53 protein-coding genes (2 of these 53 only partly in view) are annotated in these 57,215 nt (G+C 60.6%); 25 read left to right on the top strand and 28 right to left on the bottom strand.

The features are described 5' to 3' along the window. The 6 genes in view from IE079_RS15470 to IE079_RS15445 are tightly spaced (at most 10 nt apart) and all read left to right on the top strand, a layout consistent with a single transcriptional unit that may run on beyond the window. Positions 1–1,895: the 3' portion of a monovalent cation/H+ antiporter subunit A gene (locus tag IE079_RS15470; RefSeq protein ID WP_189577687.1), read on the top strand. It extends 913 nt beyond the left edge of the window; only the last 1,895 of its 2,808 coding nucleotides appear in the window; its start codon lies off the left edge, out of view; its stop codon occupies positions 1,893–1,895. 3 nt (positions 1,896–1,898) lie between these two features. Further along, positions 1,899–2,279 (top strand): Na+/H+ antiporter subunit C, encoded by a 381-nt coding sequence (locus tag IE079_RS15465; RefSeq protein ID WP_189577686.1) that lies wholly within the window; start codon positions 1,899–1,901, stop codon positions 2,277–2,279. Next, positions 2,276–3,796: a monovalent cation/H+ antiporter subunit D gene (locus IE079_RS15460; RefSeq protein WP_189577685.1), complete on the top strand. Its 1,521-nt coding sequence runs from the start codon at positions 2,276–2,278 to the stop codon at positions 3,794–3,796. Before IE079_RS15465 ends, IE079_RS15460 begins: the two co-directional genes overlap by 4 nt. Further along, entirely contained in the window at positions 3,793–4,284 is a 492-nt protein-coding gene (locus tag IE079_RS15455; RefSeq protein ID WP_189577684.1) for a Na+/H+ antiporter subunit E, read from the top strand. Before IE079_RS15460 ends, IE079_RS15455 begins: the two co-directional genes overlap by 4 nt. Further along, positions 4,281–4,550: a K+/H+ antiporter subunit F gene (locus tag IE079_RS15450; protein ID WP_189577683.1), complete on the top strand. Its 270-nt coding sequence runs from the start codon at positions 4,281–4,283 to the stop codon at positions 4,548–4,550. Before IE079_RS15455 ends, IE079_RS15450 begins: the two co-directional genes overlap by 4 nt. Positions 4,551–4,560: 10 nt before the next feature. Next, the gene (locus IE079_RS15445) at positions 4,561–4,902 is read left to right on the top strand and encodes a Na+/H+ antiporter subunit G (protein WP_227712540.1); all 342 of its coding nucleotides are present in this window, start codon (positions 4,561–4,563) and stop codon (positions 4,900–4,902) included. On the opposite strand, the gene IE079_RS15440 is transcribed toward IE079_RS15445, so the two are convergent. The 6 genes from IE079_RS15440 to IE079_RS15415 form a co-directional block, all read right to left on the bottom strand. Continuing rightward, complete coding sequence (locus IE079_RS15440; RefSeq protein WP_189577682.1) at positions 4,903–6,159, bottom strand: D-amino acid dehydrogenase; 1,257 nt, start codon at positions 6,157–6,159, stop codon at positions 4,903–4,905. A gap of 118 nt (positions 6,160–6,277) precedes the next feature. Further along, a complete protein-coding gene (locus tag IE079_RS15435; RefSeq protein ID WP_189577681.1) occupies positions 6,278–6,634 on the bottom strand; it encodes a translation initiation factor Sui1 in 357 nt (118 codons plus the stop codon). Positions 6,635–6,657: 23 nt separating this feature from the next. Next, on the bottom strand, positions 6,658–7,194 hold the full coding sequence (locus IE079_RS15430; RefSeq protein WP_227712539.1) for a DUF4136 domain-containing protein: 537 nt from the start codon (positions 7,192–7,194) through the stop codon (positions 6,658–6,660). Positions 7,195–7,263: 69 nt separating this feature from the next. Beyond that, positions 7,264–7,878: an IMPACT family protein gene (locus tag IE079_RS15425; protein ID WP_189577680.1), complete on the bottom strand. Its 615-nt coding sequence runs from the start codon at positions 7,876–7,878 to the stop codon at positions 7,264–7,266. After that, complete coding sequence (locus IE079_RS15420; RefSeq protein WP_227712538.1) at positions 7,875–9,248, bottom strand: sensor histidine kinase; 1,374 nt, start codon at positions 9,246–9,248, stop codon at positions 7,875–7,877. Before IE079_RS15420 ends, IE079_RS15425 begins: the two co-directional genes overlap by 4 nt. Positions 9,249–9,263: 15 nt before the next feature. Further along, on the bottom strand, positions 9,264–9,971 hold the full coding sequence (locus IE079_RS15415) for a response regulator transcription factor (RefSeq protein WP_189577679.1): 708 nt from the start codon (positions 9,969–9,971) through the stop codon (positions 9,264–9,266). A 236-nt stretch (positions 9,972–10,207) separates the two neighbouring features. Between IE079_RS15415 and IE079_RS15410 the strand changes: the two genes are divergently transcribed. Continuing rightward, the gene (locus IE079_RS15410) at positions 10,208–11,368 is read left to right on the top strand and encodes a GNAT family N-acetyltransferase (protein WP_189577678.1); all 1,161 of its coding nucleotides are present in this window, start codon (positions 10,208–10,210) and stop codon (positions 11,366–11,368) included. Here IE079_RS15410 and IE079_RS15405 read toward each other — a convergent pair. Both IE079_RS15405 and IE079_RS15400 read right to left on the bottom strand, forming a co-directional pair. After that, entirely contained in the window at positions 11,359–12,747 is a 1,389-nt protein-coding gene (locus tag IE079_RS15405; protein ID WP_227712537.1) for a nicotinate phosphoribosyltransferase, read from the bottom strand. The two genes, IE079_RS15410 and IE079_RS15405, sit on opposite strands and share 10 nt — an antisense overlap. A gap of 60 nt (positions 12,748–12,807) precedes the next feature. After that, positions 12,808–13,362 carry an isochorismatase family protein gene (locus tag IE079_RS15400; protein ID WP_189577677.1) on the bottom strand — a complete coding sequence of 185 codons (555 nt, stop codon included), beginning with the start codon at positions 13,360–13,362 and terminating at the stop codon, positions 12,808–12,810. A gap of 857 nt (positions 13,363–14,219) precedes the next feature. On the opposite strand from IE079_RS15400, the gene IE079_RS18990 reads away from it, so the two are divergent. The 6 genes from IE079_RS18990 (at position 14,220) to IE079_RS15370 (ending at position 20,030) form a co-directional block, all read left to right on the top strand. Next, positions 14,220–14,516 carry a ComEA family DNA-binding protein gene (locus IE079_RS18990; RefSeq protein WP_189577676.1) on the top strand — a complete coding sequence of 99 codons (297 nt, stop codon included), beginning with the start codon at positions 14,220–14,222 and terminating at the stop codon, positions 14,514–14,516. 163 nt (positions 14,517–14,679) lie between these two features. Next, the gene (locus IE079_RS15390) at positions 14,680–15,459 is read left to right on the top strand and encodes a (Fe-S)-binding protein (RefSeq protein WP_189577675.1); all 780 of its coding nucleotides are present in this window, start codon (positions 14,680–14,682) and stop codon (positions 15,457–15,459) included. Continuing rightward, positions 15,456–16,889: a LutB/LldF family L-lactate oxidation iron-sulfur protein gene (locus IE079_RS15385; protein WP_189577674.1), complete on the top strand. Its 1,434-nt coding sequence runs from the start codon at positions 15,456–15,458 to the stop codon at positions 16,887–16,889. The genes IE079_RS15390 and IE079_RS15385 overlap by 4 nt, the downstream gene beginning before the upstream one ends. Beyond that, the gene (locus tag IE079_RS15380) at positions 16,886–17,536 is read left to right on the top strand and encodes a LutC/YkgG family protein (RefSeq protein ID WP_189577673.1); all 651 of its coding nucleotides are present in this window, start codon (positions 16,886–16,888) and stop codon (positions 17,534–17,536) included. The genes IE079_RS15385 and IE079_RS15380 overlap by 4 nt, the downstream gene beginning before the upstream one ends. Next, a complete protein-coding gene (locus IE079_RS15375; RefSeq protein WP_189577672.1) occupies positions 17,533–18,450 on the top strand; it encodes a DMT family transporter in 918 nt (305 codons plus the stop codon). The genes IE079_RS15380 and IE079_RS15375 overlap by 4 nt, the downstream gene beginning before the upstream one ends. 26 nt (positions 18,451–18,476) lie before the next feature. After that, on the top strand, positions 18,477–20,030 hold the full coding sequence (locus tag IE079_RS15370) for a hypothetical protein (RefSeq protein WP_189577671.1): 1,554 nt from the start codon (positions 18,477–18,479) through the stop codon (positions 20,028–20,030). Positions 20,031–20,087: 57 nt separating this feature from the next. Here IE079_RS15370 and gloA read toward each other — a convergent pair whose 3' ends face one another. Next, positions 20,088–20,636, bottom strand: coding sequence for a lactoylglutathione lyase (gene gloA, locus IE079_RS15365; RefSeq protein ID WP_189577670.1), 549 nt, complete (start codon positions 20,634–20,636; stop codon positions 20,088–20,090). A gap of 209 nt (positions 20,637–20,845) precedes the next feature. Here gloA and IE079_RS15360 point away from each other — a divergent pair, with 209 nt between their 5' ends. From IE079_RS15360 to IE079_RS15345, 4 genes are all read left to right on the top strand, one after another. After that, positions 20,846–21,889, top strand: coding sequence for a lysylphosphatidylglycerol synthase transmembrane domain-containing protein (locus tag IE079_RS15360; RefSeq protein WP_189577669.1), 1,044 nt, complete (start codon positions 20,846–20,848; stop codon positions 21,887–21,889). Beyond that, positions 21,886–24,135 carry a glycosyltransferase gene (locus IE079_RS15355; protein WP_189577668.1) on the top strand — a complete coding sequence of 750 codons (2,250 nt, stop codon included), beginning with the start codon at positions 21,886–21,888 and terminating at the stop codon, positions 24,133–24,135. Before IE079_RS15360 ends, IE079_RS15355 begins: the two co-directional genes overlap by 4 nt. A gap of 98 nt (positions 24,136–24,233) precedes the next feature. After that, entirely contained in the window at positions 24,234–25,181 is a 948-nt protein-coding gene (locus IE079_RS15350) for a YbgA family protein (RefSeq protein WP_189577667.1), read from the top strand. Between the two features lie 142 nt (positions 25,182–25,323). Then, the gene (locus IE079_RS15345; protein ID WP_189577666.1) at positions 25,324–26,085 is read left to right on the top strand and encodes a substrate-binding periplasmic protein; all 762 of its coding nucleotides are present in this window, start codon (positions 25,324–25,326) and stop codon (positions 26,083–26,085) included. On the opposite strand, the gene trhO is transcribed toward IE079_RS15345, so the two are convergent. The 6 genes from trhO to IE079_RS15315 form a co-directional block, all read right to left on the bottom strand. Continuing rightward, the gene (gene trhO, locus IE079_RS15340) at positions 26,076–27,089 is read right to left on the bottom strand and encodes an oxygen-dependent tRNA uridine(34) hydroxylase TrhO (RefSeq protein ID WP_189577665.1); all 1,014 of its coding nucleotides are present in this window, start codon (positions 27,087–27,089) and stop codon (positions 26,076–26,078) included. The two genes, IE079_RS15345 and trhO, sit on opposite strands and share 10 nt — an antisense overlap. Positions 27,090–27,252: 163 nt before the next feature. Continuing rightward, a complete protein-coding gene (locus IE079_RS15335; RefSeq protein ID WP_189577664.1) occupies positions 27,253–27,975 on the bottom strand; it encodes a DsbA family protein in 723 nt (240 codons plus the stop codon). A gap of 132 nt (positions 27,976–28,107) precedes the next feature. After that, positions 28,108–29,574, bottom strand: a complete 1,467-nt coding sequence (locus IE079_RS15330) for a DUF5666 domain-containing protein (RefSeq protein WP_189577663.1) — start codon at positions 29,572–29,574, stop codon at positions 28,108–28,110. Further along, positions 29,571–30,005, bottom strand: coding sequence for a DUF6502 family protein (locus IE079_RS15325; RefSeq protein WP_189577662.1), 435 nt, complete (start codon positions 30,003–30,005; stop codon positions 29,571–29,573). Before IE079_RS15325 ends, IE079_RS15330 begins: the two co-directional genes overlap by 4 nt. Next, complete coding sequence (locus tag IE079_RS15320) at positions 30,002–30,859, bottom strand: DUF6502 family protein (RefSeq protein ID WP_189577661.1); 858 nt, start codon at positions 30,857–30,859, stop codon at positions 30,002–30,004. The genes IE079_RS15325 and IE079_RS15320 overlap by 4 nt, the downstream gene beginning before the upstream one ends. A 76-nt stretch (positions 30,860–30,935) precedes the next feature. Next, complete coding sequence (locus tag IE079_RS15315) at positions 30,936–32,456, bottom strand: DUF5666 domain-containing protein (RefSeq protein ID WP_189577660.1); 1,521 nt, start codon at positions 32,454–32,456, stop codon at positions 30,936–30,938. A gap of 206 nt (positions 32,457–32,662) precedes the next feature. Here IE079_RS15315 and IE079_RS15310 point away from each other — a divergent pair, with 206 nt between their 5' ends. After that, positions 32,663–32,836 carry a DUF6435 family protein gene (locus IE079_RS15310; protein WP_189577659.1) on the top strand — a complete coding sequence of 58 codons (174 nt, stop codon included), beginning with the start codon at positions 32,663–32,665 and terminating at the stop codon, positions 32,834–32,836. A gap of 163 nt (positions 32,837–32,999) precedes the next feature. Here the strand turns inward: IE079_RS15310 and IE079_RS15305 are convergent, their stop codons facing one another. The 5 genes from IE079_RS15305 to glnE form a co-directional block, all read right to left on the bottom strand. Next, positions 33,000–33,341: a chaperone modulator CbpM gene (locus tag IE079_RS15305; protein WP_189577658.1), complete on the bottom strand. Its 342-nt coding sequence runs from the start codon at positions 33,339–33,341 to the stop codon at positions 33,000–33,002. Positions 33,342–33,355: 14 nt separating this feature from the next. Next, positions 33,356–34,324, bottom strand: a complete 969-nt coding sequence (locus IE079_RS15300) for a DnaJ C-terminal domain-containing protein (RefSeq protein WP_189577657.1) — start codon at positions 34,322–34,324, stop codon at positions 33,356–33,358. Positions 34,325–34,500: 176 nt separating this feature from the next. Next, positions 34,501–34,905: a DUF6165 family protein gene (locus IE079_RS15295; RefSeq protein ID WP_189577656.1), complete on the bottom strand. Its 405-nt coding sequence runs from the start codon at positions 34,903–34,905 to the stop codon at positions 34,501–34,503. Between the two features lie 87 nt (positions 34,906–34,992). After that, a complete protein-coding gene (locus tag IE079_RS15290) occupies positions 34,993–35,919 on the bottom strand; it encodes a branched-chain amino acid transaminase (protein ID WP_189577655.1) in 927 nt (308 codons plus the stop codon). 77 nt (positions 35,920–35,996) lie between these two features. Further along, entirely contained in the window at positions 35,997–38,909 is a 2,913-nt protein-coding gene (gene glnE, locus IE079_RS15285; protein ID WP_189577654.1) for a bifunctional [glutamate--ammonia ligase]-adenylyl-L-tyrosine phosphorylase/[glutamate--ammonia-ligase] adenylyltransferase, read from the bottom strand. A gap of 133 nt (positions 38,910–39,042) precedes the next feature. Here glnE and IE079_RS15280 point away from each other — a divergent pair, with 133 nt between their 5' ends. After that, the gene (locus IE079_RS15280; RefSeq protein WP_189577653.1) at positions 39,043–40,188 is read left to right on the top strand and encodes a potassium channel family protein; all 1,146 of its coding nucleotides are present in this window, start codon (positions 39,043–39,045) and stop codon (positions 40,186–40,188) included. Positions 40,189–40,218: 30 nt separating this feature from the next. Beyond that, positions 40,219–41,580: a magnesium transporter gene (gene mgtE / locus IE079_RS15275; protein ID WP_227712536.1), complete on the top strand. Its 1,362-nt coding sequence runs from the start codon at positions 40,219–40,221 to the stop codon at positions 41,578–41,580. 22 nt (positions 41,581–41,602) lie between these two features. Here the strand turns inward: mgtE and IE079_RS15270 are convergent, their stop codons facing one another. From IE079_RS15270 to typA, 5 genes are all read right to left on the bottom strand, one after another. Next, entirely contained in the window at positions 41,603–42,472 is an 870-nt protein-coding gene (locus IE079_RS15270) for a CYTH domain-containing protein (RefSeq protein WP_189577652.1), read from the bottom strand. Positions 42,473–42,596: 124 nt separating this feature from the next. Continuing rightward, entirely contained in the window at positions 42,597–43,655 is a 1,059-nt protein-coding gene (locus tag IE079_RS15265; protein ID WP_189577651.1) for a porin, read from the bottom strand. Positions 43,656–44,149: 494 nt separating this feature from the next. Next, complete coding sequence (dtd, locus tag IE079_RS15260; protein WP_189577650.1) at positions 44,150–44,593, bottom strand: D-aminoacyl-tRNA deacylase; 444 nt, start codon at positions 44,591–44,593, stop codon at positions 44,150–44,152. Positions 44,594–44,732: 139 nt separating this feature from the next. Beyond that, positions 44,733–45,695: a prolyl aminopeptidase gene (gene pip, locus IE079_RS15255; protein ID WP_189577649.1), complete on the bottom strand. Its 963-nt coding sequence runs from the start codon at positions 45,693–45,695 to the stop codon at positions 44,733–44,735. Between the two features lie 206 nt (positions 45,696–45,901). After that, complete coding sequence (gene typA, locus IE079_RS15250) at positions 45,902–47,716, bottom strand: translational GTPase TypA (RefSeq protein ID WP_189577648.1); 1,815 nt, start codon at positions 47,714–47,716, stop codon at positions 45,902–45,904. Between the two features lie 140 nt (positions 47,717–47,856). Between typA and IE079_RS15245 the strand changes: the two genes are divergently transcribed. The 5 genes from IE079_RS15245 to ntrC all read left to right on the top strand — a co-directional run bounded on the left by IE079_RS15245 (position 47,857) and on the right by ntrC (position 53,129). Beyond that, the gene (locus tag IE079_RS15245) at positions 47,857–48,126 is read left to right on the top strand and encodes a hypothetical protein (protein ID WP_189577647.1); all 270 of its coding nucleotides are present in this window, start codon (positions 47,857–47,859) and stop codon (positions 48,124–48,126) included. A gap of 92 nt (positions 48,127–48,218) precedes the next feature. Next, positions 48,219–49,622, top strand: coding sequence for a glutamate--ammonia ligase (gene glnA / locus IE079_RS15240; RefSeq protein ID WP_189577646.1), 1,404 nt, complete (start codon positions 48,219–48,221; stop codon positions 49,620–49,622). 195 nt (positions 49,623–49,817) lie between these two features. Continuing rightward, positions 49,818–50,342, top strand: a complete 525-nt coding sequence (locus tag IE079_RS15235) for a DUF4124 domain-containing protein (RefSeq protein ID WP_189577645.1) — start codon at positions 49,818–49,820, stop codon at positions 50,340–50,342. Positions 50,343–50,619: 277 nt separating this feature from the next. Beyond that, entirely contained in the window at positions 50,620–51,705 is a 1,086-nt protein-coding gene (glnL, locus tag IE079_RS15230) for a nitrogen regulation protein NR(II) (protein WP_189577644.1), read from the top strand. Continuing rightward, entirely contained in the window at positions 51,702–53,129 is a 1,428-nt protein-coding gene (gene ntrC, locus IE079_RS15225; protein WP_189577643.1) for a nitrogen regulation protein NR(I), read from the top strand. Before glnL ends, ntrC begins: the two co-directional genes overlap by 4 nt. Positions 53,130–53,145: 16 nt before the next feature. Here the strand turns inward: ntrC and IE079_RS15220 are convergent, their stop codons facing one another. The 3 genes in view from IE079_RS15220 to IE079_RS15210 are tightly spaced (at most 38 nt apart) and all read right to left on the bottom strand, a layout consistent with a single transcriptional unit that may run on beyond the window. Continuing rightward, positions 53,146–56,763, bottom strand: coding sequence for a DUF6701 domain-containing protein (locus IE079_RS15220; RefSeq protein ID WP_189577642.1), 3,618 nt, complete (start codon positions 56,761–56,763; stop codon positions 53,146–53,148). Between the two features lie 38 nt (positions 56,764–56,801). After that, a complete protein-coding gene (locus tag IE079_RS15215; protein ID WP_227712535.1) occupies positions 56,802–57,173 on the bottom strand; it encodes a hypothetical protein in 372 nt (123 codons plus the stop codon). Positions 57,174–57,204: 31 nt separating this feature from the next. After that, a protein-coding gene (locus tag IE079_RS15210) for a type II secretion system protein (protein ID WP_189577640.1) crosses the window boundary here: on the bottom strand, positions 57,205–57,215 show its 3' portion. 796 nt of this gene lie beyond the right edge of the window; 11 of the gene's 807 nt are visible here — the last part of the coding sequence; the start codon falls outside the window, past its right edge; the stop codon is at positions 57,205–57,207.

The following is a 57,215-nucleotide window of genomic DNA, read 5'->3' as shown; positions in this document are numbered from 1 at the left end:
GTCACCTGGGCCTGATCACGCTGCTGCTGGGCATGGGCACCAAGCTGGCGGCGGTAGCGGCGCTGTTCCATATCATCAACCACGCCATCTTCAAGGCCTCGCTGTTCATGGCCGCCGGCATCATCGACCACGAGACCGGCTCCCGCGACATGCGCCAGATCAACGGCCTCTGGCACTTCATGCCCCACACCGCCACGCTGGCGATGGTGGCGGCGGCGTCCATGGCCGGGGTGCCATTGCTGAATGGCTTCCTGTCCAAGGAGATGTTCTTTGCCGAGGCCCTGAGCCTGAACCTGCCCGGTATCTGGGCATGGGTTCCGCCCATCGTGGCCACGCTGGCGGGTATCTTCGCGGTGGCCTATTCAGCCCGCTTTATTCACGATGTATTTTTCAACGGTGCGCCCCGTAACCTGCCCATCTACCCGCCTCATGAGCCGCCCCGGTACATGAAGATTCCCGTAGAAATCCTGGTGGTGGCCTGCATCCTGGTGGGCGTGTTTCCGGCGTTCTCGGTGGGCCCGCTGCTGCAGGCCGCGGCTTCCGCGACCCTGGGTGGCGAGGTGCCGGATTATGGCCTGGCGGTGTTCCACGGCTTCAACCTGCCGCTGATGATGAGTCTTGCGGCGTTTGTAGGCGGCCTGCTCATGTATTCCCAGCGCCATAAGCTCTTCGAGTTCCATGCCCGTTTCCGGGAGATCGACGAGAAGGCGGTTTTCGAGGCAGTGGTGTCCTGGGTGGTGGAACGGGCCAGGAGCCTGACCGCGCTGCTGGAGAACGGCTCGCTGCAACGCTACGCCACGCTGCTGGTGCTCAGCGCCGTGGTGGTCGCCCTGGCACCCCTGTGGGGCATGACCCTGATCGGCAGCGATGGCCTGACGCCCATTGACTGGCCCACGGCCATTGGTGCTGCCATTCTGATCTTCTGCACTTTTGCCACGGTCTATATCCGCCGGGAGCGGCTGACCTCGCTGATCATGCTCAGCGTGGTGGGGCTGTTCGTGTCACTGACCTTTGCGCGTCTTTCCGCGCCGGATCTGGCCATGACCCAGATTTCGGTGGAGGTGGTAACCATCGTGCTGCTGATGCTGGCACTGTTCTACCTGCCCTCCTGGACCCCGTCCGAAGACTCGAAGGCCCGCCACGTGCGTGACCTGACCCTTGCCGGCGTGGCCGGTCTGGGGATGGCGGCCGTCACGCTGGCCATGCTGACCAGCCCGTTCAGTTCCATTTCCGACTATTTCATCGAGAACAGCAAGCCCGGGGGCGGCGGCACCAACGTGGTCAACGTGATTCTGGTGGACTTCCGGGGCTTCGATACCCTGGGCGAAATCACCGTGCTGGCGATTGCCGCGCTGGGCATCTACGCCATGCTGCGCAACCGCGAACTGCAGGCGCCATCCACCGACGGCCAGGGCCATCCCTGGGCCTTTGACGCCCACCCCACCATGCTCAAACAGATGTCACGGCCTCTGCTGCCGCTGGCGCTGATGGTGTCTGCGTACATCTTCCTGCGCGGCCATAACCTGCCCGGTGGCGGGTTCATTGCCGGCCTGATTACCGCCATCGCCCTGCTGATCCAGTACATTGCCAGCGGCAACCACTGGACCCAGGCAAGGGTCAACCTGCGCTATCACAACGTACTGGCCCTGGGGCTGTTCTTCGCCACCGTCGCCGGTGCCGCCAGCCTGATGTTTGACTACCCGTTCCTGACCTCCACGTTCACGTATCTGACGTGGCCAGTGGTGGGCAAATTCGAGGTCGCCTCGGCGCTGGTCTTCGACCTCGGGGTGTACCTGACAGTGGTGGGTGCGACCCTGCTGGCTCTGGTCAGCCTGGGCAAGCTGACACCCACTGGCCGGCCCATGAGTCGAACCGAAGCACGGCAGGAGTCGTAACCCATGGAAATCGCCTACGCACTGATTATCGGGACACTGACGTTCGCCGGGGTCTACCTGGTGCTTCGCGCCCGTACCTTCCCGGTGGTGGTGGGGCTTACCCTGCTTTCCTACGGCGTTAACCTGTTCCTGTTTTCCAGCGGGCGCCTGATGACCGGCGGCCAGCCGATCATCGGCAGCACCGAGGTCTATTCCGACCCCCTGCCCCAGGCACTGGTGCTGACCGCCATCGTGATCGGCTTTGCCATGACCGCCTTTGCGGTCGTCCTGGCCCTGCGCGCAAAGGCCGACACGGATGATGACCACGTCGACGGCACGCGCCGCACCGATCTGCCAGAAGAAGCCAAGCACACCAACCCGCCCCGGGAGGAGACCGGCCAATGAACCACTGGCTTATCGCGCCGATCCTGATTCCGCTGATTGGCGGCTTCCTGCAGGTGTTCATGGGCTACGCGCCTCTGAGACTGCGTCGTACCCTGGGGCTGATCACCACCGGCCTGCTGCTGGCAAGTACCATCATCCTGCTGATGATGGCCGCCGATGGCAGTTACCGGGTGTACGCCTTCGGTAACTGGGCGCCCCCCTTCGGCATCGTGATGGTGCTCGACCGGCTGGCAGCACTGATGCTGTTCATGACAGCACTGCTGGGGCTTTTCAGCCATCTCTATTCCATGGGGCGCACCGACGTGGACAGCCGCCAGTTCCACGCCCTGTTCCTGTTCCAGCTTATGGGCCTGAACATCGCCTTCCTGACCGGCGACCTGTTCAACCTGTTTGTTGCCTTTGAGGTGTTACTGATTGCCTCCTACGGCCTGCTGCTCCACGGCGACGGCAAGCAGCGCACGATTCCGGGGCTGCATTATGTGGTGCTCAACCTGATCGGCTCGGCCATGTTCCTGGTCGCCGTGGGCATGATCTACAGCGTCACCGGCACCCTCAACATGGCAGACCTGGCGGTGACCATTCCCACCCTGGCTGCCGACAAGCTGCCCCTGGTGGAGGCCGGTGGCATGATCCTGCTGGTGGTGTTCGCCCTCAAGGCCGCGCTGATTCCGCTGACCTTCTGGCTGCCGAAGGCCTATGCCGCCGCTACGGCACCGGTGGCGGCCCTGTTCGCGGTAATGACCAAGGTGGGGGTTTACGCGATCATCCGCGTTTACACGCTGATCTTCGGTGAAAATGCCGGCGCCCTGGCCCACCTTGGCATGGACTGGATATTCCCGCTGGCGCTGCTGACGATAGTGCTGGGGATGATTGGCATGATTGGCTCCGCCGGTCTGCGCACGCTGGTCGCCTGGCAGGTGGTGGTCTCCGTGGGCACCATTCTGGCAGCGTTTTCGCTGCTCAACGAAGCCGGTCTGTCGGCCGCCCTGTTCTATCTGGTGCATACCACCTGGGTAGCCGCCGGCCTGTTCCTGGTGGTGGATATGATCGCTGCCCAGCGGGGGTCTGCGACCGACAAGATCGTGACCGCCCCGCGCATGCCCAACCGCACGTTTATCAGCGTGATGTTCATGCTGGGCGCCGTCTCCGCCACCGGCCTTCCGCCGCTCAGCGGCTTCTTCGCCAAGCTGCTGATCATGAACGCGGCTACCCCGGGTGTGGCGATGGCGGCGCTGTGGGCGGTAATCCTGCTGTCCGGGTTCATATCCCTGGTGGCCTACAGTCGCGCGGGCAGTATCGTGTTCTGGCGCAACGTTGAAGGTCACATCAACAACCCGGAGAAACTGACCTTCCCCCACACGGTCGGCGCGGGCGCCCTGATTGCCATGAGTATTGCCATCGTGGTGGCCGCCGGTCCATTGAGCGATTACACCGATGCCACCGCCGAGCAACTGCGGGACGCATCCGCCTATACCAGCATACTGGACGCCAGAATGGTCGGGGAGGACGAATCATGACTGCTGAACGTCTGGGCTTTCCGCAGCCCTGGCTGACTGTTGCCCTGTTTGTGGTATGGCAATTCCTGGCAGATGGGGTGTCCGGCGCCAGTGTGGTAATGGGCCTGATTCTGGCCATTGTCATTCCGCAGATTACGCACCGGTTCTGGCCTGACCATCCCCGCCTGAGCAGGCCCTGGGTTCTGGTGCGTTACCTGGTGGTCGTTTTTTATGACATTATCGTTGCCAGTATCACGGTGACGATTCTGATCCTGAACCCCCGTCGCCCGCGGCCGGCATTCGTGTCCTATCCGCTGACGCTGAACCACCCCCTGGGCGTTACCATACTGGCGAGCACCATCTCGCTGACGCCGGGCACGGTCAGCAGCGATGTCAGCGATGACGGCAGGCTGTTGCTGATTCACGCGCTGGATGTGGATGATGAGGCCGAGCTGATCCGCACAATCCATGAGCGTTATGAGAAGCCTCTGCTGGAGATGTTCCAATGATCACCATTGCTCTCTACGTAACTCTTGCCATGGTCTCTGCCGCCGCCCTGCTCAATGTGTATCGACTGGTGAAGGGGCCGGATGCACCGGACCGTATCCTGGCGCTGGACACGCTGTACATTAACGGCATAGCACTGGTGATCCTGCTGGATGTGGCCCTGGGTACCCGTCTGTATCTGGAAGTGGCCCTGTTAATGGCCATTATGGGCTTTGTGGGTACCGTGGCCCTGGCAAAATACCTCAAACGCGGCAGCGTCATCGAATAAGGAGCGCACCATGGGTTCATTGCATCCCGTCGCCGAATGGATTGTCAGCCTGCTGCTGTTGGCTGGCGGCTTCTTCACACTGGTCGGCGCCATCGGCCTGGTCCGGTTACCGGACTTCTACGCCCGCCTGCATGGCCCCACCAAGGCCACAACCCTGGGTGTGGGCAGCGTGGTCATTGCCTCAATGCTGTACTTCACGCTGTCGACCGGCGAAATTGCCATTACCGAGATACTGATTACGGCGTTTCTGTTCCTGACGGCACCGGTCAGCGCCAACTTCCTGGCCAAGGCGGCCATGCATTTGAATGTGGAACGTTCGGAGGAAACCCGGGGGCAGCCCTGGGAGCAGTGATTACAGGCCAGTAAAGTCGAAGTCCAACTCTGGTTTCCGGCCCGAAACGATATCGGCAAGCGAGGCAGCAGACCCACAGGAGTGGGTCCACCCCAGGGTCCCGTGTCCGGTATTCAGGTACAGATTATTTAATGGACTCTTGCCGACATAGGGAACGTTCGAGGGCGTGGCAGGCCGCAGGCCGGTCCAGAATTCGCACTGATCCCAGTAGGCTCCCTCCGGCATGATCTCCGCGGCCCGGCGCACAATAGCGTTGCACCGGACCAGATTGAGATCCCGGTCATAACCGGCCAGCTCGGCGGTACCGGCAATCCGTAAGCGATTACCCAGGCGTGAATAAACCAGCTTGTACTCATCATCCGTCAGGCTTACCTGGAATGCCGCCTCCTCGTTTTTCACCGGCGCGGTAATGGAATAGCCCTTGGCCGGATAGATATTGAGGAAGAAACCCAGCTTGCGGGCGAAGTGGGCGCTATAGCTGCCCAGGCTCAGCACATAGCTATCCATGCGCAAGGTGCGATGGCAGCCATCCGGGCCAATGACACCAACGCCCTGAACACTGTCACGGGTATTCTCGAAGCCGACCACCTCGGTGTCATAGAAGAATTCCACCCCGGCTTTCTCCGCCTTCTTTGCCAGCTCCTGGGTGAACTTGCGGGCATCGCCGGATTCATCTTCCTGAGTGAACGTGGCCCCGGCAATACGGTTGGCGATGGGCTTCAGGGCCGGTTCCAGTTCCAGCGCCCTGTCAGCACCGATAATCTGCCGGTCGCAGCCCAGGTCCTGCATGATGCGGGTAGGCTCGCGGGCGGCATCGAATTCCTTCTCGCTGGTGTAGAAGTGCAGGATGCCCTTCTCCAGGTGATCATAGTCCAGCACCAACTCGCTTCTCAGGGCCTGTAGCTGACTGCGGCTGTATATGCCCAGATTGACCATCTGACGGATGTTCCAGGCCGCACGCTTCGAGGTGCACTGGGTCAGGAACTTCAGGCCCCAGATCCACTGGGCCGGGTCCAGCTTCAGCCTGAACAGCAAGGGTGCGTCGGGCTGATTCAGCCACTTCAGCACCTTCAGCGGCGCCGACGGATTGGCCCAGGGTTCGGCATGGGACACGGAGATCTGGCCGCCGTTGGCGTAGCTGGTCTCGGTCCCCGCGCGGGGCTGACGATCCACCACGGTCACGTCGTGGCCAGCCTGTTTCAGATACCATGCGGTGGTCACACCAACAACACCGGCGCCCATCACCAGTACGTGCATATCCGATCCCCTGTCTGTTCTGGAAGTACAGAGCCCGACCAGGGTTGCGAATACCCTGACCAATCAACAAAGCCCTGAGAGAAAAGTCTGTGCGAGAAGCTGCTGAGCCCGGCCAGTATTATCCGCCGGCCCGTTTCACTGTCCAGCCCTGTTCCTGCAGGATCGGGACCAGAATGTCCCGCTGGTCGCCCTGGATCTCCACCACATTGTCCTTGACGGTGCCGCCGGTGCCGCATTTGGCCTTGAGCTTCTTGGCGAAGTCCTTGAGTTCCTTGCCCGCCAGCGGAATGCCGGTTACCAGGGTAACTCCCTTGCCTTTGCGGCCCTTGGTCTCACGGCTGACCCGCACTACACCATCACCAGCCGGTTCTGGCTGCGCCTTGCAGGTGCACTGGTCCAGAGGGTTGCGGCATTCCGGGCACATGCGGCCCTGCTCGGTGGAAAATACCAGGCCGCCGGTTCCGCGTTTTTTCACATCATCTCCTGTAATCCGCTGATTCACTCGGGAGGATAACGGCTGAACATGTCGGCGACCACCTCATTGATCAGCTTCTGGCGGGTTTCCGGGGACTGGTTCTGGTTCAGGTAACGCTTGCTGGTGCCGCGCCACACTACCTTGTCGGTCGAGGTATCCACCAGGTCAATGATCAACTGGCCTTCCTGCACTTCCCGCACCGGGGGTGCCGTGGAGATGCCCCAGCCAAAGTTTCCGCGCCCCAGGCCAAAACCGTAGGAAAACCCGGAGGTATCCAGCCGTTCCACGTCATCAATCTGATAACTGACCAGAAGGTCTGCGGACCCGGCGTCGGTCCGGGTCAGCGCCTTGGCCTCAAGCTCGCGGCTGACAGCAGCCTCCACACGGGAACTGTCCAGAGTGGTGTAGCGATTGTCCTCGCTGGGGCCAAACGCCCAGGTCTGGTAGCTGTCATAGGAAGCGCCGGCGTCGTAATCGGTGACCACATTGGATGCGCAGCCCGTCATCAGGACGGCCAGGGCGACAAGCAGCAGGGCCATGCGCGGCATTGAGCGATCCATAATAGACCTCCGGTTCAGAAGTACGTCCTTTGTTTCTGTTTTACGGTCATTGCTCCGGGCTGGTTTGGCTCACCCGGTCACCGTATCGTAATGGTAATCCAGCTGATTGGCCTCACAAAACGAGACCAGGGAATCCACCGCCGGTTCCGGCAGGTGCACCGTCATGGTGACGCCTTCACCGTACACCGTTTCCGCCGGCGTCGCCTCATGCTGTTCGCACCAGTGCCGCAGGGGCTGTTCAAGAGCAAACGGAAGCGTGACCACCACCTGCTCCATGGGCTGGTTTACCTCCCGCTCCACGGCGGAAAGGACCGATTCCGCGGCGCCGGCATAGGCTCGCACCAGCCCCCCGGCCCCCAGCTTGATACCACCAAAGTAGCGGATCACGATCACCGCCACATCGCCCATGTCTTTGTGCTGGATAACATTGAGGATGGGCTTGCCCGCCGTGCCCGAGGGCTCGCCGTCGTCATTCATGGCGGCCTCCGCTGCCGAGCCAGGCGTGCCGATCTGGTAGGCCCAACACACATGGCGGGCATCGGGATGCTCCTGCCAGGCCTGCTGCACCAGAGCCTTGACCTGCTCCCGGGCATGCACCGGGGCGACCCGGGCGATGAAACGACTCTTGCGGACCTCGGTTTCCTTTTCCAGGAAGCCTGCCGGTATGGGGTATCCCTGGCTCATGAACGGCTCCGTGAATAGCTTTCACCAAGGCCGGGATCATCGGGGCCAGTGAACACCGGCAGCCAGAGCCGGATCTGCAGGCCACCCCCGGCCACATTACGGGCCTCGATACGACCATCATGGGAGGCGATGATATCACTGGCAATGGCGAGCCCCAGGCCCCAGCCCTTGCCACTGCGGGCCCGGTCAGCGCGGTAGAAGGGCTCGAACAGGTGGGGCAGCATATCGTCCGGCGCCCCGGGACCCTGGTCGGTGATGGTGCAATAAAGCTGATCACCTTCCCGCGTCAGCCTGACCGTCACGGCCTTGCCCGGCGGGGTGTAATCAAGGGCGTTCTGAATAATGTTATCGAGCCCCCGGCGCAACAGCTCACCACTGGCCAGCACCGTGACCTGCTGGCAGTCCGGGTCGGCCTCGAAGTGACAGTCCACACGGCGGTGTTCCGCATAGTCGGCGGCGTCACGGAGCACATCGTTGATGGCATGAACGATCTGCACCGGCTCCCGCTCAAGACCGTCACCGCCGCCGCTGGACACCCGGTAGAGGGTGAGGATCTGGCCGGTCATCTCCTCCAGGCGTTCATTCTGGCGCTGAATGCTGGCCAGCAATTCCGTCTCGATGCCACTGTCCGCTGCCAGCTCGATAGCCACCCGCTGGCGGGCCAGGGGCGTACGCAGATCATGGGAAATATCCCGCATCAGCTGCTTCTGCCGGTCCAGCAGTTCGCACAGGCGCTCGGTCATGGCATTGAAGGCCCGGGCCGTCAGTCCGATTTCGTCCCGGCGGCGGGCAATACGGTCGTTGACCCGCAGGCTCAGGTCGCCGCCGGCGATGGCCTGGGCAGTACTTTCCATGTGTCGCAATGGCCGCGACACCAGCCGGGCAATCCACCAGCAGGCAAAGGTCAGCAGGATGACCCCCAGGGACAGCTCCAGCGCCCGGGCCACCCCCGGGGAAATACGCCCTTCACGGCTCGACCGGGGCCAGGCCACCAGGCGCTGGTTTTCGCTTACTTCTATCACCGCGGGTTTTCGGTGGTACCAGGCGCGCATGCGTTCCCGCACCGAGTCCGGCAGCTCGCTCTGGGCCTCGTCCACATCCACCAGCATCAGGTGCAGGTCCAGTTCCTCACCCTTGGACCGAAGGTAGCGCCAGAACGCGCCACGGTCCTCACCCTGCTCCAGGCGGACGGCCTCAATGGCGACATCACGAAGGCTCTCCAGATCCTCGATAGCTTCCCGCTCCCGGTCCAGCAGCTCCCGGGTCACCAGGTTGCTGAGCACCACGGCCGACGCCAGCGCCAGCCAGATCAGCAGGAAGATCCGCCAGAACAGCGGAAACATGAAGGGGCGCTTGCCATTGATGTTCAAGAAAACTCCTGGAGGTCAGTCAGTTGCCGTGACATCAGTTTCCGTCACCCGGTAGCTGTAACCCAGCCCGCGCACGGTTTCAATGCGGGAGGGATCCTCCGGGCCCAGCTTGCGGCGCAGGTTGCTGATGTGCATGTCCAGGGTGCGGTCGTAGGCTGCCAGGCGCCGCCCCAGGGCCCACTGCATCAGGTCGGTCTTGCGAACCACACTGCCGGCATGGGCCAGCAGCACCTGCAGCACCTCGTATTCGGTAGCGGTAAGATCGACGGGGTCGCCCCGCAGAAGAACCCGGCGCTGTTCCGGCTCCACCCGCAGGTCGCCGAATACCCGGTCAGCCTGCACGTCCGTCTGATGATCCCAGGCCACCCGCCGCAGCACCGCCTGTATGCGGGCCACCAGTTCCCGCGGGTTGCAGGGCTTGGGGATATAATCGTCGGCACCCACCTCGAAACCCACGATACGGTCGGTTTCATCACCCCGGGCGGTCAGTAGCAGCACCGGCAGGTGATTACGGGCGCGCAGCTCCCGCAGCACATCCAGGCCGGACATGTCGGGCAGCATGATGTCCAGCACCACAATGTCAGTCATCCCCTCGGCGGCCAGGGCAAGGCCATCGCCACCACTCTCCGCTTCACGCACCTCGAACCCCTGCCCGGTCAGATAGCGGGCCAGCAGGGTGCGCAGCTCTTCATCGTCTTCTACCAGTAAAATCCGGTTCTGCATCAAACACTCCTCCAGCAAACCATATCACCCTGCCAAGCCGCAGCGCAGCCCCCACCGGGCATTTACGGATTTTTTACCACCGTCTGACAGGAGTAGATTCCCCGGGCGCCCGGGAAGCTTGAAGGACCGTGCGAAAATACTGATGGGGAGTGATCAGCCCGCCGCTTCTGTCGTAGAGTAGTGGCAATGACATTTCACCACCGCCAGCTCCGCGCGGTCACTTTCGTGGACGACTTATGACAGAACAACCTGCCTCTTCCGGGCTAGATATCCTGACGGTGGATGCCATTTCCGCCATTGGCCGCGATGACTGGAACCGCTTTGCCGGCACCGGCAACCCACTGGTCGGCTATGACTTTCTGGAAGCTCTGGAGGCCAGCGGCTCGGTGTCTGCGGATACCGGATGGCAGCCCTGTCACCTCAGGTTCTATCTGGACGGCCACTGGATCGGCGTGGCACCGGCCTATCTCAAGAGCCATTCCATGGGCGAATACGTATTCGACTGGGCCTGGGCCGATGCCTGGCAGCGCCACGGGCTGCCCTACTACCCGAAGCTGGTGATAACCGTTCCATTCACGCCCTGCCAGGGGCCGCGACTAATGCTTGCTGACCCGGCACGGGCCGATCTCGACCCGGAGCAGATCCACCAGGCCCTGGACCGCCTGATGGCGCAACAGGCCGCGCATTCCTGGCACCTGCTGTTTCCCGACGCCGCCGACCAGGCACTGCTTGCCCATCCTGATGCCCTGCACCGAGAGGGATGCCAGTTCCACTGGTTCAACCGGGACTTCAACAGCTTCGACGATTTCCTGGCGCAGCTTACCTCCCGCAAACGCAAGTCCATCAAGCGGGAACGTCGCCAGGTGGAGGAACAGGGCATCACTTTCGAACACTGGGCCGGCGACAACCTGCCCGATGTGGTGCTGGACGACTTCTTCCTGTTCTACAACGCCACCTACCTCAAGCGTGGCATGCCCCCCTACCTGAACCGGGATTTCTTCATACGGCTGGCCCGCCACCTGGGGAACCGGCTACGAATCATCACCGCGGTCCGCGAGGGCCAGCGGATTGCCTCGGCGCTGTTCATCCTGAGCGAGACAACCCTTTTCGGGCGCTACTGGGGCTGCCTGGAGGACTACAACCATCTGCATTTCGAGACCTGCTACTATCAGGGCATCGACCTGGCCATCCACGAGGGCCTGTCGCGGTTCGACGCCGGGGCTCAGGGCGAGCACAAGCTGGTGCGGGGCTTCGAGCCCGTGACCACCCACTCCTGGCACAGTGTGGCCCATCCCGGCTTCCGGGAGGCCGTGGCAAACTTCTGCGAGGAGGAAGCCGAGGACGTGGCGGCCTACCGGGAAGCCGCCCTGAACGCCCTGCCCTTCCGTCAGTCCTGATCCTGGTAATGCCATTCCTGCAGTTGAGCAATCCTCTCCAGGGCCTGTGCCTGCTTCTCTTCCAGCGACTCGCTCAAGCGGACGGGGTAAGCCTGATCAGCCAGTGCCAGTTGTTTCTGTTGATCCGGAAGGGACGCCACCGCCTCACGGGTGTAGCGGACCTGATCCTCCAGCGGTGCAATAGCATCCCTCAGCAACCGGCCATCCGCCATCAACGGCTGCAGTAGCGGGGTACCTTCCCCTTCTTCACTGGCTTCCACAATCAGGTCACCCTGCATGCGACCATCCCCGCCGAACCGACGGAACACCTGTTTCGGACAGGGCCAGGAACGCTTGCCGGTGGACTTCTTCATGCGTGGTTCGCCCTGGTAGGCGGTAAGCTTGTAGGCCAGCTCAATGGCCGGGGCATCATTGGCCACGCCGATCGCAGTGCCCACCCCGAACCCATCGATGGGGGCACCGGCGGCCACCAATGATTCAATCTGGTATTCGTCCAGCCCCCCGCTGGCCATGATGCGAATGTGGTCGAGGCCCGCTTCATCCAGTATCTGGCGACAGTCCCGGGCTTCCTCCCCAAGGTCGCCGGAGTCCAGGCGGATACCGCCGATATCCACATCCGGATTGTCCTTCAGCCAGCGGGCAATATTCCTGACCGCACCCCGGGTATCGTAGGTATCCACCAGCAGCGTGGTCCCCGGGTACAGTTCCGCATACATGCGGAAGGCGGCCATTTCATCCTCACAGGCCTGCACAAAACTGTGGGCCATGGTGCCCTTGACCGGAAGTCCGAAGTCAGTGCCTGCCTGAATATTGCTGGTACCTGACAGGCCGGCGACACGATAGGCACGAACGCCACGCCAGGCGGCATCCAGCCCGTGCATGCGGCGCATGCCAAAGTCCACCACCGGGCGACCGTCTGCCGCCAGCACAAGGCGTACTGCCTTGGAGGCCAGGGTCGACTCCAGATGCACATAGTTCATGACCAGGCTTTCCAGCATCTGTGCCTCGGCCACCGGCGCACGGATTTCCAGCAGCGGTTCCTGCGGGAACAACGGTGTACCCTCCGGCACCGCCCTGACCGATCCGGTGAAGCGCCATTGCCTGAGCCAGTCAAGGAACCCGCTTTCAAATCGGTTCAAGTCCTCAAGACGACGGATGTGTTCATCCGTGAACCGCAAGGACTCAATCACCCGAGCCACCTGCTGCTGGCCACAGGCCAGGACGAAATTGCGGTGTTCAGGCAGCTTGCGGAAAAACAGGCTGAAAACCGCATCATCATCCATGCCAAATCGCCAGTAGGCCTGGGCCATGGCCAGTTCGTACAGATCAACAAGCAGGGGCAAATCCTGTTCCCTGAGCATCAGTGATGGCTCTGCCATTAAATCGCTCCTCGGAGAAATGAATCGGGATATATCACATACCGGTCAGCCCGGGAGTCATCAGTCCCGGACCAGATTGACGCCTCCGCCCGCGAGCGATTCCAGCACTTTGCTGCCTTCGTCGCGATCAACAGCCCGCGTACCATCGACCAGAAGATCCACCTCGAACCCCAGCTTGCGGGCATCACGAACCGTGGCCTGCACGCAAACATCCAGTGCCAGGCCCGCCACTACCAGCTTCTGTATATTGTGGCGGTTCAGATACTTATCCAGCTCTGTGCCGTCGAAGGCCGAGTAGGCATCGGTTTCGAAGGCGGTACCCTTGCTTACCCGAACAGTATCTGGTGGCAGCAACATGTGCGGATGGAAGTCAGCACCATGGGTATCCTGCACGCAATGCTCCGGCCAGGGGCCACCACGGGACTCAAAGCTGCAGTGCTCCAACGGATGCCAGTCACGGGTGGCGACAACAGGCCAGCCACGCTCCTGCGCCAGAGTGATCCAGTGATTGACCGTGCTGAAGATGGACTCGCTGTCCGGAACCGCCAGCGCGCCACCCTCGCAGAAGTCATTCTGGATATCGACCAGCAGCAGGGCTGTTTGTTGCTCACTCATGGGAATCTCCTTTACCTGAACCATCCTGACATTAACGATATGTCTTCATTAATCAGCATGGGGGTAAATGATGAAATGCTCAAGACCCTTCGATTGAATACCCCCATGCGGTTCGGAGCCGAACCAGCACACGTATCTGCCAGAACGTGACGCAGGTCCCACGCCCTCAAAACACCACAAAAAAATATCCTATATTATTGTTTTTAAATGATTATTTTTACTTCTGACGTCACTCTTTCAGGCCACCAAAGGCACACCGGACCGATGCTTACAAACCTGTAAGCTTTATCCTACACGCCCTGGCTGCAATGTCTGATTTCCCGGCAACCGTCAATCCGTAGAATGGCTCCTGTACACGGAAGTCACCAACGGAATGCAACGGAACTGACTGAGCGTAGGGAAAGCGTAGTCAAGGAGTGAGGGCTACTGCAGGGAGTGTAGCAGCGGATCGGGCAGGGAATCGCTTACCGCCGGCCAGGACGGCCAGCGGAGCATGGATGCTCAAGGGATTGACGACAGGTATTGTCGCCCAGGGAGTCGGGCAGTGCCGAAGGAACCGGCATCGGGTCTGGTCGCGGACAAGGGTCACACGGACTGTGGCCCCAGCCGTGGGCCCGTCTTTTTCTTCCCCCGTTTTCGCCTTCATTTACCCGCGTTTGCACCAACTTTCCCTCAGGGCCTGACCGGTCAGAACAGGCATCCCTGGTTCGTTGTACATGGTTGGCAACCTTTATGTGGTGGTTTGTCGCGGTTCCGTGATGATGCCCGGGAGTCTGCGCGGGAACGCCATCCGGTGGTCGCGGTCGGTCGCTCCGGCATTCAGAACCAAACCATCACAAACCGAGATAGTGCGAATCATGAAACAGACGAAACAACTTTTTGCCTCACTGATACTGATATTCAGCCTTTTCGCCATGCAGGCGCCAGCGTGGGCCGAGGAACCTGCCGAAGCCCAGGCCCAGGTGGTCAATATCAATACTGCCACGGCGACGGAGCTGACCCGGCTGGACGGCATTGGCGAAACCAAGGCACTGGCCATTATCGCTGACCGCGATACCAATGGCCCATTCGAATCCGAGGGCGATCTCACCCGGGTGCGAGGCATTGGTGATGTCACGGTGGAGAAAAACGCCGACCGCATCACCACCCGCTGAGCTTTATGCCCCGCCGGATGGCGGGGCTTTTTTTGCGTTTCCGAACCCCGTCAGAACCTTCCCCGGCACCCGCCAGCCATCGACCTGAGCCAAAAGTCGTCTGGACACAGACCACGGCTGCCCCTATCGTTGTTATCAACGATTCACCCTCAGATCTGCAGACATGGCCGACACCCTGAAGCTGTACCCGACCAGGCCCGACAAGGTCTATTTCTACGGCACCTGCCTGGTGGACCTGTTCTACCCGGAAGCCGGCATGGCGGGCATACGCCTGCTGGAGCGGGAAGGTATCGAGGTCATTTTCCCCCAGGAACAGACCTGCTGCGGTCAGCCTGCCTATACGTCCGGCTACCACGACGAGGCCCGGGCAGTAGCACGGCGGCAATTGTCACTGTTTCCGCAGGATTACCCCATTGTGGTCCCCTCCGGTTCCTGCGGCGGCATGATGCGACAGCACTACCCACAACTGTTCCGGGACACCGACGACCAGGAGCGAGCCATCGGAGTCGCTGACCGGGTCTGGGAACTGACGGATTTCCTGCTCAATGTCTGCCATATCCGCCTGCAGGACCTGGGCAAGCCAGTCACCGTTGCCATGCACACCTCCTGCTCGGCGCGGCGTGAACTGGGGCTTGGCGGCACCGGCCCGGCGCTGCTGTCGCAACTGGACAATGTCACCCTGGTGGAACAGGCCCGGGCCGAAGAATGCTGCGGCTTCGGCGGCACCTTTGCGGTACGCCACCCGGAAATCTCCGGCGCCATGGTCTCCGAGAAAGTGTCGACACTCACCGACACCGGGGCGCGCGAGTTTGTCACCACCGACTGCGGCTGCCTGATGAACATCGCCGGTTATGCGGAAAAACAGGACGCTCCCCTGGAGGGCCAGCACATCCTCAGTTTCCTCTGGGACCGCACGTCCCATGACGAAGGAGGTAGCCAATGAACGAGCAGAAGGCCTCCGATACCGTGGATGTACGGGAATTCCACCCCCGCGCCCGTGCCGCGCTCGCCGATCCGCAGATCCGCCAGAACTTTCGCAGCGCCATGGATGGCCTGATGGGCAAGCGCCGGACAGCCTTTGAAGGCTGGGACCTGGAAGCACTGCGAACGCTGGGTGCCAGTGTGCGCCAGAATGCCCTGGCACACCTGCCTGACCTGCTCGAACAACTGGAAGCAAGGCTCACGGCCAACGGCATTCGCGTGCACTGGGCACTGGATGGCGACGAGGCCTGTCGCATTGTCACCGACATCTGCCGGGCACGGGACGCCCACAGTGTGATCAAGGGCAAGTCCATGGTGAGCGAGGAAATGCATCTCAACCACCACCTGGAACAGCATGGTATCGACGCCCTGGAATCCGACCTGGGTGAGTACCTTGTCCAGCTGGCCGGGGAAACGCCCTCTCACATCATCATGCCGGCCATCCACAAGAACACCGGCGAGATTTCCGAGCTGATGCATGACCGCACCGGCACCGAGCGCTCCACCGACGTGGAGTACCTCACCGCCAGCGCCCGCCAGCAGTTGCGGGAAAAGTTCATGAACGCGGATGTGGGCATTTCCGGGGTCAACTTCGCGGTGGCGGAAACCGGTACACTGTGTCTGGTGGAAAACGAGGGCAACGGTCGCATGACCACCACGGTACCGCCCTGCCACATCGCGGTGACCGGTATCGAGAAAGTGGTGCCCACGCTGGCTGACATGTCCGCCCTGCTGGCCCTGCTGACCCGCTCCGCCACCGGCCAGCACATCACCACCTATTTCAACATGATCTCCGGCCCCCGCCGGGGCGAGGAACTGGACGGTCCGGAAGAGGTGCACGTGGTACTGGTGGACAATGGCCGCTCCGGCATCTACCAGGATGACGAGCTGATAGACACCCTGCGCTGCATCCGCTGCGGCGCCTGCATGAACCACTGCCCGGTGTATACCCGTGTCGGCGGCCATGCCTATGGCACCACCTATCCCGGGCCCATTGGCAAGATTCTGATGCCTCACCTGATCGGTCTGGATGAAGGCCGCCACCTGCCCAGCGCTTCGAGCCTGTGCGGCGCCTGCGGCGAAGTCTGCCCGGTGAAGATCCCGATACCGGATTTGCTGGTACGGCTGCGCCGGGAATCGGTAGATGGTGATCGGCTGCATCCGTCGGTGGTCCGGGGCCATGGTGCCAAACGCAGTACAGCAGAAGCCCTGGCCTGGAAAACCTGGCAATGGGTGCACGCCCACCCGGCGGCCTATCGCCTGGGCACTGCCGCAGCCAGCCATCTGCGAGCCCTCCAGCCCGACCGGCTGGGGGCCTGGACGCAATACCGCAGTGCCCCGAAACTCGCTGCCCGCACCCTGCACCAGCAGGTGAAGGATCGCCGCTCATGAGCGCCCGGGACACGATCCTGCAACGCCTGCGCAACCGGACCGGCGACCAGCTGCCAACGCCGGAACGCGACTTCACGGCCATGGAGCGCCCCGACTGGAGCACCGGGGACAAGCTGGCCCGTTTCCGCAGTGCCATGGAGCCGGTGCACGGGGAGATCCATAACTGCCGGGGTGGCGACTGGGTGGCGACCCTGTCCGGATTACTGTCGGATCGACGGGTGTCGCGCATGCTGGTGGGCAGCGGTGCCGAACCTCTGGCCACCCTGCGCGCCTCGACGCAGGAGCTGCCGGACATCCTGGTCTACGACGAGCCGGTGGAAAACTGGCAGCAACACCTGTTCAACGACGTGGATGCGGGCCTGACCACCACCCGGGGAGGCATCGCCGAGACCGGCTCCCTGATCCTCTGGCCCACGGCGGAAGAACCCCGGCTCACCAGCCTGGTGCCGCCCATCCACGTTGCCCTGCTGAAAGCCTCAGAGCTTTTTGGCACCCTGCGGGAGGCCATGGCCGCGCAGCAGTGGAGCCATGGCATGCCCACCAACGCCCTGCTGGTATCCGGGCCTTCCAAGACCGCGGACATCGAGCAAACACTGGCTTACGGGGTCCACGGCCCCCGGGAACTGATTGTACTGGTCGTGGAATGATTCGCGGCGCCCTGCTCATTGCCTTTGCCGCCTTGCTGTGGGCCACCACCAGCATTGTCGCCAAATTCCTGTTTGCCGCTACCGACCTGCAACCCCTGACCCTGGGCCTGTTACGGCTGGTGGTGGCACTGCCGTTCTTCTGGCTGCTGATGAAGCGGGAGCTGGACCAGGCCTCCGCCAGCGCCAGCGGGCCAAAACGCCTGTGGCCCTCGCTGACGTCCAAAGGCCTGCTGGTGCTTGCCAGCCTGGGCCTGTTCCAGGCCTTCTACCAGGGCAGTTACCTGATGGCGGTGGACATGATCGGCGCCGGCATCGCCACGCTGATTTCCCTGTGCCTGCCGCCGGTGCTGGTGGCGATACTGGCCGCCCCATTGCTGGGGGAAAAGCCCAGACTGGTCACCGTAATCGCACTGGTGGCAGCCATTGCCGGTACCGGCATGCTGGTGGCCAGTGATATTGAAACCGCCGGCGCCCTCCGGCTGGCAGGCATTCTGACGGCCTTGCTGGCCGCCATCGTCTACACCGGGTTCAACATGACCAGCCGCTACAACTCCGCCGGTACACCAGTATTCACCACGGCGTTTGTCTGTTTCCTGGTGGCCGCGCTTCTGCTGCTGCCGGTGGTGTGGTTAAGCGGTGGATTTGCAGACCTGGCCAGCCTGGAACTTAAAGACTGGCTGATGGTGACCTATATTGGAGTTGTCCCCACCTGCCTGGGGTATGTGTGTTTCTTTACCGGGATGAAAAACACACCGGCCACGCTGTCGAGCATTATTGTCACCCTGGAGCCCCTGTTCGTGGCCCTGCTGGCGTGGTTGATCCTGGGCGAAATCCTGGGCGCCACCGGCATTGCCGGCGCTATTATCCTGACCCTGGCGGTAATCGTAGCTTCCGCCAGCAGTCGTAGAACATAGAAGGGTAAGGAGTAAACCACCGCACCATGCAGACAAAACCAACGCAGGAAGAGCAGCTGGAGGGCGTTGCCTTCCCACGGGATGAAGCCAGCGGACACCGGAGCACCTCGGAGGCGTCCCGAACCATTCTTGCCGCCGCGGCCAGTGCGGTTTCCGGGGAGGCGGCCGATGCCATCCGTCAGACCCGAAACTGGCGCAAAGGTTATGTGGGGCACTTCCATCGACTGGTTGAACTGGGACTGACCAGCCCCGAAGCGGCAGTGGCTATTGCCCGTGCCGGGCTAGCAGCCACCCGGGAAGCCTTTGTGTTTCATGGAGACCGGGGCGACCTGCCCATCGATGCCGCCATGACACAGCCGTGGGACGAACTGAGGACCCTGACCATCAACGGTCGCAGTACCGAAGGCCCGGCACCCTGGACGGTGCCCCTGGATGGAGAACAGCTCTCCGGGGACCGGTTACGGGTGCAGCTGGAGCGCTGGGTCTGCCGGGGCGTGATGGAGCCTTCGGCCGCCGATGCCCTGCACCGTTGCCTGGATAACCCCGACTGGTTCGACCTGTCAGACCACACCTTTGCCCTGCTCGGGGCAGCGTCGGAGGCCGGCCCTCTGGGCTGGTTTGCACGCTGGCGCGCTCGCCTGGTGGCCGTGGATGTGCCGGCGGCCGGCCCATGGAACCGGATACTGCAGGAAGTCCGTGAAGGTAACGGTGTGCTCTACGCGCCCGTCGACAGCCAGTCAGCACTGACCGAAGAGGATCTTCACCATGGCTGGAAGGAAGGCCTCGGCGCCAACCTGCTGACCCGGACCCCGGCCATTGCCCGCTGGCTTGCCAGCTTCGACACGCCGCTGGATGTGGGCTGCCTGGCCTATCTGCATGGTGAAAAGCACACCCGGGTGTCGGTGGCCATGGATGCCATTGCCGATGCGTTGCAGCAGGCCAACCCGGACACCAGTATCGCCTACATGGCCACCCCCACCGACAGTTTCGCGGTACCGGAGACGGTCGCGAAACGGGTAATGGCGGCCTGGCGGGACCGTTCGCTGGTGAGCAAGGCGACTCAATGGCCCATGGGCAACCATGCCTTCGCCCCGGGCATCACCCGGCTCTATGAATGCAACAACGGTAAGCGCTACGGCATTGTCGACAGTACCATCACCCAACAGGGGCCCAACTACGCCCTGGCCAAGCGGCTGCAGCAATGGCGGGCAACCGTGGCGCGAGCGGACGGGCGCGATGCGGTCATGAACATCGCCCCATCCACCACCACACGGTCGGTAGTCAGCAACCCGGCCCTGGCGGCGGGTTTTGCCGGTGCCGATCTGTTCAACGTGGAAGTCTTTGCGCCGGAAACCACCAATGCCCTGATGGCAGCGCTGTGGGTGCATGAACTGAGGCATGACAAGTCAGCCTCAAAGGCGGGCAACACCCTGGATCACCCCTACGAACTGTTCATGGACAACGCCATTCATGGTGGCCTGTGGTCGGTGCCCTACCTGCCGCGGACCGTACTGCCCTTTGCCGCCGCGGCCGGCTTCGTTCGCCAGCACCTGCCCGGGCGCAAGAAACAGAGTGGTTGATAAGGCCGGAACCAGGGTGTTCCGGCCCGCTAACTCAGTAGCTGCGACTGGGTGCCCTCAGCTGTCCTTGCGCTGGCGTTCCATCATGTCCGGTTGCAGGATTTCGATCCAGTAGCCATCCGGGTCCTTGATGAACGCAAGGCCTTTCATCTTGCCGTCGTCCGGACGTTTCACGAAATCGACGCCCAGCTTTTCAAAACGATCACAGGCGGCGTAAACATCCGGCACTGCCACGCCGATATGGCCAAAGCCCTGGGGCTCGTCATTGCCATTGTGGTACTGGAAGTCGTCGTCATCTTCGGTGCCCCAGTTATGGGTCAGCTCCAGCATGGCTTCGCGGCCGAAGATGAAGGTGGTCCGGTGGCCGTCATCCCCCGGTACCATCTGGGCCTGACGGTCATCCAGATAGGCCAGGAAGTACAGGGTGAACTTCATCTCCGGGAAGTCCAGCTTGCGCACCAGACGCATGCCCATCACCCGGGTGTAGAAATCCATGGACCGCTCGGGGTCCTTGATGCGCAGCATGGTCTGGTTGAATACGTAGCCTTCGGTTTCCGGCACTACCGCGTCATGCAGGCCAGGGGCCTGCTCAAAATGTCGGGGCATGGATTGGCTCCAGTGTGGACGTGAGTTTCACCTGATACTAATACCTGCGAGTGCAACGGCCGGATTTCAAGGGCGGGAAGGACGCTGGCAACCGATAGCCCCCGAGGGCTAAACTGTGCGCTGCTTTTACGGATACGCTGACAGCAGGGCTGTGGCCTTTACCAGCGGTTTTCCAGCACTTTCAGCGACTCCCCAACGGATAAGGACACATGGCGAACCCTCAGCGACCGTCCACCTCGGGCCGGCGACTGCTTGTCTTTACGCTGCTGTTCCTGGCCCTGACCGGTGCCGGGTTGTGGGTGGTCTATCAGCAGTTCGCTGATCGCAGCCTGACCTTCGACTGGCGCCTGCTGTCACCCTGGACCATAACAACCGTGGGCGGGTTGCTGGTGGTGTATTTCGCCAGCGATGGCCTTCGTCTCTACTTCACCCTGAGGGCGCTGGGCTACCAGGTTCGCCTGAGAGCTATCGCCCGCCTGGTGTTCGTCAACATCTTCTTTTCCAATGTCACGCCCATGGCTACCGGCGGCGGCTTTGCACAGATCTGGTACCTGCAGCGGGAAGGGGTTCCGCTGGGGTTTGCCACCGCCGCCACCACCATCCGCACGGTGCTGGCCGTGGTGTTCATCTTTTCCCTGGCACCGGTGTTCCTGATGACCCTGCCAGCCCTGAAAAATCAGCCACTGCTGGGCCAGGTCAGCTGGATACTGTCACTGTTGATTGTCCTCTACCTGGCTTTCTTCACGGTGGTGCTGTTCCGCACCCGCTGGCTGATAGGGCCCCTGACGGGTCTGCTGACACTGCTTGACCGCTGGCATCTGATCAGCCCGCAGCGGCACCGTCGCTGGCAGTTCAAGGCGCGGCGGGAAATGATGCGCTTCTCCCGCAGTTTCGGTTACTACCTGCGCGGCGATCGCCGCTGGGTGCTGCTGTCGGTGCTGTTTACCGCCCTTTTCCTGCTGAGCCTGTTCAGCTTTCCCTGGCTCATTATCACCGGCCTGGATTACGATGTGTCGTGGCTGAATACCCTGGGTCTGCTGGTGGTGACCACGTTTATCATGTATTTCTCGCCCACACCGGGTGCCTCCGGCATTTCCGAGGGGGTATTCGGCAGTTTCTTCAGTGGCATTCTGGGAGGCAATCACCTGGTACTGGTTACCGTAGCCTGGCGGGTGGTGACCATCTACCTGGGGATGTTGATCGGGCTGGTGCTGTTACAGAGGGACCTGGCAAGGAGTCACAGCAAAAAATGATCCGCAACCCGCTCAAGTGGCTGTTTTACTTCAACGTCGCCGTGGTGGTCCTGCTGCTCGCCTACAAGGCCTACCTGAACTATTTCCTGCCGGAGTTCGAGGGCGTACACACCCAGCAGGTGGAGGCCATTCACCAGGCGCTGGATGAGCGCGACAGCTATCGTTTTGCGGTGGCGGGCAACATCAACAACTCGGTGGGCATGTTCGAGAACCGCATCATACCCCGCATCAATAACAGTGACGCTCAGTTCCTGGTGTCAGCGGGCAATGCCGTCAGCAACGGCGGCGAGGACAAGTACCAGGCCCTCTACGGCACCCTTGGCAAGCTCGACATCCCCTATCTGCTGACTTTTGGTGAAAACGAGCACAGCACGTTCGGCAGCTACCGGTTCTACGAACACTTCGGCCCCCACTATTTCAGTATCCGGGTGGCTGACACCCGTTTCATATTTCTGGACAGCACCGGCAAGACGCCCTGGCGCTGGCAGGTGCGGTGGTTGAGAGACCTGCTGGAGGAGGATAGCTCGAAACACCGGATCGTATTCGTGGGACACCCTCTGTTCAAAGCGGACGACGACCTGCTTTTCGACGATGAAGACGACTACCTGCAACCGCAAGCCTTCCGGGATGAGCTTCTGGACCTGTTCGGGCAGCACCGTGTAGAGCTGGTGTTCTCCGCCAATGTCGCCACCTGGTCCGAGCGTGAGGTGGACGGCACACGGTTTATCACCACCGGCGGCGCGGGCGGCCTGGTGCTCAATACCGATAACAGCTTCTACCACTACCTGATGGTAACGGTGTCGGAGGACGGTCTCCGCACTGACCTGGAGCGGGTGGGAACCCGTCAGCACCCGGTACTGAAACATCTGGAAGGGCTGTGGTTCTTCGTCTACTCGCTGTTCTACACCGGCTTCCTGAACTTCGTGCTGATCGTCAGTGTGCTGATCATCCTCGCCATCAAGCTCTACACCGTGGTGTTCCGCGGACGCGACTACTACCCCAACTATGACCTGGACCCCACGCCCTTTCTCAAGCAGCCCCTGAAAGTCACCATGTTCACCAACAACTACCTGCCATTCATTGGTGGTGTACCCATTTCTATCGAGCGTCTCCGCAAAGGGTTACAGAAGCTCGGCGACCAGGTGCAGGTAGTCGCCCCCGCCTACCAGGACCAGCCAGAGCAGGAAAAACAGGTTCTGCGGGTGCCGTCACTGCTCGCCATGGGGGCGCATCGCGAATTCCGCATGGCCAACATCTTCCTGGGGCGTATCCGGCGAGGGGTACGTGAGTTCCGGCCGGATGTCATCCACCTGCACCACCCTTTCTGGCTTGGCTCCCTGGGGCTGTTCATGGCCCGGGTGCTCAACGTGCCGGCGGTGTACACCTACCATACCCGGCTTGAGCACTACGCCCATTTTGTGCCGTTGCCAGGGCTGCTGTTCCGTAACCTGATTTCCCACGCCCTGATCAAGCGCTTTGCCAGCCGCTGCGACGGGGTGATCGTGCCCACCTACTCCACCGAGGAATACCTGCGCATGATCGGTGTAAAGACGCCCACCTACGTCCAGCCCACAGGCATTGAATATGAACGCTTCCGCCAGGTCAGCGACAGCGAGATTGAGGCCCTGCGTCAACGGCTGAAACTGTCGCGGGACACCCGGATTTTTGTCAGCGTGGCGCGCCTGTCCAACGAGAAGAACATCGACTTCATGATCGATGCCCTGGCGGACCTCCGCAAACAATGCGATACGCCTTTTCACTTCCTGATGATTGGTGACGGTCACCAGCGCGAACGTTTACAGGCGCGGGTCACCGAACTGGGCATGGACGGTAACATCACCCTGGTGGGCCCTGTACCACCCGACGAGATGGCCCTCTGGTACCGGCTGGGGGACGCCTTCCTGTTCGCCTCCAAGTCGGAAACCCAGGGCATGGTGATTCTGGAAGCCATGGCGGCCGGCCTGCCGGTGGTGGCAGTGCGTTCCAGTGGCATCGACGACGTCATCCAGCATGGTGTTAACGGCTACAAGACGCCCGAACGCCGTGACCTCTGGTGCGAAAGGGTAAAACAGCTGCTGGAGGATGACGACCTGCGGCAGCAGCTGTCGGACAATGCCCTTGCCTTTGCCCACGACTACTCGGTGGAGAATTTTGCCGCCAACGTGCGGGAAATCTACGCCACCCTGCTGGCAACGCGGCGCGAGCAGGATCAGCAACGACACTTTGGCCGCTCCTCGAAAACCTGATGATTCCTCCGGCTCACCGGCGACAGTAATCGACCTGTGGCCGGCTCTCGTATAGATTTGTATTGAAACAATCTTACGGTTCCGAAGAGTCTGCAGTCATGAGCAACATTCCCGTTGGTATCAGCACCTGCCTGCTTGGCAGGGAAGTCCGCCACGACGGTGGCCACAAGCATTCTCGTTATTGCACCGAGGTATTGTCCCGCTACTTCGATTTCCGCTCCATCTGCCCGGAACTGGAAGCCGGCCTGGGCGTGCCCCGGCCAGCCATCCACCTGCGCGAAAGCGATAGCGGGCTGCACCTGGTGGAGGTGAAGGGGGGCGACGAACACACCGACGCCATGCAGGGCTTTATCGATCAGGTGATGGCCTCGCTTGCGGATCTGCGTGGCTATATCCTGATGGCCAAGTCGCCCTCCTGCGGCATGGAACGGATAAAGGTTCATAACAGCCATGGCAACGTCACCCGCCGTGACGGCCGGGGCCTGTTCGCCGACGCGCTGATTCGCCACTACCCGCTGATGCCGGTGGAGGAAGAAGGCAGGCTCAATGATCACCAGCTGCGGGAAAACTTCATTGAGCGGGTGTTCGCCTACGACGACTGGATGCAGAATGTTGCCGGCGACCGGCTCACACCCCGGGCGCTGATCGAGTTCCATACCCGCCACAAGTTCCAGCTGCTGGCCCATTCCGAGAAGATCTACCGCCAGCTCGGCCCGATGCTGGGGGACCTGAAGTCCGAACCCCTGGCCGACATTGCCGGGCGCTACATCCATCAGTTCATGGACGCCATGACCCGCCGGGTCAGCCGTGGCTCCCATGTGAACGCCATGCAGCACCTGATGGGGTACCTGAGGGACAGCATGGGCGATGAGGACCGCAAGGTACTGATGGAGCAGATCGATGCCTATCACCGGGGTGAAGTGCCACTGATTGTCCCCATGACCCTGCTACGCATGGCGCAACGCCGTGAACCCATCGATTACCTGAACAGCCAGCACTATCTGTCGCCCTACCCGGACGACCTCGGGCTGAGAAACCGGATATAGGGCGTGCCGCGCAGACTGCGGAAAAATTGTTCCCGGTATCCGCTCCGTGTGAGCTATAGTTCATGAGTCCGTGACTGCAAGCGAAGACGCCAACTTGAGCCGGATGACGCAAACCATCAACAACCAGGTTCCGGTTCACATAATGCGCCACTGTATCCTTGCTCTCGCGCTGTTGCTGGGGGCTCAAACCGCAGTCAGTGACGACGCTCCGGGGACGGACACCCGAACGACGCTGAAATTCAACGTCAGCAGCGGCGGTTATCCGCCGTTTACCATCGTCCATTCCGACGGCAGTATGTCCGGCATTTTCTGGGATACCCTGTCGGTCATCACGGAGCGGCTGGACCTGGCACTGCTCCCTGTCCAGATACCGCCCAAGCGCAGCGACAGCCTGCTGCACGATGGCTATGCCGACGTCACCATGAGAGCGATCGAGTGGGCTGACAATCCCGAGGACTTCGTGTTCTCGGATCCGGTGATCATCACCCGGGATGCCATCTTCGTGCACAAGGACAGCCCGCATACCATCAGCAGGGTGGCAGACCTTCGCGGAACCCTGCTCTGCCGACTCGGGTTCCGCTATCCCTGGCTGGAGGACAAACTCGAAAGCGATGCCGTGGAACTGATCCCCGTGCAAAAGCAGCAGCCAATGTTCAAACGCCTCTACCAAGGCGGTGGCCGGTTTACCGGCGCCGTCAGCAACCTTCACGCAGGCTATTGGGTATTGCGGAACAACCCGCAGTGGAACGACGCCATCGACGAGGCCCCCATCCGCCTGGATACCGTGGGGTTCCGCCTGATGTTCCCGCCCCGCCACGCCGACCTGGTCCCTGACATCAACCGGGAACTGGAGCGCCTGCGGAACTCCGGGGAACTGAACAGGATCATTAACGCCTACCGCTGACCCTCCGCGGCTTCCCCCTGCAGGCTTAGCTCGGCCTGACGCTCTCGTTCAGCCTTCTTGCGGGCCTTGCGCTCGGCGATGATGCGGGCGGCCTCACCCCCTACATGGGTTTCGCCGCGCTCTTCGGCCAGGCGGATCTGCCGCTCGCGTTCGGCGAAGCGGGCCCGCTGCTCCTCTGTGAGGGTATCCAGGCACTGATGGCAGCTTACCCCCTGCTCGTACTCCGGCCGCTGCTTGTCCTGCTCGGTAATGGGGCGCCGGCAGGCATGGCACTGGTCGTACTCGCCCCGTTCCAGCTTGTGGTTAACGGTGACCCGGTCATCAAAGACAAAGCACTCACCACGCCACAGGCTGCTCTCTTCCGGGACCTCTTGCAGGTAATTCAGAATGCCGCCCTTGAGGTGATAGACCTCTTCGAAGCCCTGCTCCTTGAGAAACGCGGTGGATTTTTCACAACGGATGCCGCCGGTGCAGAACATGGCCACCTTGCGGTGCCGGGAAGCGTCCAGGTTCTGCTTCACATAGTCCGGGAACTCACGGAAAGTGTCCGTGGCCGGGTTGACGGCATTATGAAAGGTACCGATTTCCACCTCGTACTGGTTACGGGTGTCAATCAGAAGCACGTCGGGGTCGGAGATCAGGTCATTCCACTGCGCGGGTTCCACATAGGTACCCACGGTGCGTTTGGGGTCGATGCCTTCGACACCCATGGTCACGATCTCTTTCTTGAGCTTTACTTTGGTACGCTTGAAGGGCTGGATATCCACAAAGGACTCCTTGTAATCAATACCCTCAAAGCGCGGGTCGCTGTCCAGCCACCCCTTGATGGCATCAACGCCCTTACGGCTACCGGCAATGGTGCCGTTGATACCCTCCCGGGCCAGCAGCAACGTGCCGTGGACGTCGTTTTCCAGCATCATCTCCAGCAGGGGCTGGCGTAGCTGACGGTAATCATTCAGTACTGCGAACTTGTAGAGTGCGCAGACAGCAACGGTCTGGTTCATGATTTCTCCTGCGGGCCGGAACGTAAATCCGGAGCATGATTCAGGTAAAGGCAGCGGCAACGTGGGCCAACCGGCACGAACCGGGGGCCCGGTTGCCTTCAAAAGCGCGCGGATTTTAACCAATCACCGCGATCAAAACCAATTGGCGGATGCCGAAAGGCCTTCAGTCCTCTTGGAGTTCTCGTTCGACCACTGCAGAAAGCTGTCCCCAGCCCGGTCGATTGAGGGGAATGTTGTCCACCATCACTGTGGGTGTGCTGGCAACCTGCAGCTGTATCGCCACCTCTTGGCTTTTCTCTATGGCCTCCAGATGCAGCTCCGACTCCATGCAGCGGTCAAAGCGGCGGGTATTCAGCCCCATTTCATCAGCGTAGCCCGAGAAGCGATCACCAGGGTTATCGCTGGTTTCCCAGCTGGTCTGCTCCGCAAACAGTCGGTCGTGCATGGCCCAGTACTGATCCTGGTCGCCGGCGCAGCGAGCGGCCATGGCCGCCTTCACTGCGTGTTGATGCTGGCGCAGCGGCAGGTCAAAGAACACGAAGCGTACCTTGCCCGGGTCCACGTACTCAGCCTTCAGCTTCTGGCTGGCCTCGGCAAAGCTGGCGCAGGCGGGACACTGATAGTCGGCAAATTCGCGCACCACCACCTCGGCATCTTCCGGCCCTACGGAAATTCCGAAGCGGTCCAGCTCGGCGGGAAACGCGGGCGTGTCTTCCGATACCTCCGGCAAACTTGCCGACTCCGGGGTCGGGGGCTGCGTCAGATAGTAGAGCGCGGCGACCACCGCCACAGCCACAATGACCAACCCGACGTAAACAACGGGTTTACTGGAACGTTTGTGGGGCGATGGCGCCCCATCGTGCTGGCGGCGCTTGGCTTCACCCATAATTACCCTCCCTGCATGTTAATTCTGGAACTCGAAACATCAGAGCACGTATTGTGCGGCCTCCGGACGTCGGGAACAACTGCCTGCGCCCGGACGCCGGAGAGAGGCTATCCGGCATCACGTGGTTATTGCTCAATCATCTTCTCGCTCAATATCTGTGGCAAGGAAGTCACCGTTTAGCAGGCGAACATACTCGACCTCGACTTTATCGCCTTTCGACAAACTGTCGAAATCGATGTCGTCAAACACAGTGCTTTCGTTCACCAGAATAGTCACGCCAAGAGCAGTCAGGCTCTGTGTTCTCTGCTGCGGATTCAGGGCGGTTATGCGTCCTTCCAGTTCAAAGCCGGCATCCTCTGCCTCGTTATCGCACTCCACCTCCAGGGCTTCGAGATACCCCCCGTCGGCTGAACGCTGGATGCCCGCAACCTCAAGATTGGCAGCATCTCCCAGATTTGCCGGACAACGATCGTCTTCATCATCGTCGTCCTCCCTGATGGTGAAGGCGGTCAGGCGGATCTCCACACCACCAACCCTGAGGATGTCGTTCAGGCTCATTTCCGGCGCCCCTTCGACTTCCGCGTCCGCATCCCGGTATTCGATTTCTTCAGCCCGCAGGGTCAGTACGTCGTTATCGTTGATATACCGGCCCTCTACCTGCAGCAGCACGCCACCGGAGATATCGGCAGGCTCAATGTCGTCAAAATCAGTGTCGTCGTTGGTGGTGACCGGAATGCCATTCAGAGTAAAGCGGCCATCATTACGGTCGCCGGTGAACTCACTGGTGACCACACCGGCAACCTGTACGTCCTCATCGAGTGACGCATCCAGAAACGATGCCGGGCCGTTACAGATCCTGCTCACGGTAAACGCCGCTCCGCTGAAATACTCACCTTCTACATCCACCGACGTACCGTCAGAGAGTTGAAGCTCGTCACAGGCCGCACCCGAAAGGATGTCAATTTCCAGGTCGCCAACAAAGTAGCGTTGATTCGGCTCGTCTCCGGTGACCCGGAGGTAGCCCTCGATTTCCTCGGAATTACCCGCATCGGCCACCCCCACATAGCTCGCCCTGAAACTGCCATCTTCCTGGAGCCAGCCGCTGACGCGCAGCCTGTTGTCGTCCACACCGATGCTACGCAGATCGTCGAGCGTGGTCTGGGTCAGGCGATCCAGGGTAACCTCGAAGCCCATGACCTCGATGCGGCCCTGCCCGGTGACCCCGTCCCATGGTTCCGGCACCGCCGTTACCGGGCCCCGAAGGGTGTCATCGTAGCGGATGGACTCGGCCTCCCCCTCACCGTCGTCCCGCCATTCGCCTCGAATCTGCAGGATCATGCCTTTTTTCAGGTACTCTTTGGTGGGTTCGGGAATACCGACTTCACCCTGGAAGCCATCCACACCCAGATTCCTCGTTTTAAAGAGGATTCCGTTGACAATCACACTGCTGAAACCGGATACCGGCCCGACACTCGACCCGGTTCCCCGGATGCCACCATCGGCGACGCTGCTACCGCCACCACCACCGCAGCTGGCCAGCAGCATGGTCAGCAACAATACTGAAATCGCGGACACTCCTGAAAGAAAACGACCCGTCATGAGCTCTTTTCCCTGTTTTTCACCGGACTATCACTTCCCGGATTGATGTCGGTATGGCGCCTGCCCAGCATTCCCCGAGAAGCCAGTGTCGACCGCCGTCTATCCACCGGCCCGGCGTTGCCCGGGCCATAGGTGCTGCGCCGGAGCATCACCCGCCCGGTCGCCAGCTGCTCCACCAGGCCCAGACGGGCCAGCTCCATAAGAACGTCGTCAGCCTCGAGATACTGATTCGCAGCCTGAACGAGCCGCTGGAACGCCGGTTTTTCTGTCTCGATCAGTGACAACATGGCCGGGTCACCCTGCTTATCAAGGAACCGACGGTCTCCAAGCCATGTTTGCACCACATCGCAGGCGGCTGGCGACAGCAGTGTTTCCACCAGCTCAGTAATCTGCCAGCGGGTCACCATCCAGTCCATCGGCGCTGTACTCATGATGACACCTCTGCGCCCGACCCATCCTGGATGGGCTCTTCGAAATAGAACACGCTCACCCCGGTTCGCACCGACGGCGGATCGCCCGGCTGTCCGCTGACATCCCGGTCGTGGGGCCCCAGCCAGCCATCCAGCTGCTCCAGGAACTGCTGGGCTTCACGCCCCGCGATCGCACGCCACTGCTGAATGACCTCCGGCGGAATATTGTTGTAGGTCAGCGTGCGCTGGAAGAGCGGTGGCTGCCCCTCTCTGGCACTCACCAAGTTGTAATCAATGGTCGAGATAAGATCAGATACGTCTTCGCCGAAGATATGGAGCATCTCGGCATCATCCCCGGCCGGCACATAGGCCCGCTTGCGAAGCACCAGAGCCTCAGAGCCTCCGGCGCCCTGGCTGACCACCCCGACCCGCAACAGCTCGTCCAGTACGGCCTTGGGCGTCATATCCCCGCTGTACAGCCGAACCAGCTCACTGAAACTGGGCTTGCCCTCGAATGGCAGCACTGCAGGGCGGCCTTCCATGTCCTGAAAACGGGTATCGTGCACCCAGCCGGCAACCACGCGGGAAGCGCGGTTGCCCTGACGATTCTCTCGCGGCTGCATTGGCTGGCCGGAGAGCATTTCCCGCTGCCGTTTGACCTCCTTGCGGGTCAGACCGGTCAGTACCGCCGCCCGCGAATCGGTCATCTTCTTGCGGTGATCGCGGAAATCTTCCAATGCAGCCTCCACATACGCCCGTCGCATCAGCTCGGCAAAGTCGCCAAACGGAATGCCATTGCGCAGAAGCAGGCGGGCCAGGGGCCGAAGGATACGGTACAAGGCCCGCTGCAAGGGAGTCGGGGTATGGTCAGTCATGGTTTGGGATTGTATTCCCATAAAAGAGATAACACCAGTGAGGGGCCGTGACCGACCCCTCACTTACCGGATCGCATCATTCATCAGTGTCGTCATCGTCTTCTTCGATTTCGAGTTCGGTGATGACATAGCCACCGTTGGCCGCCTTGTAGTCGATTTCAACCTCGGTGCCATCAGTGTCCCCGGTGCGCGCCTGAATGCCGTCAAAGCTGACGCGGCCACGATTCAGTGTCAGGCCCATGATGGTCAACGTATCACTGGTGATCTCATCGACCCGGCCTTCCACTTCGGCGTCGTCATCTTCGCCATCGTCATCTTCACGCTCGATCTTGAAGGCTTCCAGATAGCTGCCTGAATCGTCAGACCGCTGACGCCCTTCAATTTCCACATACTGGCCCGGCGCCAGAGACTCCAGATCCCGGGTACGGCTGCGGGCATCATCATCGTCGTCATCGTCATCGTCTTCGATCAGCGTGTTGATGGTGATGGCCACGGTCACACCGGACACCTGCATGCGGTCGTCTGCAAGGTTGACGGAGTCGATCATGCCTTCCAGTTCCGCGTCGCCACCCTGGGCTTCGATTTCCTCGGCGTACAGCAGTCCATCGCGATACTCACCCTCCACTTTCACAAACAGGCCATCCGTCAGTTGGTCTTCACCAAGACCATCGTCAAACTCGGTACCATTGGCAACCTGGACAGTCACACCATTGAGCATGAACTGATGGGTGTTGGCATCGTAGTCGCCGGCAATGGCACCGGAAATCTCCACATCGTCATCGTTGTCGAACCCGTCATCGTCGCCTTCAATCTCCCGGGCCATCAGCACGCCCTGACTGAGATAGCCCTCGACTTCAACCACCAGGCCGTCGCGCAGATCGTCGGCGCCGTCCAGGTCATCATCGAATTCTGCCAGCTGGTAGTCCACCTGCAGGCCGTTGATGGTGAACGTCCGGGTGTCACGATCCAGGTCAGCAATGACACCCTCGACCTCTGTTTCACGCTCATCATCGCCGGTGAAACGGTCAGCAACGGGCCTGATACCCACAAAGCTTGCCCGGAAGCTGCCGTCCCCCTGACGCCAGGCACTGACACGAACCCGGTAGTTCGCGGGCGCCCCGGCCACCGTTGCCAGATCATCAACGCTTTTGATCACGGTGCGCCCATCCAGCACCACCGTCTGGCCCGCCACTGTCAACGAACCGGTATTCTCGACCTCGTCCCAGGTAAACGCCGTCAGGGCACCGCGGAGGGTGTCGTCGTATTCCACACGGCTGGCCCGGCCTTCATTCCGGTCATCGTCCCAGTCGGCTTTCACCTGCAGGATCATGCCCTTTTCCAGTTCGCTTTCCAGACTCAGGCCATCGTCGCTGGTGATGCTGCCGCCCAGATCATCGGTATTGAAGTAAGTGCCGTTGACGTAGACGCTGCCAAAACCGGATACCGGCCCCACACTGGTGCCACTGGCAGAAGCGGTGGTATCACCAGAGCCGCCGTCCGAGCTGGATCCACCTCCTCCGCCACAAGCCACCAGAGTGGTTGCCAGGGTGCCGGCCAGAATCATTTTCACTGCGACTGCCAGATTGTTGCGTTTCATTGTTCTCTCCATCGGTGTCAGGAATTCGTACGCCCGGAGACGGTACTGCCGATCCCGCCTCATCTTTTTCTGGGATTATTTTCCCAATCCATATTTGGGATTTTATTCCCAATTTATCGGATGTCCAGCAATTGTCATGAACATTTTGTGAACCTGATGCCGCCGGTGCCGTAAGATACTGAACACTCGAATAATCGGACGGAATTATGTTGGGATTTCTGAAAGGCGACCCGAAGAAAAAACTGCAGAAGGCTTACGAGGAAAAGCTCACCAAGGCATTGCACGCGCAACGCAATGGCGATTTACGGACCCATTCGACGCTGATGGAGGAAGCGGAGGAGCTCTACAGGCAGATTCAGGCTCTGGAAAGAAATGACTGATTTGCCACGGAATCCACGGAAGAACACGGAAAACAGAAAAGGGAAAGACGAGAAATCGGGCACGGACAACATGGACAAACAGACATAAAAGTCATTTTTCCGTGTCCTTCCGTGGATTCCGTGGCTAAAGATCGTTTTTCGTATCTTTCCGTGGCTCAAGAAGTCAGTCGGTGATGAACTGATCCAGCAGGCGGTGCAGCCGGTCTACTTCCCGGCGCATGTCGTGGACTTCATCCAGCAATTCCAGCGACATGGCCAGCCCCGGCAGGTTCATCTTCAGGTCCCGCTGCAGGCGCTGGGCCTTGCGAAGACGGGCCAGCGCCTCCAGATCAAACGCCCAGTCGCGGGCGTCACGATCTTCCTCGACGGGGGCGATGATGCCATGGTTCACCAGCTTGATCACAAACTCCGCGTGGCACTCACCCCGCTCGCAGAATTCCCGCAGGGTGAAAGTGCCCTCCGGGTCTTCCAGTTCGACGGTCACGACGGTCTCTGTGGTATTCATCCTGCCCCCCCCTGTCACACGTGCAGTTTACTGCGTGGGTTGAAGTGACTCTCGGCCTCGGCCAGCTTTTCATACAGTGCCTGCGCTTCCTCGCTGTGCTGCTCGGGCATGACCACCTGGAGTACCACGATCTGGTCCCCGGGATGTTTGCCCGGCAACCCCTTTCCCTTGAGGCGCAGCTTGCGACCACTATTGGTTCCTTTCGGGACCTTGAGATTCACTTTGCCACCCATGGTAGGCACCGTCACTGAAGCCCCCAGCGCCGCTTCCCACGGCGCCACCGGCACGGTGATCAGCAGGTCCCGGCCCTCAACGGTAAAGTGCGGATGGGGAGCCAGCTCCACCTCGATAAACAGGTCGCCATTGGCACCGCCGCCGATACCCGGAGAGCCCTGACCCTTGAGCCGGATATGCTGGCCATCTTTCATGCCCGCCGGAATTTTTACTTTCAGAGTTTTTTTGCGGGCCGCCAACCGACCGTGATCATCCAGCTCATGAACAATATACTGTACCTGCTTTTCACAGCCATGGAAGGTCTCCTCCAGGAACAGCGACAGGCGGGCGTGAACATCCTCACCGCGCCTCTTCATGGTCTGCTGGCGGAAACCGCCGCCCCCGAAACCGCCTGCGCCACCACGGCGACCACCAAAGATTTCCTCGAAGAAATCACTGAACTGCCCGGCATCGGCGTCGGTGTAACCACCACCCCCGAAACCAGAGGCACTCTGCCAGCCGGGCGGCGGCTCGAACGAGCCATCGCCACTGGCGCCATATTTGCGCAACTGGTCATATTCCTCCCGTTTTTCCGGATCCTTGAGCACTTCATAGGCTTCGCCCACATCCTTGAATTTGGTATCTGCGTCCGCTTCCTTGCTGACATCCGGATGATACTTCCGGGCCAACTTGCGGTAGGCCTTCTTGATCTCTTCCGGGGTGGCCGACTCGCTTACCCCGAGCACGGCATAGTAATCCTTGAAGTCCATGTAACCCCTCGCGTACAGAAAGTTTCTACCAGTCTATAGTTGACGCAAACAGAGAAATTACAAGGCTGTGTTGCGGGCGAATTGATCAGGATCAGGTCGCTGGAAGGCGGGAAGGGGGCAGGATATGATCGCCCCTTACGCCTGAAGGCAAGGGGCGGGGGCATCACGGCGGGCAATCACTTGCGGGCGGTATAGTCCTGGTAGGACTTCTCTTCCACAAAGCGGGACCCCAGCGCGAGATTGACGTCCTTCTTGATAGCGGCACGCTTGTCGTTGGTCACATACACGGCGCGGGCCAGTTCGATAAAGCGGGGGCCGAAGTCCTGAGCCGCTTCCTGGTCGCGGATATCGTCCTCGATCTCCCAGAGTTGCTCGTTGACGGACTTGAGCTGTTCCCGCAGGTCGGCAATGGCGGACGGGTCCGGCACCGCCTGATTCCAGGTGGCGGTCAGCTCGTCCAGTTCCAGGCGCACGTTGCGCACCTTCGCTTCGTCCTTGATGCGCTCGGATTTGATTTCGAGGATAGTGATCTTGTCCAGTACCTCACCAAAGGATACGGGAACCTTGATAACGTCTGCCATGGCGGTGTTCCTGTCGAATCGGGTTACCAACAATAAAGCCGCCGCGCTGGGCTTCAGCTGACGGCGGCTCCTGTCACTCTGCGGTCTTCAGTCGTTAACCGGGGTCAGCCACTCACTGTGCTCCGGCAGCTTGCCCTTCACCGCGTCAAAGTATTTGCTCTGCAGTTTCTCGGTCAGCGGTCCACGCTTGCCCTCGCCGATGGTGCGGCCGTCCAGCTCGCGGATGGGGAGCACCTCCGCGGCGGTGCCGGTAAAGAAGGCTTCCTCGGCAATGTAGACCTCGTCACGAGTGATACGACGCTCCTTCACCGGAACGCCTTCGTCCTTGCAGAAGTCGAGGATGGTCTGACGGGTAATGCCTTCCAGGCACGAGGTCAGCTCCGGCGTGTGTAACACCCCGTCACGGTAGATAAAGATGTTCTCACCGGAGCCTTCGGCCACGTAACCCTCGTTGTCCAGCAGCAGGGCCTCTTCGGCGCCACCGGAGATGGCCTCGTTCAGGGCCAGCATGGAGTTGATGTAGTTGCCGTTGGCCTTCGCCTTGCACATGGTGATATTGACATGGTGACGGGTGTAGGAAGACGTGCGCACCTTGATACCCAGCTCCTTGGCCTCCGGCGACATGTACGACGGCCAACTCCAGGCTGCCACCATGACATGCACCTTCAGGTTGTCGGCGCGCAGACCCATGCCCTCGGATCCCAGGAACACCATGGGACGAATATAGGCTTCGTCGAGGTCGTTTTCCTGCACGGCGCGACACTGGGCTTCGTTCAGCTGCTCCTTGGTGAACGGCATAGTCAAGTTCAAAATGTGCGCGGAGCGGAACAGGCGATCGGTGTGTTCCTTCAGCCGGAAAATGGCCGGCCCCTGGTCGGTGCTGTAGGCGCGCACACCTTCGAAACAGCCCAGGCCATAGTGGAGGGTGTGGGTCAGGACGTGGGTTTTGGCTTCCCGCCAGGGAACCATTTCACCATCCAGCCAGATCAGGCCATCACGATCAGCCATTGACATTGTTGTTGCTCCTGGAAAACGTTTTTCGGAAGAACGGCAGTTTATCAGGAAACATCCCTGAAACGAAGTGTAGCAAGCTACTCACTTGCAGAGCCCAACATTACTTTCTTCCACATCTGTCGCACGTAATCCCGCTCCTCCGGGAACTCGTCCGCACCCACCTGGCTGTTCAGGTTCTGCAGGGCCCGACGATGGATGGTGGAGCGCAGCGTAATGAAGGTTTCCCGCAACTTCTCGGCATCCTCCACCGGCATGACACCGGCACGGCCCAGCTCTTCCATCTGGCGAATGTTGTCAGACCACTGGGTCAACTCCGGATGGGCTTCACTGTGGGCCAGCATCAGGTACTGGACGAGAAACTCGATATCCACCAGGCCACCAGTATCATGCTTGATATGGAAGACCCCGGACTGCTTCGACTCGGGCGTGCCCAGGCTGGCGCGCATCCTCTCCCGCATGTCCACCACCTCCTTCCGCAGCCGGGCGGGGTCACGATGCTGGCACAGAATGTCGTGTCGTAGCCGCTCGAAGGCTTCGAGCGTTCGCGGGCACCCGGCCACGCCCCGGGCCCGGGCCAGTGCCTGGTGTTCCCAGGTCCAGGCGTCGTTGAGCTGATACTTCTCGAAAGCCGGCAGGGTACTGACCAGCAGGCCGGAGTTGCCGGACGGCCGCAGGCGCATATCCACCTCATACAACTGGCCGGAAGGCGTCTGGGTATTGAGGATATGGACAATACGCTGTCCCAGACGGGTATAGAACACGGCATTGTCGATGGGTTTGTCGCCGTCGGTGGACAGCTCCGGGTCGGCGTCGTGTATGAACACCAGATCCAGGTCCGAGGTATAGCCCAGCTCAAGGCCACCCAGCTTGCCATAACCGAGGATGGCAAAGTCCTTGTCGCAGGCGGAGCCATCTGCTCGCCGGGGGTAACCGTGACGACTGACCAGGTTGGCGAATGCCACATCAACCACATGGTCCAGTACCACCTCGGCAATCCAGGTGAGGTAATCACTCACTTTCATCAGCGGCAGTGTGCCACTGAGCTCCGACGCCGCCACCCGAAGAATATGGGCCTTCTTGAAATGGCGCAGCGATTCCATCTGCTCTTCCAGGTCTTCGTAGGGAATCCGCAGCATCTGCTGGCGCAGGTCGTCGTCCAGCTCTTCCTTGGCCGGCGGATGGTAAAGGCTCTCGGCATTCAGCAGTTCGTCCAGCAGCAGCGGCGTTTCCGCCAGCTGCCGGGCGATCCAGGGGCTTTCGCTGCACAGCCAGACCAGCTGGGTGCGCGCACCGGGGTTTTCCAGCAGCAATACGATATAAGCGGTACGCCGCAGGATGGCCTCTACCAGCTGCAGAACCCGGGACAGGGTTTGCGAGGGCTGGTCCACATGGCAAAGGGCCTCCAGCATCACCGGCATGAACTGGTTGAGCCGCTGGCGCCCCTGGGTCTGGATGATCTGCACGGTACGGCTGTCGCGCAGGTCGGCCAAGGCAGTGATGCTCGCCTGGGGCTCTTCGAAACCGTGCCGGCCAAGCCACTCGGCAGCCGCTTCCTGGTCCATCTCCGCCAGCCAGAGCTCCTGCCAGCCTTCGTCGAGATCCGGGGATTCCTCGTCATCGTCGTCCAGGGCGATAATATCCGCGAAATGGCGGGCCACCCGTTCCCGGTGCCCATTCAGTGCCTCCAGGCATGGCTGCCAGCTGTCATAGCCCATGATCAGCGCGACCCGCGTCTGCCCCAGCTCATCGTCCGGCAGCAGCTGCGTCTGCTTGTCCTCGAGGCCCTGCAGGGCATGCTCCATATTGCGCAGAAAAACATAAGCCTCACGCAGCTCTTTCACCACCGGCGAGGGCAGCTGTTCCAGTTCCTCCAGCTCCTTCAGGATGATCAGCAGTTCGCGCTGCTGCAGTTCCCGGTCACGGCCACCGCGGATCAGCTGAAAGGCCTGCACCACGAACTCGATCTCGCGGATGCCACCACTGCCCAGCTTGATGTTGTTCTCAAGACCCTGACGGCGCACCTCCCGGTTGATCATGGCCTTCATGGACCGTAGCGACTCGAAGGCACTGAAATCGATGTACTTGCGGTAGACGAAGGGCTTCAGGCTTTTCATCAGCACATTGCCTGCGCTCTGGTCACCGGCCACCACCCTGGCCTTGACCATGGCATAACGCTCCCACTCACGACCCTGGTCCTGATAGTAGGTTTCCAGGGCAGCAAAGCTGAGCGCCAGGGCACCACTCTGGCCGTAGGGGCGAAGGCGCATATCCACCCGGAACACGAAGCCATCGGCGGTGATCTGGTCCAGGGCCTGTATCAGCTTCTGGCCCAGTCTGATAAAGAACTGCTGATTGTCCAGGGTGCGACGGCCGCCCCGGGTCTCGCCCTTGCCGGGAAACGCGAAGATCAGGTCGATATCGGAGGAGATATTGAGCTCGTGCCCGCCAAGCTTGCCCATGCCCAGCACTATCATCGGCTGCGCAACCTCCTCACCGGTAACCGGGTCAGGGCCGTAAGGCGTGCCCAGTTCTTCGCAGGTCCGCGGGTAGAGCCAGTCCAGTGCCGCCTGGATGCCGATATCGGCAAAGTCGCTGGCAGCGGCCACGGTCTCGTGATAGTCCGCCAGCTTCATGGCGTCGCGCCAGATCAGGCGGAACTGGCTTTCCCGGCGGAAGCGCCTCAGGGCCCGGTGCAGGGAGGGTTCATCGGTTACCTCGGCCAGGTAATCCTGCCACCGCTGCGAGAGGCTTTCGGCGGTCGTCGGCTCAGACAGGGGCTGCGCCTGTATGGCCTGCCTTATCAGGTCACCATGACGTTGCAGCGATTCCCGCAGGAACAGGCTGCGGGCGATGGCACCGGCCAGCGCCACCGGACCCATGCCAACGGCCTCGCTGGCCCAGGCTGGCACGCCATCCGGAAACACCTGGTCCCAGTTGGCGGATACCTCCTCCGCCAGTACCGGGGGAAGACCGCTCCACGGTTCTGTCATAACGCAAACCCCTGTATCTCTGTTATATTCCGACTACTCTATACGTTGCGAGCCACTGAACAAGCCCTGATTGGCGCAAGCTGTCGGTTGCTGTTCAGCGAGCAGTCACCCTTGCCAGACACGAATGCCGCAGATGCTGCCATACCGCCGCTCACTGAACCCGGAACACGAGCTTTCCCACCTGCCCATGTCGGGCATTATCCGCAGCCGGATAAAACGACTGATCATGCTGCTGGGCGGGCTGATCACCCTGCATGCCCTTATCCTCTGGGCCGCTGAGCCACTGTCCCTGGGGGAAAGCCTCTGGCTGGCCATGACCACGCTCACTACGGTGGGCTTTGGCGACTTTGCCCCGGTAACCGCCATCGGTCGCATCAGCACCGTGGTGTTGATGTACCTCTCTGCCATTACCCTGATGACCCTGATCATCAGTGACTACATTGAATTCCGCTTCTACCGCCGTGAACGCATCCTGACCGGTCGCTGGAGATTCGACATGAGAAACCACATTCTGATCATCAATACACCCAGGCGCGGGGGCGAGCAATATTTCATGCGGGTTGCCACCCAGATACGCGCCGTTCCCGGCTATGAAAGCATTCCCATCATGCTGCTGACCAAGGCGTATCCGACAGGCCTGCCGCCCGAACTGAAAGACATTGGCCTGGTCCACTACTATGGCACCGGCGCCAGTGAGGAGGACCTGAAAGCGGTACACGCCGGCCAGGCACGCCATATCCTGCTACTGGCGCTGGACGAAACCGACCCGGACTCGGACAGCTATACCTTCGACATCGCCCACCGCCTGAGCGAGCTGAATCTGGCCGGCAAGACCACCGCCGAGTGTGTGCGCGACGACAACCGCCAGCGCTTCCGGGCCATTGGTATCCGTTCGACCCTGCGCCCGGTGCGCACCTATCCGGAAATCATGGTACGCGCCGTGGTATCACCCGGTACGGAAACCGTGCTGGAGGACCTGTTCAATTACGAGCAGGACCATCCACACAGGTATAATCTCGAACTGGACGACCTGACCTGGTCTGATATAGTCAGCGCGCTCATTCGCCATGGTATCGGCACCGCACTGGCGTATATCGACGAGAACAACAACGTTGTCTGCCATCCTGAAGCCAGCCTTGAGATAGAAGGCCAGGGGCTGATCGTGCTGGTCAAGTCCACCGATACGCCCGACGTGTCGGTAGTGGAGGAAGCCCTGGAGCGATACCGTCAGTTCCTGGCCAAATGGCAGGCGATGCACGAACATCCCGAGAAGAGCTGATTCCCACCCGCATTTACAAGAGGCAGCAGCGTGTCATTCCTTGATTCCGAGTTCTTCCAACCGCTCTACAAGGCTCTGGAAACCGGTGAAGCGGACGAGATCCGGGCTGCGGTCTCAACATTCAATGCCGCCGACCTGGCAGAATTCATCGAACACGCCAGCGACGATGAGGACGAAACCGGCCTGCGCCTGTTCCAGAGCCTGCCCAGGGAAAAGCAAGCCAAGATTTTTGGCTACATCGGTCCGGATATGCAGCTGGCCTTTGCCCGGCTCATCCCCAACCGGGAGCTGGCCGGCATCGTCACCAACATGTCGGCGGATGAGCGGGCCGACTTCTTCAATATCCTCGGCGATAACCAGCAGCACGCCCTGTTCCAGTCACTGGCCAGTCGTGAGCGGGAAGACCTGCGCCGCCTGGCCAGCTTCGAGGAGGGCACGGCCGGGGCCCTGATGACGTCGGACTACGCCGTGATCAGCTCCGGCATGACCGTGGCTTCCGCCATGGACCTGCTGCGTAACACCGCGCCGGACAAGGAGACCATCTACCAGGCTTATGTAGTGGGCGAGGACCACCGGCTGCTTGGCGTGATCTCTCTGCGCAACCTGATTACCAGCGCCCCGAATGCCGTGGTGGACACACTGATGGCCACCGGCCTGGTGTCGGCACATACCCATACCGATAAGGAAGAAGTGGCGCGACTGATTTCCCGCTACGATCTGCTGGCCCTGCCGATTACCGATGATGACAACCGCCTGGTGGGCATCGTCACCTACGATGACGCCATGGATGTCGCCGAGGCCGAGGCAACGGAAGACATGCACAAGGGTGCGACCGTTGGCCGGCTGGAAACCGGTCTGAAAACGGCATCGCCCTTCTCGCTGTATCGCTCACGGGTGCAGTGGCTGGTCATCCTGGTGTTTGCCAACATATTCACCGGCGCCAGCATCGACCACTTCCAGCAGACCATCTCTACCCATATCGCCCTGCTGTTCTTCATGCCGCTGCTGATTGCCAGCGGCGGCAACGCCGGCGCCCAGTCCGCCACCCTGATGGTGCGGGGCCTTGCCACCGGTGATGTTACCGCCAAGGACTGGGGCATGCTGCTGGGCAAGGATCTTCTGGTGGCCACAGGCTTGGGGCTGACCATGGCAGCGGCGGTGTCCGTGGTAGGGCTTTACAAGGCAGGGCCACAAATTGCGACCGTGGTTGCCATATCAATGATTGTAGTGGTGCTTCTGGGCAGCACCATCGGCATGCTGCTGCCGTTCCTGCTGGACAAGCTGAAATTCGACCCGGCCACTGCCAGCATGCCGCTGATCACCACCATTGCCGACGTCAGCGGGGTACTGATCTACTTCACTATTGCCTCGGTGGTGCTGGGCCTTCCCTGAGAGGCCCCACCCCGGGCAACCGTTACCCCATCTCGGGTAACGCCAGCAGCGACAGCTGGAGCTGCCCGGGCCGGGTCGACCCGGCCGCCAGATCAGCCACGGTTGCACCCGCGTCCAGGCGCTCATTCAGCCAGGCCAGGTCACTGACCAGTGTGGCGGGCAGACTTCCCCGCCTCTGCAGACTCTCCAGATCCTGAGCCAGCGCTGCATCAACGGCGCCAGACAGCCAGGCCCGGGACAGGCCGTGAAGCACCCGGTTGACCAATGAGTCTTCGTCGCCCAGCGGTACCGGCCGGTAAAGCCCCGCCAGGGCATAGCCCTGCTCCGCCTTGCTGATCAGGTTCAGGAACACCGGCACCGTCGCCGCCAGTGACCAGGCCCAGTCCAGCAGGGCCGTTGACGCGCCCTGTTTCAGCTCAAGCTCCAGCTCACACAGGTCTCTTTGCCTGCCATCGGCCAGGATACTGCCCTGATCCAGGGCACACTCAATGGTGGCCTCCGCGTTTTCCAGCATCAGGATGCGACGGACAAAGTTGGTTTCGAAAACGGGGCTCAGGTCAGCCAGGTTGACGTCCTGCCCCACGGGGGTATCGGCAATCAGGCCGATATTCAGGTCTGTGCCCATCAGGGGCCATTCCCACTCCTGGCGCCGGTGGGCCCCATCCACGAACTCACCCTGGGTTTTCAGGGTCTGGATGTATTCGTCGCCCGCCTGACGCACCCGCAGGGCCACCTTCTGGCGATTGAGGTCTCCGCCCGGGGTGTCATAGTAACGGTTGACCAGCGTCTTCTCAGGGCCGGCACTGACACCGGCCTGGGCCGACAGCCACTCTTGAGCCTGATTGAGGGCGCCCGGGGTGAGGCTCAGCTTGATTTCCAGTTCTTCTGCCATGGGGGCTCCGTTTATATTGGTTTGGAACTGATCAGAGTTTTACTGACACCGTAAACGAAAAAACCGGCAGCCCGAAGGCTGCCGGTTTTTCTTTACCGCTTCTTTAAGTCAGCTGGTTAGCTGATCAGAAGTAGTAGACTGCGCCAACGGCTGCAACACTGCTCTCGTCGGAGTACGGGGCAACTGCAGGCTCGCCAGCCGGGTTTTCGAAGGTCGGGTCAACGGCATCTATGCCACCGTATACATCGTCACCACCGCCCAGGTAGCCTTCAACATAGACGTACATGTTGTCGGACAGGTTGTGCAGGGCCTGAACAGTGATGGTGTCTTGCTTGAGATCATCACCGCCATCCTGCTCTGCCAGCTCGTAGGACAGGGCAAAGCGATTCGCGCCCATGGTGTAAATACCCTGTACACCAAAGAGGTCATAGGCCTCATCACGGGTGTGGAATTCCGCGCTCAGGGTCAGGGCATCCAGGTTTACGGCACCACGGAGACCATAGGTGTTCTCGTTACCGAAAGCACTGTTGTCGTTAGAGTCCATGGCCGCAGCCAGCTCAAACATACCGGCGGTATAAACGGCAGCCAGCTGATACGGATACTCGTTGTCGCCGGTAGTGTTCTGGGAATCGCCGGAGCCATTAACTTCAACAGCAGCCCACAGAGAGAGACCACCGAAGGACGGGGACATGTACTGAACCAGGTCGCCTTCACCAGTGGTGTAGTCAGGACCGATGCTCAGGTCAGCGGCTTCATAGTACTGGGCGATGCCATCAACAGCGCGCTCGTAGGTGGAGTCGTCACTACCGATCCACAGCTGACCGAAGCTGTCACCCTTGACACCGATGTAGGCTTCATCCAGTGAGTCGAGGCCACTGCTGCTGGCCTTGTCGTCTGCATCAATGCCTTCAAGCTCAACCTTGAAGAAACCAGTGATACCCGGAGCCAGTTCGTGATCGTGCTTCACACCCAGAGTGGAGCCGTTGTCGCGGTGCTCGAAAGAGTCCGGACCGTCTTTGATATCACTGTGTACGAGTGCGTACTGGATGTTGCCGTATACCTGCGGCATGGAGTCCATGCGAGCCGCCAGTTCAGAGGCGCTCAGTGAGGGGTCAGACTGGGCAGCAGCAACACCGGAGAAGCTGATTGCGGCAATCGCTGAAGCGATAAGTGTCTTTTTCATCTTGCATCTTCCTTTTGAGTTAACTCAGGTTTTTAGCGACGGGCCTGACCCGCCTGTCAGTCTCAGTACACCCGCTCCCTTCGGCAGAGGCCTCGTGGGACCGGGGTGATGACGTCGGACCTCTTCTTTATGGAGCCCTTCACTGTCAACCACTTACAAAACTTTTTTAAAGCTCTGCTTTAATAGCATCTTTTTAATATACAAACGGGACAATTGCAAATTTTTAACCTGAAATTTTCAGATTTTTCCCATTCTCATCCCCGGCGGTTACAGCTCCCGGCTCTACCCCGGGGAACAAGATCAGGGCCAGCTTTTCGACAAAACTTACAAATCAGCAAGTTGCGAAAGCCTGAGGCAAACACCTGCTGAAATCCTCTCGGCAGAGCGCACCACAAGAGCGCGTCACCCGAAGCCGGGACAATCCGCCGCACCACAACCGGGCGCATTACCACCTGGCCGACTGTAAAAATAACAGCCTTTTATTACAGTTTTATTCAAACCGTCAACAAAAATGTCACCGGTCCGTCATTGACCAGTGATACCTTCATATCGGCCCCGAACTGCCCCTGCCCTACCCGGCTCTGCCCCATCAAATCAACGGCCCGGCGAACGAACTCATCCACCAGGTCGCTCGCCATATCAGGCCCGGCCGCATCGGAAAACCCCGGACGGGTGCCGGAACCGGTATCGGCGGCAAGGGTAAACTGGGGAACCACCAGCAGCGAACCACCGCAATCCTCAAGGCTGCGATTCATTCGCCCCTGGTCATCAGGGAAGACCCGGTAACGGGTGATCTTGCGAAGCAGGGCATCCACTTCCCTTTCGGTATCCTTTTTCTCGACCCCGAGCAGCAACAAAAGGCCCTGATCAATGCTGGCAATGGCCTCGCCATCCACCGACACACTGGCCCCGGTCACCCTCTGGATCAATCCCTTCATGACGTCCCTGTAACGAGGTTGGCTTGAAGACGGATCGGATTCTATCGGTGGAATTAGCCGCGTGCAAGTAGGGTTACCCGCCGGCCAATGAATTTTTTTACCGGCTATTCCGACATCGCCGGCGATGCCACCACGGCGTTCAGGCCAGGCGCGGGTCCGCCTGCCGGGACACGGTTTCAACTGCCCGCATCAGTGCGTCGATAACGGGCGGCTCGGACGCCGAATGACCCGCATCCCGGATAATCTGGAGTTCGGCCTGGGGCCAGGCTTCACTGAGAGCAAAGGCATTATCCAGCGGGCAGACCATGTCGTAACGCCCGTGAACAATAATGCCGGGAATCTTCGCCAGCCGATGCGCATTGGCCAGCAGCTGCCCGGGCTCCAGAAAGGCATGGTTCATGAAGTAATGACACTCGATACGGGCCAGGGCGATGGCCGTATGGGGGTGGGCAAAGTGCTCCACCACGCGGTGGTTGGGGTGCAGGGTGGCGCAACGGCCCTCCCACACGGACCAGGCCTTGGCGGCCTGAATCTGTTCCAGCTCATTGTCGCTAGTCAGGCGCCGGTAATAGGCAGACACCATGTCTGCCCGCTCGTCCTCCGGAATCGTCGCCACATAGTCCCGCCAGTAATCAGGAAACACCCGCCCGGCACCATGCTGGTAGAACCAGTGGATATCTTCCGGACGGCAAAGAAAGACCCCCCTCAGCACAAGCCCCAGCACATGCTCGGGATGGGCCTGGGCATAGGCCAGGCTGAGGGTGGAACCCCAGCTACCACCGAACAGCATCCAGCGTTCAATACCTAGAAACGACCGCACCCGTTCCAGATCTTCAATCAGGGCCTGGGTGTTATTCCCTTCCAGTTCGGCGAGCGGTGTCGACCGCCCTGCCCCCCGCTGATCCAGCAGGATAATGCGAAAACGCTCGGCATCGAAGAACCGGCGATACCACTCCTCGCAGCCACCGCCGGGGCCACCATGAACGACAATAACCGGAATGCCATCGGGGTTACCGGATTCTTCCAGGTACAGCTCATGGGGCGGATCCACTGCAAGCCGGTGGCGGACGTTCGGTTCGATTTCGGGATAGAGGGTCAGCATTGCGCGCTCCTTTATGTCGATAAAAGGAGTCTAGCTGAGATTGGCGGGGGAATTCATGTGTAAAAGCCCCCTCTCCCCCGGAGGGAGAGGGTTTGGGGTGAGGGGGGAGCAGGCAACTCTCAGTCGGCCCGCCTTTCACCCTCACCCTGGCCCTCTCCCCTCAAGGGAGAGGGGATGTACGTCGCAACCTCGAAAAAATCCTGGCCTTAGCTCTTCTTGCCAGCCCGCTTGCGCTCGTTTTCGGTCAGCAGCTTCTTGCGCAACCGGATCGACTTGGGCGTCACTTCCACCAGCTCGTCGTCGTCAATGAACTCCAGCGCCTGCTCCAGGGTGTGCCTGATCGGCGGCACCAGAGCAATCACTTCTTCCTTGCCGGAGGCACGCATGTTGTCGAGCTTCTTGGCCTTGGTGGGGTTGACCACGATGTCGTTATCGCGGCTGTGAATACCACACAGCTGGCCTTCGTAAATCTCGTCACCCGGCGCCAGGAAAAGCTTGCCACGACTCTGCAGGGTCTCCAGCGAGTAGGTCATCGCCGTACCTTTGGCCATGGAGATCAGCACACCGTTCTGACGGCTGCCCATGGCACCCTCTTTAAGCGGGCCGTAATGACTGAACGTCGAGGTCAGGATACCGCTGCCGGACGTCATGGTCAGGAAGGTGTTACGGAAACCGATCAGACCGCGGGCCGGAATGGTGTAGTCCAGACGCAGACGGCCCTTGCCATCGGGGATCATGTTGGTCATGTCGCCCTTGCGCAGGCCCAGCTGTTCCATCACCGGACCCTGGTGCTGCTCTTCGATATCAACGATAACGTTCTCGTAGGGCTCCTGCTTTACACCGTCGATTTCGCGGATAACCACTTCCGGCCGGCCCACTGCCAGCTCGAAGTTCTCCCGGCGCATGTTCTCGATCAGTACCGACAGGTGCAGCTCACCACGGCCGGAGACCTTGAACTTGTCTGCCGACTCGCCGTCTTCAACGCGCAGCGCTACGTTGTGCAGCAGCTCTTTTTCCAGGCGCTCCTTGATGTTGCGACTGGTAACGTACTTGCCTTCCTTGCCGGCGAACGGAGAGTCGTTCACCTGGAAGGTCATGGATACGGTGGGCTCGTCAACGGTCAGCGGAGGCAGCGCCTCTACATTGTTCGGATCACACAGGGTGTCGGAAATGAGCAGCTCATCCAGACCGCTGATGCAGACAATATCGCCAGCCTGGGCATCATCCACCTCTACCCGGTGCAGGCCGGAGTGACCCATGATCTTCAGAATACGACCGTTACGCTTTTTGCCGTCGATATCGATGGCGGTAACTGGCGTATTGGTTTTCACCTTGCCGCGTGCGATTCGGCCAATGCCGATCACGCCCAGAAAGCTGTTGTAGTCCAGCTGTGAGATCTGCATCTGGAAGGTGCCGTCCGGGTCCACATCGGGCGCCGGGACATGGTCGACAATGGCCTGGAACACGGCGTCCATGTTGTCGTCCAGGGCCTCGTGCTCCATACCGGCGACGCCGTTAAGGGCACTGGCAAAGACAATGGGGAAGTCCAGTTGCTCTTCTGTGGCACCGAGGTTATCGAACAGGTCGAAGACCTGGTCCACTACCCAGTCCGGGCGGGCACCGGGACGGTCAATCTTGTTGACCACCAGGATGGGGCGCAGGCCGGCATCAAAAGCCTTCTGCGTAACAAACCGGGTTTGCGGCATGGGGCCGTCGATGGAGTCGACCACCAGCAGCACACTGTCAACCATGCTCATGACACGCTCGACCTCGCCACCGAAGTCGGCGTGGCCCGGGGTGTCCACAATGTTGATGTCGTAGTCGTGCCATTTCAGGGCCGTGTTCTTGGCCAGAATGGTGATACCACGCTCCTTTTCCTGGTCGTTGGAGTCCATGACCCGCTCGCTTTCGAGCTCTTTACGGTCCAGTGTGCCGGACTGGCGCAGCAACTGGTCTACCAGGGTGGTCTTTCCATGGTCAACGTGGGCAATAATGGCAACGTTTCTTAGCTTATCAATCACAACAGGTTCCTGAGGCATGTCGGGCGACCTGAGAGGGTTTAGCGTCTCAAATCCGGAAAATGAATACTTGTCACCGGCAGTGAGGCCGGTATCCTGCTTCAACAGGCGCGCAAGTATATCGGAAACAGGGTGTCGTTAATATGAAGAAAAATGCCTATTCTGTTTCAGTGCATTCGGGCGCCAAATGCACCACAAATGATCACGGCAACCCTGTTTTGCACCAAAAGCGTGCACTCAAGACGCCGCTTCACGTGGCCTTGCCCCAGCGAAGAGCGCCATCGCCCTCTCGGAAAGCCGTGGTTGCGCTGTTCTGGCGCGCCAGCCTGAAACTGGCAAGCAGTTTGCATTTGTTTCCGGCAGCCGACTATCAGAGCGATGCGGCCCCATACCGGAGCCGCCGGTATCGCTGATATCAACGATCGGACCGCAGCAACGCTGAACGATCCGGCACAACGAACACCGAAATCACCCGCAATCCGGGTTAACTGACGGAGTAAGTACAATGGCCAAAACGATTGATCTGATCAAAGAACACGAAGTCAAATGGATCGACATGCGATTCACTGACAGCCGCGGCAAAGAGCAGCACGTTACCCTGCCTGCCAAAGAAGTGGACGAGGATTTCTTTACCGACGGCAAGATGTTCGATGGTTCTTCAATTTCCGGCTGGAAGGGCATTAACGAGTCCGACATGATCCTGATGCCGGACGACGAGACCTCCGTGCTGGACCCGTTCACCGAGGAAGCCACCGTCAATATCACCTGCGATATCGTGGAACCGACCACCATGCAGGGTTATGAGCGTGATCCCCGTTCCGTGGCCAAGCGCGCCGAGGAATATCTGAAGTCCACCGGCATCGCCGAAGGCGCCCTGTTCGGTCCGGAGCCCGAGTTCTTCGTATTCGACTCTGTCAAATGGAAGGTCGACATGCAGGGTGCGATGTACGAACTGCACTCCGAGGAAGCCGCCTGGGTTTCCGGCGACGACTTCGATCGCAACAACATCGGCCACCGTCCGGGCGTCAAGGGCGGCTATTTCCCGGTGCCGCCGGTCGACAGCCTGCATGACCTGCGTGGCGCCATGTGTGCTGCAATGGAGTCCATGGGCCTCGATATCGAGGTTCATCACCACGAAGTGGGCACCGCCGGCCAGTGTGAGATCGGTGTTGGCGCCAACACCCTGACCCGCAAGGCCGACGAAGTACAGATCCTCAAATATTGCGTGCACAATGTCGCCCATGCCTATGGCAAGACCGCTACCTTCATGCCCAAGCCGGTGGTTGGCGACAACGGCTCCGGCATGCACGTTCACATGTCCCTGAACAAGGATGGCAAGAACCTGTTTGCCGGTGACGGCTATGCCGGCCTGAGCGAAATGGCGCTGTACTACATTGGCGGGATCATCAAGCACTCCAAGGCCATCAACGCCTTCACCAACAGCTCCACCAACAGCTACAAGCGCCTGGTGCCGGGCTTCGAGGCGCCGGTCATGCTGGCCTACTCTGCCCGCAACCGTTCCGCATCCATCCGCATTCCGTACGTAAGCAGCCCGAAGGGCCGTCGTATTGAAGTTCGCTTCCCGGACGCGTCCGCCAACCCGTACCTGGCGTTCGCGGCACTGATGATGGCCGGCCTCGACGGCATCCAGAACAAGATCCACCCGGGCGATGCCATGGACAAGGATCTGTACGACCTGCCCAAGGAAGAGGCACTGGACATCCCCACCGTGGCCGAGACCTTCCAGGAAGCCCTGGATTGCCTGGAAGCGGATCACGAGTTCCTGACCCGTGGCGGCGTGTTCACCGAAGACATGATTGGCGGCTACATTGAGCTCAAGCGTGGCGAGGTGGAGCAGCTGAACATGACCACCCACCCGGTGGAATTCGAGCTGTACTACTCCGTCTGATCAGTCACTGCCCGGTCTGACCGGCAACTCGGGGCCCCGGCCCCGCAGTCGCCGTGCAGCAGACACAAAGCCCCGCTCCGGCGGGGCTTTTTTTGTGACTTTTACCTCACCGTAACCTGAGGCGACGCATGGTACATTGCATTGCCCGTGCGCTCTGCCGATAATCCGGTCATGGTCCATCACAAGGTTCTGCCCATGAAAGCACTGTTCCTGATCGCCGCCGCTACATCGGCACTGATCGCCCTGCCCGCCCAGGCCGAGGTCTATCGCCAGGTGGACGACAACGGCAACGTGACCTTTACCGACGAGCCGGACGACAATGCCGAGCGGGTGAACGTAAAGCCCGTCACCACCATCACCATGCCGAGGCCGGAGACGGTCGAGCAGCAGCTGTCGGAGGAAGAAGAGGGCATCGGTGACCAGGACGCCTATGAATCCGTCGGCTTCACATCACCGACGGAAGAGGAAGCGTTCTGGAGCGGCGGCGGCAACGTCGAATTCCGGGTCACCAGCACACCCGGCCTGCGCCAGGGTCATCGGTTCGAAGTCACCATGGATGGCACGCCCGTCGGGCAGACCCGGTCCGGGGCTGTCACCGTGAACAATGTGTTCAGGGGCACCCATAACGCCGGCGTCAATGTCATTGGCCCGGATGGCGAACGCATCTTTACCGGCGACACCATCAGCTTCACCGTACACCGGCCCTCTGTTCAGAATTAGTATCCTGTCCGGTCGGGCCCCTGGCCCGGCCACCCATAACCCCTTCGCACCACTTTAGTGCATTCGCACCACCAAACAGCCATACTCTGTTCCGCCAAGGGGCGTTTCCGACGCTGAATGACCGTAAGCCGATCCCGCCCGCACCAGGCTACAGCCGGCAAGGGCCGGGCCAGAGGCGCGTCTGCCCGCAAATGGCGCACCGGCGAAGGAAATTGCGACGCAATCCCGATTCTGGATCGCTTTTTGCAGCAGCCAGGCCATCAACCGAGGGAGCTCCATGTCAGCCGTTACGGATTACAGAACCATACTGGACAGCCTGACCACCGCCGTCATCGTTGTGGACAACGACCTGCGCATCGACTACCTGAATCCGGCCGCCGAGAGCATGCTGGAAACCAGCCTCGCGCGGATTCACCGCATCAGGCTTGCCGCTCTGCTGCTGGAAACAGACCAGTCACTGGACACACTCCAGGCCGCCGTGGAAACGGGCCAGACCTACACCCGGCGTGAGGCGGAATTCCTGCTGGCCAACGGCTCTCGCCTGACGGTGGATTATTCGGTGACCCCTTACGGTACCGATGGCAGCCACCTGCTGCTGGAGATCCAGCCCCGGGACCGATTGCTGCGTATCAGCCGGGAAGAGGACCTGCTTACCCAGCAGGAGACCACCCGCATCCTGGTGCGGGGCATGGCCCATGAAATCAAGAATCCGCTGGGCGGGATCCGTGGTGCGGCGCAACTGCTTGACCGGGAACTGTCGGACGACAGCCAGAAGGAATACACCCAGGTCATCATCGACGAGGCCGACCGCCTGCGTGGCCTGGTGGACCGTATGCTGGGCCCCAACCGGGCCCTGACACTGGCCCCCACCAACATTCACGAAGTACTGGAGCGGGTACGCACACTGCTGGAGGCCGAGAGCCGCGGCCGCCTCAACTTCCGCCGGGATTACGACATCAGCCTGCCGGAATTCCCCGGCGACAAGGAACAGCTGATACAGGCCTTCCTGAACATCGCCCGCAATGCCATGGAAGCCGCCTTCGACTACCGGGACCAGCCCTGCAGCACCGAGCCACCCACCATCACCTTCCGCACCCGGGTTCTGCGCCAGTTCACCATCGGCCAGAAACGCCACCGCCTGGTGTGCCGGGTGGATATTATCGACAACGGACCGGGCATTCCGCAGGACCTGTTACAGAACATTTTCTATCCCATGATCAGTGGTCGTGCCAACGGCACCGGCCTGGGGTTGTCCATCACCCAGAGCATTATCGGACAGCACCACGGCCTGGTGGAGTGTGAGAGCGAACCGGGCTCGACCGACTTTATTATCTTTCTGCCGCTGGAGGAGACCACGCGATGAGCCAACCGGCAAACGTCTGGATCATTGATGATGACCGCAGCATACGCTGGGTGCTGGAACGCGCCCTGACCCAGGCCGGAATGGAGCCCCGGGTGTTCGAGAACGGCGACAATGTGATGATGCGCCTTGAGCACGAGGAGCCGGATGCCATCATCAGTGATATCCGCATGCCGGGCATTGATGGCATCGCCCTGCTGTCCCGGGTGGTGGAAAGCCACCCGGATGTACCGGTGATCATCATGACCGCCCACTCCGACCTGGAAAGCGCAGTCACCAGCTACCAGAGTGGCGCCTTCGAGTACCTGCCCAAACCCTTTGACGTGGATGACGCGGTGGCCCTGGCGAAACGGGCGGTGGCCCACAGCCATGAACGCCGCGCCAACTCCGAACCCAGTACCGAGTCGCCCCACCGCAACGCGGAAATCATCGGTGAGGCACCAGCCATGCAGGAGGTATTCCGGGCCATCGGGCGGCTGTCACACTCCAACATCACGGTACTGATCAACGGCGAAAGCGGCACCGGCAAGGAACTGGTGGCCCAGGCTCTGCACAATCACAGCCCCCGGTCCAGCCATCCCTTTATCGCCCTGAACATGGCCGCCATTCCCAAGGACCTGATCGAGTCTGAACTGTTCGGCCACGAGAAGGGCGCGTTCACCGGCGCCGCGGCTGCCCGCCAGGGCCGGTTCGAGCAGTCCAATGGCGGCACCCTGTTCCTGGACGAGATTGGCGACATGCCGGCGGATACCCAGACCCGGCTGCTGCGGGTACTGGCGGATGGCGAGTTCTACCGGGTGGGTGGCACAACACCCATCAAGGTGGATGTGCGCATCATCGCCGCCACCCACCAGGACCTGGAAAAACTGGTGGAAGCCGGCACCTTCCGGGAGGACCTGTTCCACCGCCTGAACGTCATCCGCGTACACCTGCCTAAACTGGCGGAGCGCCGGGAAGATATCCCTCGCCTGATGCAGCACTTTCTCAAGCGCGCCGCCAAGGAACTGGCGGTGGAACCCAAAGTGCTACGCCCGGAAGCCGAGGAATACCTCACCACGCTGCCCTGGCCGGGCAACGTGCGCCAGCTGGAGAATACCTGCCGCTGGCTGACGGTAATGGCCAGTGGCCGCGAAGTGCATATCGACGACCTGCCGCCGGAGCTGATGCAGCAGGCGGAAGCCCCCGCCACCGGCCAGACCTGGCAGGAAGGCCTGCGCAACTGGGCCGAGCAGGAACTGCGCCGGGGCAAGAAGGGCATACTCGACTACGCGGTGCCGGAATTCGAGAAAATCATGATAGAGACCGCCCTCAAGCACACCGGCGGCCGCCGTCGGGATGCCTCCATTCTGCTGGGCTGGGGCCGTAATACCCTGACCCGTAAGATCAACGAGCTGGGGATGGATCATGAGGAGGTGGACGAGCACTAAAGCTCGCCCACCGGGTTCAGTCGAGCACTTCGCGCCAGTAGATGATGCGGTCGTGGCCGCGGTAGACGCCGAAGGTGGCGAGACCGGTGGGATCTTCGAGCACACCGTTATCATCGTAGTCCCCGGTCAGCCATGCAGGCACCGAAAACGTCGCCCTCACATCACCCTGGTTACCCTCGCCCGGAGCGGTCAGGAGGATTCCGGCGTCTGGCGCCGGGGCTCCTGCTACCAGGGTGTCAGACGTCGCCACTACCGACATACTCCCTCCAGAAAGATCGGACTGGTCCAGTGACACGTTTGCTGTGTTATAGACCCAACAGCTGTCCGCTGTATTCTGCACAAAACCAGCCGCCGTGTAGTAGTCCACCCGGAAGGGCATGGTGAGGTTGGACGTTTCGGGGCCGTAGACGTTCTCCAGCTGTAACCTGCCGTACCTCATTTCAAAGTCGAAATCGGGCTCCAGATCCATAGGCAACTGGGGCGACGATACACTGTCCGCATCCTCCAACTGCGTCAGCTCGATCTGATAGTCCGGTGTGAATGGCTCCACACGGGACTGCGGGGTCTTGTCGTAGGTGACCTCATCGGACGACGCAAACTGGTACTGCAACCGCCCACGCCCCACGACGGTCATTGCCGGCAGGTCAAGACTGGCCGTAACCGGAAATGGATCGCCATTGGTATCGAGCGCAGACTCATCCGCAGTGCCTGCCGTACGTGTGAGACTCCCGGGTGACAGCCGCTGGAAGTCCTCCAGGGTGTAGTTTCGGGTCACCACACCGTCGGAATTCAACGCCTCGACCGTGAGCAATGGCTCCGCCCCACCTCGCCAGCTGGAGGTCTGACCGGTATAAGTAAACGCCGTGGAAGAGGAACAGAAGGGTTCAACCTCACCCTGCTCAACGATGTTCACGTTGAACCGGGCAGGAACGAAGCGCCCCACGTGACTGACCGCATTTCCGGTCACGTCTGCCGTAGCAAGGTAGCTGCCGCTGGCCAACGTTGGGTTAACGCTGATGACACCCACCTCGGGCCACTGGAACAGACCACAGGCGGTTCCGTCAGCAGCCGACGCGCCATCACAGTCTTCCCCGAAGGCTCCGAACGCGCCGGACATCGGCGGATCATCCCCACCTGCCGGTGCTACCAACGTCGACTCCAGGCTCACATCTTCGGCCGGCGTCTCTCTGCCAAAATTCGGCGTCACATCACCGCTGGCATTGATGGATGACACACGGATCTCGAAATCCTCGCCAGCAGCAACAAAGGCATTGTCGTCCTGCACTGAGGTGGCTGCCGGGTTGCCCGGGACATCGAGCTGGAAGTGGTCGGGGCGGGCCACAAACGTGCCGTCCCCCGTCATGACCAGACCGGCGTCATCCCCGGAGCCTTCATAGCGGGCGTTCAGGCGGACACGGCCGACATCGGGATAACGTAGGCCAACGGTTGCCTCACCGTTTTCGTCAAAATCCAGCGAGGTTGTGTCTCCCGAAGAAGTAGGCAGAGAATTGTCATCAACAAAGACATTCCTGGTACCAGTCGATGGATTGACGTACGAGGACCAGAGCGCGATGTCTTTGGTTTCATTATCAAAACCGGGCACGCACTGCTGGGTAGTGTCGTCCTTGCGCACAGCCGCAATATTCGCCGTCACCCCGGTATTGGCGATGTGATCGGGAATCGAAATATCAAAGCCCGAGTCGAAGAAGGTCAGATCACACTGGTCCGCTGCGAATCCACCGGTTCCGTCATCGCACAGGGTGCTAGAGAAAGCCACCGTACCCGGATCGGATGCAGGCACGCCGAGGGTGACCGTGCCGGGGCCGGTAATCGCCAGCGAGCGAGTGGCGACACCCCCGGTCATGGTGAACGTATCGCCACCCAACCAGCCTGAAGGTGCCAGGGTTACCTCGACCGGATCGGTAAACAGCACGTCGCAGTTGTCATCGTCGCAAGCCCGGATGACAACCTCTTCAGGCTGGCAGGTCAGTGCGTTGCCACTGTGCTCAATCTCGAAGTGATCCACGAGATTCTGCACCTGTCCTACCTTGTCCGCGCAGACCTGCAGGTTATCCAGTTCGTGGATGTTGGTTGAGCCGCCTGTCGACCCGGTCAATGAAAGTAGCAGGTTCTCCGGAATTTGCGGCTGGCCAGTGAGCGTTTCCTGGATCACGGTCCGGAACTGGTTGCCGGTTCCACGGCCATTTCTCTCAACGGTAAGCACCGGAATCTGTCCGCCCCTGGAATCAATGGTTATCCGGTACCGGTAAGGACTATTGTCATTGTTCGAATCAATACCCGGGTTCAGCTCTCCCGAGTCTGCAATGTACTCGTAGTCAGGCGCAGCACCACGCACGGCCACTGAATCCAGGGTCCGTTCGTTGTTACCTCCCTCCCGGCCTTCGCTGTCGTGTGAAAAGTTGCCATACTCATCCAGGCCAACACCCAGCCATCCACCGGCGAAGCCGCCGCTGCCATCCGGCTCTTGTGCATAACCGAGGGAACCGCCATAGCCACCCGCCTGCGGAGTGACAGAGGCATCAGAAAAAACCACCGCCAGCCCATCAGCACCTGAGCCATCATATGCGTAGTAGTCAAACTCGACCTGTATCAGGTTGTCAGCGCCAGGAAATGGACTTTGATAACTGACGGCAGTGGCCTGGTTGCCCACGCTTTCAGTCATACGCAGGCGGCCATTGACTATCTGGGGTGTAAACGACCCACGGGACACGGAGGTAGCCCAGTCGTCAGACAGGTTTCCGCTGCTGAACTCATCGTTAAAGCAGGTCTGCGGACCTGTCGCACCACAGTCTCGAGTCTCACGCGACAGGTTATCGAGATCATCACCATCCAGCCAATCATCGTGTATTCGTACCTCGTCGAGTGTGCCGTCGAGGAAGTTGACCGGAGAACCGGAACCGTATCGAACACCCCCCAGGACCAGACGACCGTCAAAAGGCTTGGCGCTCACATAGTCGTTATCAAACAGAAAGAACATATAGGCACTTTCTTCATCCAGTAGATCCCCGCCAGCATCCCTCAATGCCACCCGACCGATACCGGATACGGAGAAGGCGGGACGTACCTGCGCCTCAAAGAAATACCAGCGATCAGCCACCATCGTTTCGCTGTCCAGTGATACTGTCTGACCCCCACCATATCGGTTCCACAAGGTCATCTGCAGCGTACCGTCTGCCACAGTGACGTTGTATTCCTGTGAGGTGCCGCCCTCCCCCTTGTGCAGCAGAGTCTGAGTACCGTTGACAGAGTTCAGTTTCACCCAGCCGCTGATAGTCAAATCCCGATCGCCAACCTGTGGTGAAAGCTCCGGGGCATCGGGAACATCAACATAGTGCTGGGCATCCGTATAAACGCCATCCTCTACGAAGCCCTGTCCCCGGAACCGACCGCCCCGGCATACCTTGGCATCTTCGGTATCAGGCAGCGAACCGTCGCCGCCGGCGGTACGGGCAGTGCCGTTATTGCCATTGCCGCTGCTGTCAATGACCTCGCCGTTAGTGCCGTCCCACTGGGATTCGTCCATCTGCCAGAAGGCCGCAGGATCCTGGGCCCACGCCTTATCGGGCAGGCAGGTAATGACCAGCGACATCAGCAGAAGAACTGGCGTCAGCATGATACGAGTTGATCCAATTCCATGCTTGAACAAAATAGTCACTCCTCCCTGACCAAGACTTCTACGGAGCGGTTGGCTCGATCCGGTCCGCTACCACACTGGGCATCGCTGGTCACCCGGGCCACAAAATAGTCGCGCTCCTCAATGGTCACGTTGGTCGGCTGGCAGGATAGCGATACAGAGCAACCGTTAAGGCCAGAGGTAGAGAAGGACACCGCTCCGGGCACCGAGGCGCAGTTATTGGTCTCCATGACTCTGCCGACACCCACCTGAGCCCCGCTCTCCGCCGCAAAAAACGCCCGCTGGGACTGTATCTGCAAACTGATGGATTCCCCTGACGACTGTTGCAACTGGGCCATGGCCACCACGAGCAAAGCCAGCACCGTGATGATAAACAGAGCAACCGGCAAGCCGGCCCCGGACTGATGTCTGAAAGAATGCTCAGGGCACAT

The organism is Marinobacter zhanjiangensis, assembly GCF_014651935.1.
In the GTDB taxonomy this organism is placed as follows: Bacteria; Pseudomonadota; Gammaproteobacteria; order Pseudomonadales; family Oleiphilaceae; genus Marinobacter; species Marinobacter zhanjiangensis.
Note: the sequence above shows the minus strand (reverse complement) of the source record. Positions and strands in the feature narration are given on the sequence as shown.

What these genes read in the sequence shown, in the direction of transcription:
- IE079_RS15465 (WP_189577686.1), top strand. Translation starts at nt 1,899, where the DNA reads ATGGAAATCGCCTACGCACTGATTATCGGGACACTGACGTTCGCCGGG.
- IE079_RS15460 (WP_189577685.1), top strand. Translation starts at nt 2,276, where the DNA reads ATGAACCACTGGCTTATCGCGCCGATCCTGATTCCGCTGATTGGCGGC.
- IE079_RS15455 (WP_189577684.1), top strand. Translation starts at nt 3,793, where the DNA reads ATGACTGCTGAACGTCTGGGCTTTCCGCAGCCCTGGCTGACTGTTGCC.
- IE079_RS15450 (WP_189577683.1), top strand. Translation starts at nt 4,281, where the DNA reads ATGATCACCATTGCTCTCTACGTAACTCTTGCCATGGTCTCTGCCGCC.
- IE079_RS15445 (WP_227712540.1), top strand. Translation starts at nt 4,561, where the DNA reads ATGGGTTCATTGCATCCCGTCGCCGAATGGATTGTCAGCCTGCTGCTG.
- IE079_RS15440 (WP_189577682.1), bottom strand. Translation starts at nt 6,159, where the DNA reads ATGCACGTACTGGTGATGGGCGCCGGTGTTGTTGGTGTGACCACCGCA.
- IE079_RS15430 (WP_227712539.1), bottom strand. Translation starts at nt 7,194, where the DNA reads ATGGATCGCTCAATGCCGCGCATGGCCCTGCTGCTTGTCGCCCTGGCC.
- IE079_RS15425 (WP_189577680.1), bottom strand. Translation starts at nt 7,878, where the DNA reads ATGAGCCAGGGATACCCCATACCGGCAGGCTTCCTGGAAAAGGAAACC.
- IE079_RS15415 (WP_189577679.1), bottom strand. Translation starts at nt 9,971, where the DNA reads ATGCAGAACCGGATTTTACTGGTAGAAGACGATGAAGAGCTGCGCACC.
- IE079_RS15410 (WP_189577678.1), top strand. Translation starts at nt 10,208, where the DNA reads ATGACAGAACAACCTGCCTCTTCCGGGCTAGATATCCTGACGGTGGAT.
- IE079_RS15405 (WP_227712537.1), bottom strand. Translation starts at nt 12,747, where the DNA reads ATGGCAGAGCCATCACTGATGCTCAGGGAACAGGATTTGCCCCTGCTT.
- IE079_RS15400 (WP_189577677.1), bottom strand. Translation starts at nt 13,362, where the DNA reads ATGAGTGAGCAACAAACAGCCCTGCTGCTGGTCGATATCCAGAATGAC.
- IE079_RS18990 (WP_189577676.1), top strand. Translation starts at nt 14,220, where the DNA reads ATGAAACAGACGAAACAACTTTTTGCCTCACTGATACTGATATTCAGC.
- IE079_RS15390 (WP_189577675.1), top strand. Translation starts at nt 14,680, where the DNA reads ATGGCCGACACCCTGAAGCTGTACCCGACCAGGCCCGACAAGGTCTAT.
- IE079_RS15385 (WP_189577674.1), top strand. Translation starts at nt 15,456, where the DNA reads ATGAACGAGCAGAAGGCCTCCGATACCGTGGATGTACGGGAATTCCAC.
- IE079_RS15380 (WP_189577673.1), top strand. Translation starts at nt 16,886, where the DNA reads ATGAGCGCCCGGGACACGATCCTGCAACGCCTGCGCAACCGGACCGGC.
- IE079_RS15375 (WP_189577672.1), top strand. Translation starts at nt 17,533, where the DNA reads ATGATTCGCGGCGCCCTGCTCATTGCCTTTGCCGCCTTGCTGTGGGCC.
- IE079_RS15370 (WP_189577671.1), top strand. Translation starts at nt 18,477, where the DNA reads ATGCAGACAAAACCAACGCAGGAAGAGCAGCTGGAGGGCGTTGCCTTC.
- gloA (WP_189577670.1), bottom strand. Translation starts at nt 20,636, where the DNA reads ATGCCCCGACATTTTGAGCAGGCCCCTGGCCTGCATGACGCGGTAGTG.
- IE079_RS15360 (WP_189577669.1), top strand. Translation starts at nt 20,846, where the DNA reads ATGGCGAACCCTCAGCGACCGTCCACCTCGGGCCGGCGACTGCTTGTC.
- IE079_RS15355 (WP_189577668.1), top strand. Translation starts at nt 21,886, where the DNA reads ATGATCCGCAACCCGCTCAAGTGGCTGTTTTACTTCAACGTCGCCGTG.
- IE079_RS15350 (WP_189577667.1), top strand. Translation starts at nt 24,234, where the DNA reads ATGAGCAACATTCCCGTTGGTATCAGCACCTGCCTGCTTGGCAGGGAA.
- IE079_RS15345 (WP_189577666.1), top strand. Translation starts at nt 25,324, where the DNA reads ATGCGCCACTGTATCCTTGCTCTCGCGCTGTTGCTGGGGGCTCAAACC.
- trhO (WP_189577665.1), bottom strand. Translation starts at nt 27,089, where the DNA reads ATGAACCAGACCGTTGCTGTCTGCGCACTCTACAAGTTCGCAGTACTG.
- IE079_RS15335 (WP_189577664.1), bottom strand. Translation starts at nt 27,975, where the DNA reads ATGGGTGAAGCCAAGCGCCGCCAGCACGATGGGGCGCCATCGCCCCAC.
- IE079_RS15330 (WP_189577663.1), bottom strand. Translation starts at nt 29,574, where the DNA reads ATGACGGGTCGTTTTCTTTCAGGAGTGTCCGCGATTTCAGTATTGTTG.
- IE079_RS15325 (WP_189577662.1), bottom strand. Translation starts at nt 30,005, where the DNA reads ATGAGTACAGCGCCGATGGACTGGATGGTGACCCGCTGGCAGATTACT.
- IE079_RS15320 (WP_189577661.1), bottom strand. Translation starts at nt 30,859, where the DNA reads ATGACTGACCATACCCCGACTCCCTTGCAGCGGGCCTTGTACCGTATC.
- IE079_RS15315 (WP_189577660.1), bottom strand. Translation starts at nt 32,456, where the DNA reads ATGAAACGCAACAATCTGGCAGTCGCAGTGAAAATGATTCTGGCCGGC.
- IE079_RS15310 (WP_189577659.1), top strand. Translation starts at nt 32,663, where the DNA reads ATGTTGGGATTTCTGAAAGGCGACCCGAAGAAAAAACTGCAGAAGGCT.
- IE079_RS15305 (WP_189577658.1), bottom strand. Translation starts at nt 33,341, where the DNA reads ATGAATACCACAGAGACCGTCGTGACCGTCGAACTGGAAGACCCGGAG.
- IE079_RS15300 (WP_189577657.1), bottom strand. Translation starts at nt 34,324, where the DNA reads ATGGACTTCAAGGATTACTATGCCGTGCTCGGGGTAAGCGAGTCGGCC.
- IE079_RS15295 (WP_189577656.1), bottom strand. Translation starts at nt 34,905, where the DNA reads ATGGCAGACGTTATCAAGGTTCCCGTATCCTTTGGTGAGGTACTGGAC.
- IE079_RS15290 (WP_189577655.1), bottom strand. Translation starts at nt 35,919, where the DNA reads ATGTCAATGGCTGATCGTGATGGCCTGATCTGGCTGGATGGTGAAATG.
- glnE (WP_189577654.1), bottom strand. Translation starts at nt 38,909, where the DNA reads ATGACAGAACCGTGGAGCGGTCTTCCCCCGGTACTGGCGGAGGAGGTA.
- IE079_RS15280 (WP_189577653.1), top strand. Translation starts at nt 39,043, where the DNA reads ATGCTGCCATACCGCCGCTCACTGAACCCGGAACACGAGCTTTCCCAC.
- IE079_RS15270 (WP_189577652.1), bottom strand. Translation starts at nt 42,472, where the DNA reads ATGGCAGAAGAACTGGAAATCAAGCTGAGCCTCACCCCGGGCGCCCTC.
- IE079_RS15265 (WP_189577651.1), bottom strand. Translation starts at nt 43,655, where the DNA reads ATGAAAAAGACACTTATCGCTTCAGCGATTGCCGCAATCAGCTTCTCC.
- dtd (WP_189577650.1), bottom strand. Translation starts at nt 44,593, where the DNA reads ATGAAGGGATTGATCCAGAGGGTGACCGGGGCCAGTGTGTCGGTGGAT.
- pip (WP_189577649.1), bottom strand. Translation starts at nt 45,695, where the DNA reads ATGCTGACCCTCTATCCCGAAATCGAACCGAACGTCCGCCACCGGCTT.
- IE079_RS15245 (WP_189577647.1), top strand. Translation starts at nt 47,857, where the DNA reads ATGAAGAAAAATGCCTATTCTGTTTCAGTGCATTCGGGCGCCAAATGC.
- glnA (WP_189577646.1), top strand. Translation starts at nt 48,219, where the DNA reads ATGGCCAAAACGATTGATCTGATCAAAGAACACGAAGTCAAATGGATC.
- IE079_RS15235 (WP_189577645.1), top strand. Translation starts at nt 49,818, where the DNA reads ATGAAAGCACTGTTCCTGATCGCCGCCGCTACATCGGCACTGATCGCC.
- glnL (WP_189577644.1), top strand. Translation starts at nt 50,620, where the DNA reads ATGTCAGCCGTTACGGATTACAGAACCATACTGGACAGCCTGACCACC.
- ntrC (WP_189577643.1), top strand. Translation starts at nt 51,702, where the DNA reads ATGAGCCAACCGGCAAACGTCTGGATCATTGATGATGACCGCAGCATA.
- IE079_RS15220 (WP_189577642.1), bottom strand. Translation starts at nt 56,763, where the DNA reads ATGCTGACGCCAGTTCTTCTGCTGATGTCGCTGGTCATTACCTGCCTG.